The organism is Comamonas sp. JNW (genome assembly GCF_003105075.1).
GTDB classification, from domain to species: domain Bacteria; phylum Pseudomonadota; class Gammaproteobacteria; order Burkholderiales; family Burkholderiaceae_C; genus Comamonas; species Comamonas squillarum.
Genome location: NZ_QETI01000001.1, coordinates 112815 through 170485, shown reverse-complemented (window position 1 = coordinate 170485; position 57671 = coordinate 112815). Strand labels below are relative to the sequence as shown.

Annotated in this window: 45 protein-coding genes and 1 pseudogene (2 of these 46 cut by a window edge); 9 read left to right on the top strand and 37 right to left on the bottom strand. The window is 64.7% G+C overall.

The window, feature by feature from the left end:
- The 17 genes from DCO45_RS00755 to DCO45_RS00675 all read right to left on the bottom strand — a co-directional run.
- Nucleotides 1–354, bottom strand: the 5' portion of a protein-coding gene (locus tag DCO45_RS00755; RefSeq protein ID WP_116924060.1) for a TadE/TadG family type IV pilus assembly protein. The gene continues 198 nt to the left of window position 1, outside the view; 354 of the gene's 552 nt are visible here — the first part of the coding sequence; it begins with the start codon at nucleotides 352–354; its stop codon lies beyond the left edge, outside the window.
- Nucleotides 355–377: 23 nt separating this feature from the next.
- On the bottom strand, nucleotides 378–821 hold the full coding sequence (locus tag DCO45_RS00750) for a DUF3613 domain-containing protein (protein ID WP_243419202.1): 444 nt from the start codon (nucleotides 819–821) through the stop codon (nucleotides 378–380).
- Nucleotides 822–839: 18 nt separating this feature from the next.
- Entirely contained in the window at nucleotides 840–1859 is a 1020-nt protein-coding gene (locus DCO45_RS00745; RefSeq protein ID WP_133247963.1) for a hypothetical protein, read from the bottom strand.
- A 2-nt stretch (nucleotides 1860–1861) separates the two neighbouring features.
- The gene (locus DCO45_RS00740) at nucleotides 1862–2851 is read right to left on the bottom strand and encodes a type II secretion system F family protein (protein WP_116924058.1); all 990 of its coding nucleotides are present in this window, start codon (nucleotides 2849–2851) and stop codon (nucleotides 1862–1864) included.
- A gap of 89 nt (nucleotides 2852–2940) precedes the next feature.
- The gene (locus tag DCO45_RS00735; RefSeq protein ID WP_116924057.1) at nucleotides 2941–3927 is read right to left on the bottom strand and encodes a type II secretion system F family protein; all 987 of its coding nucleotides are present in this window, start codon (nucleotides 3925–3927) and stop codon (nucleotides 2941–2943) included.
- Nucleotides 3924–5249: a CpaF family protein gene (locus DCO45_RS00730; protein ID WP_116924056.1), complete on the bottom strand. Its 1326-nt coding sequence runs from the start codon at nucleotides 5247–5249 to the stop codon at nucleotides 3924–3926. The genes DCO45_RS00735 and DCO45_RS00730 overlap by 4 nt, the downstream gene beginning before the upstream one ends.
- An 8-nt stretch (nucleotides 5250–5257) precedes the next feature.
- The gene (locus DCO45_RS00725) at nucleotides 5258–6721 is read right to left on the bottom strand and encodes a pilus assembly protein CpaE (protein WP_116924055.1); all 1464 of its coding nucleotides are present in this window, start codon (nucleotides 6719–6721) and stop codon (nucleotides 5258–5260) included.
- 4 nt (nucleotides 6722–6725) lie between these two features.
- Nucleotides 6726–8120, bottom strand: a complete 1395-nt coding sequence (locus DCO45_RS00720; RefSeq protein ID WP_116924054.1) for a type II and III secretion system protein family protein — start codon at nucleotides 8118–8120, stop codon at nucleotides 6726–6728.
- Nucleotides 8121–8218: 98 nt separating this feature from the next.
- Nucleotides 8219–9256, bottom strand: a complete 1038-nt coding sequence (gene cpaB / locus DCO45_RS00715; RefSeq protein WP_116924053.1) for a Flp pilus assembly protein CpaB — start codon at nucleotides 9254–9256, stop codon at nucleotides 8219–8221.
- 125 nt (nucleotides 9257–9381) lie between these two features.
- The gene (locus DCO45_RS00710) at nucleotides 9382–9936 is read right to left on the bottom strand and encodes an A24 family peptidase (RefSeq protein WP_232539362.1); all 555 of its coding nucleotides are present in this window, start codon (nucleotides 9934–9936) and stop codon (nucleotides 9382–9384) included.
- 10 nt (nucleotides 9937–9946) lie between these two features.
- A complete protein-coding gene (locus DCO45_RS00705; protein WP_116924463.1) occupies nucleotides 9947–10132 on the bottom strand; it encodes a Flp family type IVb pilin in 186 nt (61 codons plus the stop codon).
- Between the two features lie 81 nt (nucleotides 10133–10213).
- Nucleotides 10214–12127, bottom strand: coding sequence for a TolC family protein (locus tag DCO45_RS00700; RefSeq protein ID WP_243419201.1), 1914 nt, complete (start codon nucleotides 12125–12127; stop codon nucleotides 10214–10216).
- Nucleotides 12128–12130: 3 nt separating this feature from the next.
- On the bottom strand, nucleotides 12131–13459 hold the full coding sequence (locus DCO45_RS00695; RefSeq protein ID WP_116924051.1) for an HlyD family type I secretion periplasmic adaptor subunit: 1329 nt from the start codon (nucleotides 13457–13459) through the stop codon (nucleotides 12131–12133).
- A complete protein-coding gene (locus DCO45_RS00690) occupies nucleotides 13456–15330 on the bottom strand; it encodes an ATP-binding cassette domain-containing protein (RefSeq protein WP_116924461.1) in 1875 nt (624 codons plus the stop codon). Before DCO45_RS00690 ends, DCO45_RS00695 begins: the two co-directional genes overlap by 4 nt.
- 299 nt (nucleotides 15331–15629) lie before the next feature.
- Complete coding sequence (locus DCO45_RS00685) at nucleotides 15630–17165, bottom strand: hypothetical protein (protein WP_116924050.1); 1536 nt, start codon at nucleotides 17163–17165, stop codon at nucleotides 15630–15632.
- A 78-nt stretch (nucleotides 17166–17243) separates the two neighbouring features.
- The gene (locus DCO45_RS00680; RefSeq protein ID WP_116924049.1) at nucleotides 17244–17762 is read right to left on the bottom strand and encodes an OmpA family protein; all 519 of its coding nucleotides are present in this window, start codon (nucleotides 17760–17762) and stop codon (nucleotides 17244–17246) included.
- A gap of 103 nt (nucleotides 17763–17865) precedes the next feature.
- Complete coding sequence (locus DCO45_RS00675) at nucleotides 17866–23067, bottom strand: hypothetical protein (protein WP_116924048.1); 5202 nt, start codon at nucleotides 23065–23067, stop codon at nucleotides 17866–17868.
- A gap of 552 nt (nucleotides 23068–23619) precedes the next feature.
- On the opposite strand from DCO45_RS00675, the gene DCO45_RS00670 reads away from it, so the two are divergent.
- A complete protein-coding gene (locus DCO45_RS00670; RefSeq protein WP_198424325.1) occupies nucleotides 23620–24765 on the top strand; it encodes a tetratricopeptide repeat protein in 1146 nt (381 codons plus the stop codon).
- A 105-nt stretch (nucleotides 24766–24870) separates the two neighbouring features.
- Here DCO45_RS00670 and DCO45_RS00665 read toward each other — a convergent pair whose 3' ends face one another.
- Entirely contained in the window at nucleotides 24871–26346 is a 1476-nt protein-coding gene (locus DCO45_RS00665; protein ID WP_116924046.1) for a hypothetical protein, read from the bottom strand.
- 404 nt (nucleotides 26347–26750) lie between these two features.
- On the opposite strand from DCO45_RS00665, the gene DCO45_RS00660 reads away from it, so the two are divergent.
- Both DCO45_RS00660 and DCO45_RS00655 read left to right on the top strand, forming a co-directional pair.
- On the top strand, nucleotides 26751–28079 hold the full coding sequence (locus tag DCO45_RS00660) for a tetratricopeptide repeat protein (RefSeq protein WP_232539360.1): 1329 nt from the start codon (nucleotides 26751–26753) through the stop codon (nucleotides 28077–28079).
- A 69-nt stretch (nucleotides 28080–28148) separates the two neighbouring features.
- Nucleotides 28149–29483, top strand: a complete 1335-nt coding sequence (locus tag DCO45_RS00655; protein ID WP_165841088.1) for a L,D-transpeptidase family protein — start codon at nucleotides 28149–28151, stop codon at nucleotides 29481–29483.
- 111 nt (nucleotides 29484–29594) lie between these two features.
- Here DCO45_RS00655 and cydX read toward each other — a convergent pair whose 3' ends face one another.
- The 5 genes from cydX to cydD form a co-directional block, all read right to left on the bottom strand.
- Complete coding sequence (gene cydX / locus DCO45_RS00650) at nucleotides 29595–29729, bottom strand: cytochrome bd-I oxidase subunit CydX (RefSeq protein WP_021025677.1); 135 nt, start codon at nucleotides 29727–29729, stop codon at nucleotides 29595–29597.
- A 29-nt stretch (nucleotides 29730–29758) separates the two neighbouring features.
- Nucleotides 29759–30913 carry a cytochrome d ubiquinol oxidase subunit II gene (cydB, locus tag DCO45_RS00645; protein ID WP_116924044.1) on the bottom strand — a complete coding sequence of 385 codons (1155 nt, stop codon included), beginning with the start codon at nucleotides 30911–30913 and terminating at the stop codon, nucleotides 29759–29761.
- Nucleotides 30914–30917: 4 nt separating this feature from the next.
- Entirely contained in the window at nucleotides 30918–32519 is a 1602-nt protein-coding gene (locus DCO45_RS00640) for a cytochrome ubiquinol oxidase subunit I (protein WP_116924043.1), read from the bottom strand.
- 90 nt (nucleotides 32520–32609) lie between these two features.
- The gene (locus DCO45_RS00635) at nucleotides 32610–34331 is read right to left on the bottom strand and encodes an ATP-binding cassette domain-containing protein (protein WP_116924042.1); all 1722 of its coding nucleotides are present in this window, start codon (nucleotides 34329–34331) and stop codon (nucleotides 32610–32612) included.
- Nucleotides 34328–36058: a thiol reductant ABC exporter subunit CydD gene (cydD, locus tag DCO45_RS00630; protein WP_116924041.1), complete on the bottom strand. Its 1731-nt coding sequence runs from the start codon at nucleotides 36056–36058 to the stop codon at nucleotides 34328–34330. Before cydD ends, DCO45_RS00635 begins: the two co-directional genes overlap by 4 nt.
- 879 nt (nucleotides 36059–36937) lie before the next feature.
- Here cydD and DCO45_RS00625 point away from each other — a divergent pair.
- Both DCO45_RS00625 and DCO45_RS22455 read left to right on the top strand, forming a co-directional pair.
- Nucleotides 36938–37726, top strand: coding sequence for a hypothetical protein (locus DCO45_RS00625; protein ID WP_165841087.1), 789 nt, complete (start codon nucleotides 36938–36940; stop codon nucleotides 37724–37726).
- Nucleotides 37726–38175 (top strand): hypothetical protein, encoded by a 450-nt coding sequence (locus DCO45_RS22455; protein WP_133247960.1) that lies wholly within the window; start codon nucleotides 37726–37728, stop codon nucleotides 38173–38175. Before DCO45_RS00625 ends, DCO45_RS22455 begins: the two co-directional genes overlap by 1 nt.
- Before the next feature lie 44 nt (nucleotides 38176–38219).
- Here DCO45_RS22455 and DCO45_RS00620 read toward each other — a convergent pair whose 3' ends face one another.
- The 6 genes from DCO45_RS00620 to kdgT all read right to left on the bottom strand — a co-directional run bounded on the left by DCO45_RS00620 (nucleotide 38220) and on the right by kdgT (nucleotide 44103).
- Nucleotides 38220–39596: a TAXI family TRAP transporter solute-binding subunit gene (locus tag DCO45_RS00620; protein ID WP_116924039.1), complete on the bottom strand. Its 1377-nt coding sequence runs from the start codon at nucleotides 39594–39596 to the stop codon at nucleotides 38220–38222.
- A gap of 63 nt (nucleotides 39597–39659) precedes the next feature.
- The gene (locus tag DCO45_RS00615) at nucleotides 39660–40682 is read right to left on the bottom strand and encodes a P1 family peptidase (protein WP_243419200.1); all 1023 of its coding nucleotides are present in this window, start codon (nucleotides 40680–40682) and stop codon (nucleotides 39660–39662) included.
- Nucleotides 40683–40796: 114 nt separating this feature from the next.
- A complete protein-coding gene (locus DCO45_RS00610) occupies nucleotides 40797–41102 on the bottom strand; it encodes a hypothetical protein (RefSeq protein ID WP_116924037.1) in 306 nt (101 codons plus the stop codon).
- Between the two features lie 189 nt (nucleotides 41103–41291).
- Nucleotides 41292–42137, bottom strand: coding sequence for an ureidoglycolate lyase (locus DCO45_RS00605; RefSeq protein WP_116924036.1), 846 nt, complete (start codon nucleotides 42135–42137; stop codon nucleotides 41292–41294).
- Between the two features lie 97 nt (nucleotides 42138–42234).
- Entirely contained in the window at nucleotides 42235–42996 is a 762-nt protein-coding gene (locus DCO45_RS00600; protein WP_021025908.1) for an SDR family oxidoreductase, read from the bottom strand.
- A gap of 75 nt (nucleotides 42997–43071) precedes the next feature.
- Complete coding sequence (gene kdgT, locus DCO45_RS00595; protein WP_116924035.1) at nucleotides 43072–44103, bottom strand: 2-keto-3-deoxygluconate transporter; 1032 nt, start codon at nucleotides 44101–44103, stop codon at nucleotides 43072–43074.
- Between the two features lie 256 nt (nucleotides 44104–44359).
- On the opposite strand from kdgT, the gene kduD reads away from it, so the two are divergent.
- Entirely contained in the window at nucleotides 44360–45187 is an 828-nt protein-coding gene (gene kduD / locus DCO45_RS00590) for a 2-dehydro-3-deoxy-D-gluconate 5-dehydrogenase KduD (RefSeq protein WP_116924034.1), read from the top strand.
- A 41-nt stretch (nucleotides 45188–45228) separates the two neighbouring features.
- Entirely contained in the window at nucleotides 45229–46071 is an 843-nt protein-coding gene (gene kdgR / locus DCO45_RS00585; RefSeq protein WP_116924033.1) for a DNA-binding transcriptional regulator KdgR, read from the top strand.
- A 54-nt stretch (nucleotides 46072–46125) separates the two neighbouring features.
- Here kdgR and DCO45_RS00580 read toward each other — a convergent pair whose 3' ends face one another.
- Nucleotides 46126–46800 carry a phytanoyl-CoA dioxygenase family protein gene (locus DCO45_RS00580; protein ID WP_116924032.1) on the bottom strand — a complete coding sequence of 225 codons (675 nt, stop codon included), beginning with the start codon at nucleotides 46798–46800 and terminating at the stop codon, nucleotides 46126–46128.
- A 10-nt stretch (nucleotides 46801–46810) separates the two neighbouring features.
- Entirely contained in the window at nucleotides 46811–47776 is a 966-nt protein-coding gene (locus tag DCO45_RS00575; RefSeq protein WP_116924031.1) for a LysR family transcriptional regulator, read from the bottom strand.
- Between the two features lie 180 nt (nucleotides 47777–47956).
- Here DCO45_RS00575 and DCO45_RS00570 point away from each other — a divergent pair, with 180 nt between their 5' ends.
- On the top strand, nucleotides 47957–49174 hold the full coding sequence (locus tag DCO45_RS00570; protein ID WP_116924030.1) for an MFS transporter: 1218 nt from the start codon (nucleotides 47957–47959) through the stop codon (nucleotides 49172–49174).
- Nucleotides 49175–49249: 75 nt separating this feature from the next.
- Here the strand turns inward: DCO45_RS00570 and DCO45_RS00565 are convergent.
- The 6 genes and pseudogenes from DCO45_RS00565 to arfB form a co-directional block, all read right to left on the bottom strand.
- Nucleotides 49250–50413: pseudogene (locus tag DCO45_RS00565) on the bottom strand (TonB-dependent receptor); the annotation flags it as partial.
- Nucleotides 50414–50470: 57 nt separating this feature from the next.
- Nucleotides 50471–51385, bottom strand: coding sequence for a TonB-dependent receptor plug domain-containing protein (locus DCO45_RS00560; RefSeq protein WP_116924028.1), 915 nt, complete (start codon nucleotides 51383–51385; stop codon nucleotides 50471–50473).
- A gap of 340 nt (nucleotides 51386–51725) precedes the next feature.
- Nucleotides 51726–52994: a DUF11 domain-containing protein gene (locus DCO45_RS00555; RefSeq protein ID WP_133247958.1), complete on the bottom strand. Its 1269-nt coding sequence runs from the start codon at nucleotides 52992–52994 to the stop codon at nucleotides 51726–51728.
- Nucleotides 52995–53435: 441 nt separating this feature from the next.
- A complete protein-coding gene (locus DCO45_RS00550; RefSeq protein ID WP_116924026.1) occupies nucleotides 53436–54854 on the bottom strand; it encodes an ATP-binding protein in 1419 nt (472 codons plus the stop codon).
- On the bottom strand, nucleotides 54851–55600 hold the full coding sequence (locus DCO45_RS00545) for a response regulator transcription factor (RefSeq protein WP_116924025.1): 750 nt from the start codon (nucleotides 55598–55600) through the stop codon (nucleotides 54851–54853). The genes DCO45_RS00550 and DCO45_RS00545 overlap by 4 nt, the downstream gene beginning before the upstream one ends.
- Nucleotides 55601–55673: 73 nt before the next feature.
- Entirely contained in the window at nucleotides 55674–56090 is a 417-nt protein-coding gene (arfB, locus tag DCO45_RS00540) for an alternative ribosome rescue aminoacyl-tRNA hydrolase ArfB (RefSeq protein ID WP_116924024.1), read from the bottom strand.
- A gap of 350 nt (nucleotides 56091–56440) precedes the next feature.
- On the opposite strand from arfB, the gene DCO45_RS00535 reads away from it, so the two are divergent.
- Nucleotides 56441–57671 carry the 5' portion of an NADP-dependent isocitrate dehydrogenase gene (locus DCO45_RS00535; protein ID WP_116924459.1) on the top strand. It continues 1004 nt past the right edge of the window, so only the first 1231 of its 2235 coding nucleotides appear in the window; its start codon is at nucleotides 56441–56443; its stop codon lies off the right edge, out of view.

The window sequence follows — 57671 nt, the reverse complement described above, 5'->3', positions numbered from 1 at the left end:
GTCTGCCAGGTGGCAAAGGGTGAAGTCGATATCGCCCTCGGCGGGCCGCAGCTCGGCGGGCAGCCAGCTGAGCGCATTGGCCGTGGTGCGGCGCGCCTGCAAGCTGCGAAAGGCCCAGGTGGGCGGGTTGCTGCCGATGATCGTGGAGCTGGGGTAGCGCAGTGCCGCCCGGGCGCCTTCTTCGACCGCGTACTGCATGGACTGGCGCACCAGAAAGGTGAGGCCATAGCAGACGATGCCGTAGAGCAGCACAAAAAACACCGGGAAGATGATCGCCCACTCCAACGCATATACCCCGCGCTGCTGGCGCGAACGCCTGCAGCGGTGCATGAACGGGGTGGGGTGCGGGCGCATGGCGGGCTCCTGGGCGGTAAGTGTTACTGCTTCACATCCATGCCGGTCTCAAAGCGCTCGGGGATCTTGGTCTCAAAGCTCTTGAGGTAGCGCTGGTAGCTGCGGCTGGCCTGCTCGCCATCGATGGCGCGGGGGTGTACGCCGGGCGATGCGGTCTGCATGGCCAGCAGGCGCTCGGTGGCGTTGCCGATGATGATCGGGCGGCTGCGCCAGATGACGGGGTTCTCCAGCGAAGGATTGCTGTTCTCCGTGGCCAGCGGAATATAGGGCTGCGTGGCGGGCGAGGCGCGCTCGGCGATCTCCACCACATGCGCTGGCCGTGTCATCTCCAGGCTGGGCACCTCGGCTTGGACCGATGCCACGGCGCGGCTGGATTCGGCACGCACCGCGGTGACCGAGAATCCCGCACAAGCAGCAAGGCCCAGCAGCACGGAACGCCAGGTGGGGAGAGAAAGGGACTGAGACATGAGTTACTCCTGGTGGTGCTAAGGCGCAATGGGGCGTGCCGGGGTATTGGTGATGTGCGGGCTGTCGTTGCCAGCGGCTGTGCTGCGCAAGGCCGTGGGCACGGCAGGCCCAGGGCCGGCAGCAGGCCCTGCAGATGGCGTTGCAGCCGGCGCCGCGATCGGGTCTGTAGCCACAGCTGGAAGCGGGCTGACCGCAAGTGCTGCGCCGTCCACCAAGGGCGCCGCCGCAGCCGGTACTGGCGCTGGCAGCTCACCCCCGTTGCGCCGGCGCATGGCGGTTTGCACGGTCTGCAGTTGGGCCTGCAAGGTCTGCATCGAGTTCGCGTCGATCAGCGCGGGCACATTCTTGGTGGCGGGCTGGCTCAGGCGTTGCAGCAGTTGCGAGGCCTGTGCCTTCTGGTCGCTGGCCATCAGGTAGAGGGCCAGGTTGAGCTGCACCCGGGCATTGCCCGGGGCCAGCTGCGCTGCCTGCAACACTGGCAGATGGGCGGCCTCGGTCTGGCCGTCCAGCATATGGGCGTAGGCCAGGTCGCTCAGCACATCGGCATCAATGGGGTTGATCTGGCGCGCCATCTCGAGTTGCGCAATGGCATTGGGGTACTGGGCCTGGCTGGCATACAGCAGGCCCAGGCCGCGCCGCGCGCGGGCCACGGTGCTGCTATCGGGGTCGGCCAGCAGCGCCTGGTAGCCTTGCTCGGCCAATGGGCCCTGGCCGGTATTGCGCAGTGCATCGGCGCGCATCAGCCGGATCTGCGGCTGGCTGCCGTACTGGCGCTCAAAGGCCTGCGTATGCGCCAGCGACGCATACCACTGGTTGGCCTGCTGCATCTGGCGAATCAGGTTCAGATAAGTCTGCTGCGGATCGATCTGGGTCAGCTGCGCGGCCTTTTCCATTTGCTGCTGGGCTTGGGCTGCCGTGCTTTGTTCGGCGGCGCCATAACCTTGCGGGCCTTTGGAGGCGCAGCCGGTCAGCAGCGCAGCGGCCAAGGCCAGCAGCGGCATCGAACTTGTTCGGGTGTTGCTGAGGTGATGGCGCATAGTTATTTCCCTCCTATCGCCGACAGTGAGCGGATCACCGCGGTAAAGCCAGGCCCTGCGGTAATCACGATCAAGGCGGGCAGCAAGGTCAGCACCATCACGCCGGTCATCTTGACCGTGATCGTGCCGATCTTTTCCTTGAAATTGGCCTGGCGCTTCTCGCGCAGGCGCAGGCTGAACTCGCGCAGCGGCTCTTGCACTGCGCCGCCATGCCGGTCCACCTGCACCAGCAGGTTGACCACGGCACTCATGTCGTCGTCCGCGCCCAGCATCGCCAGGCGCTGCAGCGACTGCTCACGCGTGCGGCCCGAGCTGTAGAGCCGATTGGCCAGGCCCAGCTCGGCGCTCAGCACGCGCAGCACACTGCCAAACTCAGAGGCCAGAATATGCAGGCTCTGGTCAATGCTCAGGCCCACGCCCTGCAGCAGGCGCAGCAGGTCAACAAACAGGGGTAGTTCTTCGACGACTTGCTTGCGGCGTGTCGTTGCCTTGGAGCGCAAAATCCACTTGGGCAGCATCAGGCCCAGGCTGAAAGCTACAAAGCCTTGGAACACGGCGGTGGTGCCCTGTGGCTCGAAAATTAGCAGCGCCAACACAGGCAGGGCCAGGCACAGCAAGATGCGGCTGGTGACAAATGTGAAGGCGCCACGTGCCATCTCGATGCCTGCCTGCTCCATGAGCTTGCGGTCCTCGTCCGCAAACAAGGCCTTTGCCAGTCCGGTGTCCAACCAGGCAGGCGGCTTGAGACGATCGATCATCTGCTGGGCCGCTTCTTGCTCACTTTGCGATGCGGAGCTTGGCAGCGCTTGCAGCCCGGGTATGGGGAAGGGTTGAATCACCGCAGCTGTCGCCTCGCGCTGCCGCAGCAACTGCGCGACGCGCAACTCGGTGCGTTCGCTGCGGTGCTGGCGCAGCAGCAGCCTGCCTGCGAGCATCAGCAGCCCCAGCGCAGCCAGCACCAGGCTGGCAATCCACAGTTGATCGCTGGTCATCGGCAATCCTCCGTGCAGCAAACAGGCTCTGGAGGAGGCGAATAACGGCGGTCGTTCAGGAATGTGGGTCGAGACATCAGTCGGACTCCCTATTTCAGGCGTGCCAGCCGGTACAGCAGAAAGGAGCCAAATACTTCCAGGCCTGCTGCGATAAAGATCATTTTTTGGCCGGTACTGTCTTGCCACAGCCGCAGGAAGTAGCCCTGGTTGAGCAGCATGATCAAGCTGCCCACGATGATGGGCAACAAGGCCAGGATCCAGGCTGAAAGACGCACCTCGGTCGAGAGGGAATGGAGCTCGCGCTCGGCCGATTGGCGGTCGCGGATATAGGCGGACACACGTTCGAGCACCTGGTCCACCCGGCCGCCATAGCGCGTGCTCATGCGGAAGACGGCAGCGAGCAGCCCGAACTCGGCCAGTTTCCAGGTGCGCTCCAGCTGAGTCATCGCCTGGCCCAGATCGGGCGAGACGCTGAGGGACGCATTGACATGCTGCAAGGCGCTGCCCAGCGGCTCGGGCACATTGCCGCTGGCAAACTGGAAGGCGGCGTGGGGCGAGTTGCCGATGGAGATCAGCCGCACCATATTGTCCAGAAAGCCCGGCAGCAGCGAGAGCATCTTGGCGCGGCGCTTGCTCACCCGGTGCCAGATGCCAAACCAGGTCAGCAGCGCATAGACGGCCAGCACCATCAGGCCCAAAAGTGCGCCGGCCTGCATCGCAATCAGCATGGCCAGCACGACGCCCACTGCAGCAATCATGGCCAGACCCCGTGGCGTAATGCCCCAGGCGCCATAGCCCAGATGGTCATACAACCATTGCCGTGCCGAGGCCGAGGCCGAGGGCGTGAGCGCAGCAGGCAAGGCTGCAGAAGCTCTGGGGTCGGCTGCCATGCCCGGCATCGGGGCGGCGGCTGAGGGGGCCAGCAGATCGCGCTGGATATCGCGGCTGCGCTGCATATGGCCGGCAATCGATTGCCGGGCCTGCTGCTGGCGCGCACGGGAGAACAGCCACAGCGCCAGGGCCAGCAGCGCGCAGGCGAGGGCGGCGATGACCAAAACGACTGGGTGGATGTTCATCGCTGTCCTCCGCCGCTGCCGGCCTGCTGCTGGCCCCGCCACCAGGCCAGCAATTTGGGCGAATGCGGCGAGATGCCCATGGAGATCCAGTGGTCCTGCTCCTGGCCGTCGGGGCCGGTCTGGGCCTCGTAGCGGTAGAGCTCCTGGGTGGAGATCATGTTGTCCGTCATGCCGGTCACCTCGGTCAGCGACAGCAGGCGCCGGCGGCCGTTGGAGAGGCGGCCGATCTGCACGATAAAGTCCACCGCATTGGCAATCTGGCGGCGCAGGCTCACTTCGCTGCCCTGAAAGCCGGCAAAGCCGGCCAGCATCTCGGCGCGGTAGAGGCATTCGCGCGGCGAGCTGGCATGGATGGTGCCCATCGAGCCATCGTGGCCGGTGTTCATCGCCTGGAGCAGCTCCAGCACTTCGCCGCTGCGCACTTCGCCAACGATGATGCGATCGGGCCGCATGCGCAGGCTGTTGACCAGCAGGTCGCGGATGCTCACATGGCCCGAGCCATCGAAGCTGCCCGGGCGGCTCTCCAGCCGCACCACATGGCTGTGGTTGAGGGCGAGCTCGGCGGTGTCCTCAATGGTCACGATGCGCTCGTTGCTCGGGATAAAGCTGGCCAGGGCGTTGAGCAAGGAGGTCTTGCCCGAGCTGGTGCCGCCGCTCACCAGGATGTTGCAGCGTGCCTTGACGGCCATCTCCAGAATGCGGCAGATGTCTTCGCTGAAGCTGCCCAGCTCGACCAGGTCTTTGGGCGTGAGCGGGTCCTTGCGGAACTTGCGGATCGAGACCGTGGGGCCGTCGATGGCCAGCGGGCCGATGATCACATTGATGCGGCCGCCATCGGGCAGGCGGGCATCGACCATGGGGCTGGATTCGTCCAGGCGCCGCCCCAGCGGCGCCAGAATGCGCCGCACAATGCGCAGCACATGCTCGTCGTCCTTGAAGTGCGAGGCTTCGCGCTCGAGCATGCCGCCGCGCGAGACATAGATGTCGCGGTAGCCATTGATGAGGATGTCCTCGACGCGCGCATCTTCCAGGAGCGGCTGCAGCGGGCCCAGGCCGGTGAGCTCACGGCTGAGCGCCTCGGCCACCTGGCGGGCCTCTTGCTCATTGACCGGCACCGCATGCAGGCGGATAAAACTGTCGAGCTCGAGCTTCACAAACTGCGCAATCGCCGCCTGGGACCAGCGGCCAAACTCCGCCCCCAGCTCCTCAATGCGGCTGAGCAGGTGCTCATAGGCATGGTTCTTGAGATCGGCAAGCAGCTGGGCATGCTGCAGGTTCTCGCTGGCAGCGGCGGCGGAGTTGGTGTAGTCCGTGGTCGTCATGGTGGTTTTCAGTGTCCGCGCAGGCGCTGGAGAAGGTGTTGCAAGGGCCCGGCCGCGCCGCTGCGGTGGCCCACACGCTGTGGATGGTGCGCGGCCAGCAGCTGGTCGGCGAGCTGGCCGACCGCCTTCACATAGGGCTCGCTGCGGCGCTGTGCCTGCAGCAGCAGGCCCCGGTTGACCTCCTGCATCAGTGGCCGGCGGCGCTCGGGAATGCTGCCAAGCAACGGCAGTTGCAACTGCGCCGCCATGTGGCTGGCCGCCAGCTCCAGCCGGCTGTCATGGCGGTTCACAATCAGCTCGATGCGCTCGGGTGCAATGCCGATGGCCTGCAGTTGCTGCAGGAGCTCGGCAGTCCAGACCACGCTGGCCACGCTCTGGTCGCAGACCAGCCAGATCTGGCTGGCCTGGGGCAGCACCTCGGCCAGCACCGGCAGGGGCGTGTCTGCGCCCAGGTCCAGCACCAGGTGCTCAAAATACTGGCCCAGGCGCTGGACCAGTGCGTCGATCTCTCCGGCCGCTGGCAACGCGGCATGGCGGGGCATGGTCAGCAGCCGCAGGCCGCTGGGGTGGCGCGACAGCGCGCTGGCCGCCATGCGCTTGTCCAGGCGCCGCTGCTGGCTGAGCGCATCGGCCAGGCTGAACTCGCCCGGGGTGTTGAGGTAGATGGCGCAGTCACCGCCGGAAGCACCCATGTCCAGCAGCAAGGCATGCAAGCTCTGCCCATCGGCGGTGTGGCTGGCTGGCACAGCAGCCTTGCCGCTGCGCGCAGGGCTCAGGCCCTCCTGCAGATGCCAGGCCAGGTGCGATGCCAGCAGGCTGCAGCCCAAGCCGGCCCGGGCCGAGAGCAGTGCGGTGATGGGCGCGGCATCGGCACGGCGCTGGTCTACGGCAGCGGGGCGGGCCAGCAATTGGCTCACCACTCGCTGGGCCGGGTCCAGCGGTGCATCCAGATCCAGAAAATCCTGCACGCCGGCGCGCAATGCTGCCAGCAGGCATGGGGCGTCTTGTGCATGGCCAATCGCCAGGCGCGGGATATGCGGAAAGGCCTGCTGCAGCTGGGCCACCAGCGCAGTGGCCGCATCGACATTGGCGCTGTCAAACTGCACCAGCACCGCCTGGGGCTGCAGCTGCTGCACTTGCTCGGCCACCGTATACAGGCTGGGAGCGACATGGGGCTGGGCGCCGCCCAGCAGCCGCTGCATCCAGGCCAGCGCCAGCGCGCCCTGCGGCGCGGGCGCCTGCACCAGCAGCAGCGGCAGCGGCAGCGGCACGGTGGCCGGGCTGTCGCCTGCGGGGTTGGCGGTGGCAGGCACTGGGGTCAGTGAAGTTGGTACGGCGCGCAGGGCCGGGCGCTCGCTGGCATCGGCCGGCGCAGGCCGGGCCTGCCCGGGCCTGGGGGTGAGCAGGTCAGCCAGCGAGGGGCTCTCGGGCGCGGAGCCTGCGCTGTGGGGGGCGAGCGAGTCCTTGTTCATGGCATCAGTACGAAAAGCCGGGCAGGGGGGAGTCGGCATAGGGCGCGCCTACCGCATACGGTGCCCAGACGCGGCCCGCATTGGGCAGCTCCTGCTGCGCGCCCGGCAGCAGTGCCTCCAGGTTGGTGCCGGCGGGCAGCGGCTGCACCAGGCGGGGCGTGACGATGATCACCAACTCGGTCTCTTCCTGCGAGTAGTTGAGGTTCTTGAAGAAGGTGCCCAGGATGGGCAGGTCACCGAGCAGCGGCACCTTGTTGACATTGGACAGGGTCGAGCGGCTGACCAGCCCGCCAATGACAAAGCTCTCGCCATCGGCCAGCTCGACAAAGGTGTCGGCACGGCGGGTGCGCAGCGCGGGCACCGAGATGTCATTGATCGTCACGCCCTGGGTGTAGTCCAGGTCGCTGGCCTCAGGCGCCACCTTGAGGGCGATGCGCTCGTTGGACAGAATGGTCGGCGTCAGCTGCAGCTTGACGCCAAACTCCTTGTACTGGATGGAGATATTGTTGCTGCCGCCGCTGGGCACGGGGATCGGGATCTCGCCACCGGCCAGAAAGCTTGCGGTCTGGCCGCTGTGGGCCACCAAGGTAGGTTTGGCGAGCACGCGCGCCAGGCCATTGCCTTCGAGAAAACCCAGCTGCGCAGTAATGCCCCGGCCGCTGAAGGCCCGGCCAAAGCCGAGCACCAGGTTCATCGCACTGGCAATGGCTGTCGTGCCATTGTCGCTACCACCGCTACCGCCGCTGCCGCTGGAAGAGCCACTGCTGCTGCCATTGCTGCCCGGGGTGTAGACGCCGAACTGGAAGCCATGGTCATTGGCCCCGCCGCTGTTGAGCTGCACGCCCGCGCGCCGCATGGCCGATTTCTTGAACTCCACCACCTGCACATCCACCTGCACGGTATTGCTGCGCACATCCACCTGGGCGCGGTCGGTCAAGGGCGTGCCTTTGGGCGCAGTGGCCGCCAGTTCTGCCGAGGCGCGCGCGTGCTCAGGGAGGGACTGGAGGCGGCGCTCCAGCAACAGGCGCGGGCCACTGACCACAACGCTCCAGGTCTGCGGTTCGCCCTGGCTGGGCCAGACCATCAAGGTGGTGCTGCCAGCGGCCTTGGGGGTCAGCAGCAGCTCGGCCGGGCGGGCAGGGCGCGGGGCGGCAGCCTTGCCAGCGGCGGGCTTGCCGGTCTGGGGCAATTCGCCCAGCACCTGCACATCCAGCACGGCTGGGTCGCCAATGGCGATGCGTGCAATGGCAATACCGGGTTTGAACAGCTGCTGCTGGCCTTGCACCAGCGCCAAGGGTTGCACGCTCAGGGCAGCGGGGGCCACAGGCTGGGCCTGCACGGCCAAGGTGCTGGCCAGCAGCGGCAGCCAGGCGGCGGATGCGAGTGCGGTGGTTCTCATAGTCGGTTCCCTCGTCTGTCTCGTTCTGGTTCCGGGCCTTGCGGGCCCGTGTGCGCCTGTGTGGCGCGGTCAACCGGGGCTGACAACCCCGGCAGCCATCAATAACGTACGGTCTGCACGCTCGCGCCTTGGTAGACCTCCAGCGTGCGTGGTGGCGCCAAGGGCGCGGCCGGCGCTGGCGCCCTGGCCTGCGTGACGGTGGCAGGGCGGCGCACTGGCTTGCTGTCGGCGCCGGTTGCCAGGTCCTTGAAGCGCAGGCCGGCAAAGGAGCGGTCCATGCCCTGCAGCTCCTCGCCCTTGGCCAGCTTGCCTGCTACCGGCTGCAGCACCGTGGGCAGCGCGGCAAACAGGGCCGGGTCGGGCACGCGGCTGTCATCGGGGTGGCGCAGCGCCAGGCTCAACTGGCCGTATTTCTCGGCCAGGGTCAGGCGCTCCACATCCTGCAAAGGCACGGCCAGCACGGCGGTCGCGGCACTGCGAGCCGCCTGGGCATCTTGCGTATTGCGCCGCGCCGCATTGCCGCTGCTGCCGGTCTTGGCGGCCTCTTGCTCTTCCTGCTGGCGCTGGGCCTGGGTGAGCGGGGGGTTCTCGACACTGGCTGGGCCATAGGCCAGCACCCGGGTGCGTGCCAGCAGCAGCCGGGTCTGGCTGTCCACCTCCGCCGCGTCGGTCTTGCCATCCAGCGTAAAGAACACATCGACAAAATCGCCGGGCCGCACATGGTGGCCAGCAGCCATGGCCTCGCGGATACCGACGGACACCGCGCGTTGCCCGGGCTCGACCTGCAAGGCCAGGCCGCTGATCAGTTGCTGCTCAAAGAGCGGTGCATCGGGCGCCAGCGCCATCGTGGTGGTGCGGCCCAGCAGAGCATCGGTGTTGGAGAAGCTGGAGGCCACGGCGACTGGCAACTGCGCGATCTTGAGGTCGTCTGCCACCAGGCGCTGGCCTGCCGCTATGGGCTTGGCAGCCACCACAACGGCAAAGGTGGGCGCCGCTTGGCTGGCAGCACCGCTGCTTGGCGCCGTGGTCGGTGCCACCGGCCGATTGGCTGTCTGGCGGCCCAGCAGCAAGGCGCCCAGGCCCAGGGCCAAGGCCAGGACCAGCAGCAGGCCGGCCAGTATCTTGGTGAGGTTCATGGTTGAGGGCTCCTAGAGGTTGAACGCGGCATATGCTTTGCTGTCGCGGCAGCGTGTGCGGCCCAGGGGGCGACAGCAAAACACATGGGAGGTGGAGGTGAATAGAGGTGCATGTCAGCAGTCCTTCAACCCTGGAAAGGCACGGAGTTGCGCATCATCAGCACGATCGCCACCAGCGCCATATAACCGGCATAGGGAATGCTGCGCTGGGGGCCACGAGGCCGGTCGTTGGCAGGCGCATCTGCACCGGCTGCCAGTACGGGCTGCAGCAGGGGCAGTCTGGCCAGCAGCAACGCGCCTTGGGGGCTGCGCAGCAGGCTGCGGCACCCCAATACGACCATGCTGTGCAGACCGGCAAGCAGGCTTGCACCCAGCCAGATGGCCAGCAGATAGGGGGACAGCCCAAACCACAGGCCAGCGACCGCCGCAAACTTGACATCTCCGGCGCCCATCCAGCGGATGGCGTACAGGGGTAGCAGCGCGACAAAGGCCACCGCCATACCTGCCAGGCCTTGCCAGGCCAGCATGTCGAACGGCTGTGCACCTCCGAACAGTGCTGCCAAGCCTGTGGCCAGGCCCAGCAGCACCATCCAGTTGCGCACCTTGCGGCTGCGCAGATCCATGACTGCTATGGCGACGAGCCACAGCAGCAGGATCCAGGTGAAGGCAGTGGTAGTCACGTTGAGGCGCTCAGGGAGCTGCGGTGCCGGAGGCAGTCAGGGCAGTACCAATTTTCTCGAAAACCACTTTCAGCTTGGTACCGATATCGGTCAATGCCACCAGCAGACCGACGGCAATCAGCCCTGCAATCAACCCATACTCAATGGCGGTCGCGCCTTCTTCATCGTTCCAGAAGTTCTTGATGATGTTGGTCATGATGCTCTCCATTTACATAGCCCAGCTGAAAAACAGTGGCAGGCGTGGGCAAGCGCCTGTCGCTGTGGAAACCCGTACCTCTTACCAGCGTAGTGCGCGCGCTGCACCGGAGCCTTGCGGCTGGCTGAGCAGCTGCGTGTCCCATCGGTGGTCCAGGCGCAGCGGCAGGTGCTGCGCAGTCAAAACAGGGGGTGAGGTATAGGGGGTTCCAGGCCGGGCAGGGGCTGCGCGGCTGCCAGCCAGTGGCGCGGGGCCAGGGCTGGCAAAGGGGCGCTGCGCAGTGGCAGGCGCGGGGGCATTCGCAGAGCGCTGGGCAAAGAGCTGGTCGAGCCAGTGCTCGGGCAAGTCGCGGGGCAGCAACTGGCCGGTGGTGCGGGTCAGGCGCAATTCATTGATGCGCTGGTCATACATGGCGTCGGCTGCGTCCAGCATCAGGCGCTGTACGTCGAGCTGGGCATCGAGCACCTGCGAGAGGTTGCCCCGGCCCACTTCCAGGAGGCGCCGGTAGCCTTCAAAGGCGGCACTGGCTTCGCGCACGGCATCGCGCAGCTGGGCCTCGCGGGCGCGGCCTGCCTGCCAGCGGCCCCAGGCGGAGGACGCAGCCTCATGCACCTGGCGGCGCACGGCCTCTTGCTGGGCCTGCTGGGCCTGCAGCTCGCTGATGGCCTTGAGGATGCGGTCGCGCAGCTCAAAGCCATTGCCAAAGTTCCAGTTCAGCTCCACGCCGTAGCGGGTGCCTTCGGTGTAGAGCACGCTCTTGGGATCGCGCGTGTGCGAGACGACGGCGGCCACCGTGGGCCAGCGCTGGGCCTTGCTGCGCTCGACCTCGGCATGGGCGCGCTCGATCAGGTGGCCGATCTCGCGCAGCTCGGCGCTTTGGTCCTCGGCAGCCAGCAGCGCCGCTTGCTCATTGGTCGGCACCCAGAAGCTGGGCACCTGGGGCTCGGGCAGCCAGGACAGGCTCGGGATGTAGTTGAAGAACCGGGTAAAGCGGGCCTGCGCATCGATGCGCTGGGCTTCCAGCGCGTTTTGCTGGGCCAGTGCGCTGGCGCGGCGCGATGCAGCCTGGCGCAGGTCATTGCGGCCCACGGCGCCCAGCTCCGCGCGGCGCTCTTCCACCCGGGCGAGCTGGCCGATGATCTCGGCCGACTCTGCGGCAATGCGGGCCTTGGTCTGGAAGCGGTGCAGCTCGAGCAAGGCCGACAGCGCATCGAGCAGCACATTCTGGCGCGTGGTGTAGAGGGCGCTGCCTTGCGCCGCTTCCATGGCCTGGGCCGAATCGATGCCGGCGCTGATGGCGCCGCCATCGAGCAGATTCATGCGCACCTCGGCGTTCACTGCCGTGTACGAGCTGCGCCTCCCGCCTTGGGGCAGGGCCGCATTGCCGGCCGAGGTGCCCAGTTTGAAGCTGGGCCAGCGCGCGCCCTCAGCCGTGTGGGTGTCGTAGCCTGCTGATTCGACAGCAGCACGTGCCTTGCGCACATCGGGGTGGTCGCTCAGCATCGTGTAGAGCGCTGCGAGCAGCTGCTGCTGGGACGCGTTGCCTGCAAGTGTGCCTGGCATCAGCTTGGGTGCCAGCTGCAAGGCGGCGGCAGGTGCGGTGCTGGCGGGAATGACAGGGGCGGCCGGCGTGGGAGCAGCCATTTCTGCGCTTGCGCTGGGTGCGGTGCTGCTGGCAAGCGCAGGCGCGCTATCGCGGCTTTCTGGCGCAGCTTCGGCCATCTGCACGCGCAGCGGCATCTCCAGCACCGGCGTGGCATCGGCCTGGCTGGCCTCCTGCGCGGGCACGGTGCCATCGGAGAAGCCCTGCGCCTGCAGATCGCTGCTCGCCCAGGCCATGGTGAGCGCGCAGACAATCCCCCAGACCGAGGCGCCCTGCGGCTCGGCGCGCCCGGCGCAAGCCAGGCGCGGCTGGGCCGCCAGGTAGCGCGCTGGCAGGCTGGCCGCCTGGCCAAGCGGCATGCTGCTAAGGGGTGTGGGGGCAAAGAGGCGCATCGCTCAAGGCTCCCGGAAAGCTTCGCTTTGGATATGCAGCACGGGGCGCAGCAAATACCAGATAAAGGGTTCACGGCCCAGCAGCAGATCGAGCTCGGCCTGCATGCCGGTGGTGATGCGGTTGTCCTTGCGGCCAACCCATGGCTGGGCCAGGCTGGCCTGGATGCGGAAATACGACGGCGCATCGGGCACGTTCGGGTCGTGGTCGGCATCGGCCGAGACCAGGGTGACCTTGCCGGGCACAAAGCCATAGCGCAGGTAGTCGTAGGCGCTGACCTTGGCCTTGGTTTCCTGGCCAGCACGCACATAGCCCCGGTCGGCCGGGTTCAGGCGGGCCTCGACGATGACCTCGTCCTTGTCGGGCACGACTTCCAAAATCGCCTCGCCGGGCTTGACCACCCAGCCAGCGCCCGAGCTGCGCAGCCCTTTGACGACGCCGTCGGTCGGGGCCAGCACGACGGTACGGCTGCGCTGGTTGCGCGCGCGGGACAGGTCTTCGCTCAGGCTGAGCAGCTCGCGCTCGGTCTGGGCCAGCTCTTCGGAGGCACGGCGGCGGAACGCGCCCTGGGTTTCCAGAATCTTGGCCTGCGCCTGCTCGACCTTGGCGCGGTTGCTGACCAGGCTTTGCACGGCGGCGGCCAGGTCGGTGCGCACCAAGGTGAGGGCGCGCTGCTTGTCGAGCACTTCGAGCTGGCCAATCAGCTGCTCGGCCGCCAGCTGCTGGGCAATGCCGGCCTCTTGCTCATGCAGCGCCAGGCTGCTGCGCAGGCCGTCGATGCGGGCCTGGCTTTGCGCCACATCGCCCCGGGCCTGCAGCAGCATGGCCTGGCTCGAGGCCAGGCTGCCCTGGTATTCCAACGCCCGTGAGGAGAAGGCGCCCAGCTCGGCGCGAACAATCTTGCTCTCGAGCTCGCGCGGGAAATCCGTTGCCTTGAGCGCCAGGCCCTGGCTCTCTGCCGTGAGGCGAGTGCGGCTGGCTTGCGCGGTGGCGCTGCGGGCCGTCAACTGCTCCAGGTTCAGGCTGCTGCCGCCCAGGTCAATCTCCAGCAGCGGCTCGCCCTTGTGGACTTCCTGGCCTTCCTTGACATGGACGGTGGTGACGATGCCGCCTTCCAGATGCTGGACTGTCTGCACGCGGTCGGAGGGAATCACCTGGCCGCTGGCGACCACGACGTTCTCGACCGGGTAGAACAGGCCCACCAGCACCAGCACGCCCAAGGCGGCCAGCACGATGCGGCGCTGGTTGCGGCCGGGCTGGGGCGTGTCGGGAACCGGTGGCCGCTCCAGGTTTTGCAGCACCTGGGGCAGGTCGTGAAGGGAGCGGGCCGTCATGATGCCAACTCCTGGGCCTGCGCCGGGCCGGGTGCGGCCGATGGCTTGGCGGCAGCCGCGCTGCGCGATGCGGTGGCCTCGTTGGCAGCGGCCGCTGGCTTGCTGCTGACGCCAAAGAGCAGCGGCAGCATCTGCTCGGGCTGGCCCTGGTCCACCTGGCCGTCACCGCGCACATGGTAGATATGCTGGGCGAGCGAGGCCACGCGCAGCGAATGGGTGACGATGATGACCGTGTGCTTGGTCGCAATCTGGCGCAGGGTTTGCAGCAGCGCGGTTTCACTCTCGAAATCCAGGTCGTTGCTGGGCTCGTCGAGGATCAGCACTGAGGGGTTGCGCAGGAAGAGCTGGGCCAGGCCGAGCTTGCGCAACTCGCCGGCTGACAGGCCCGCGCCGCCTTCGCCCAGGACAGTCTGGTAGCCCTGGGGCAGGCGGCTGATAAAGCTGTGCGCGCCCGACAGCTGGCAGGCCGCCAGAATCTGGCCGTCATCGGCATCGGGGCTGACCATGCGCAAGATATCGACAATGGGGCCGCTGAACCAGTAGGTTTGCTGTGCCAGGCAGCCGACCCAGCGGCCCAGGTCATTGCGCGGGAACTGCGCCATGTCGTACTCGTCGATCGAGATCGTGCCTTGCGTGGGCTGGTACAGGCCGGCGAGCAGCTTGGCCAGGGTGGATTTGCCCGCGCCATTGCGGCCCAGGATCGCATGGATGCCGCCGGGGCCGATCTGCAGCGACACCTGGTCCAGCGCCAAGTGGCCTGAAGGGTACTGGAAGCTGGCCTGCTCCAAGCGAAACACGCCGCGCGGGCGGGGCAGCGCAATGCGCTGGCTCTCGGGCTCCAGCGGCTCTTCCAGTGCTTCTTGCAGGCGGGCCGTGGCTTCGTTGGCACGGGCCAGCGATCGCCAGTTGCTGGCCAGCTGGGCAATCGGGCCCAGGGCCTTGCCCGACAGCAGATTCACCGCCATCAGGCTGCCGATGCTCATCCACTGCGCATTGATGGCCAGCGCGCCCACGGTGATGACGGCGACCGAGAACAAGGTCAGCAGCACATGGCTGGTTTCCTTGGCGTTTTCCATCTCGCCGTTTTTGTCAAAGCTCTCGGCCAGCCATCGGTCATAGCCCGATTGCCAGGCCTGCTGGGCCGCTGCGTCATAGCCCAGCACCTTGAGGGTGCCGCGCGCATTGCAGATCTCGGCCGTGCCCCGGTCGAGCTGGCGCGCCTGCTCGACTTCTTCGACCCGGCCACTGCGCACCTCATCGGCCCACCACCAGGCCAGCACGCCCAGCACGACCATGGCCACCACGATCACCGGCAGCACGGGCCAGGCGATGATGCCGATCACGATCAGCGCGAGCAGAGCCATTGGCAGATCCAGCACCGAGGAGGCCACGCCGCCCGAGATGCACGAGCGCATCGAGCCGACATCGCGAAACAGCTGCAACCACTGCGTGGCCGAGCGCTGCTCCAAAGTGAGCAGCGGATGGGCCAGCATGGAGCGCATCAGGCTTTGGGAGACTTCGCGGTCGATCGTGGCGCCCGCTTCCCGCAGCGCACGGGCGCGCTTGCGGCGCAGGTACAGCTCCAGCGCCAGCATGCACAGCACGCCGGCCACCATGGCGGTGAGCGTAGCGGTGCCGCCGCGCGAGATGACACGGTTATAGACCTGCAGCAGGAAGATCGAGGGCAGCAGCCCGAGCAAGCTGATGGGCAGTGACAACCAGACGGCCTGGTGCAAATGGCCTTTGGCATGGGCGAACGAGGTCGCCATGGCAGCAGCGAACGGGCTGGCCGTCGCCGCTTCGGCCTCCTGGGCCTGCGCCGTGGCTTCGGTGCGTGACACCAAGGCGCGGGGTAGCAGGTACTCGATCATGTTGGTCTCTCCCAATTCCTCTCAGCGATCCACTGTTGCGCTGCACAAATACACTATTTATTTATTGGTTTTTCTTATTAACTCGGAAACTCGACTGCGGTTTAGTCCGCCATTTCTTGTAATTTACTTTGATTTTTATCAAACATAGCGCGGATCGGTGATGGTAAGAAATTGTATTTTTTTATGACAAATGTCTCCCGCCCAGATACTAAATATAGGGGTTGTATAAATATTGGCGGAGCGGGAGTCTTAAAGCTTTTTTCTATGTAAATGTTCAACAAATTGAGGGTATTTGCTAATCAAAAATTAATTAATTGCGGAACAGCAATATGGTGAATCCACTGGTAAATACGCCAGTTGTTGGCCTGCAAAGGGTCTGCACCGGTAAATGGCTCAATAAAAGCGGCTTGCTCTCGCGCATCGGGCGCCATAAACATGGCCGCTTCGGGGTGGAGGTATTGCGGCAGCTGGGCTTGCAAGGCTTTGCGCAGCGCAGCCAGCCAGCTGCTGCTTTGCAGGTGGCTGCGGGCCTGGGCCAAGCCCGGTTGCAGGGCCAGCTCGGCCACTGCCACCACAGACCAATCGGGCTGCGCCGAGGAGGCGCCCCCATGGGCCAGCAGGTGCCACTGCAGCCAGTGCCGGGTCAGTGCTTCGAGCGCAGCCATCTCAGGCGTGGCCATGCTGGTGGTACTGGTGCTGCTGCCTAGGGCGGCGCCGGGTGCGGTGGCTGGCGCATCGCTGGGCGCTGCGACCGCAGTGGATGCGCAGCCCAGCGCACCCATGCCATCGGCATAGGCGGCCAGCGCCACCAGGCGCCAGGCCGGCGCCAGTGCGGCCGGTTTGGGCGTGGGCAGTGGCGGCTGCAACTCGCTGTGCGCGGTCTGGCCCTTGCCGGGGGCCAGGCGCTGGGCCAGTTCGGCCATGACTGGCAGCACGGCGTCCAGCGGCTCGCTGCGCTGGCTTTGTGCATAGCGGGCCAGTACCAGCAGGCACAGCGCGTGGTGCAAGCGCTGCGTCCCTTCTGCCTGGTGGATCTGGATCTGCTGGCACAGCTGCAGCGCAGCACGGCCCAGCAGTTGGGACAGGCCGCGCTGCTGGGGGGGCGCCTGGCCCGTCTGCTGCTGGTAGCGCTGCTGCACCAGCAGCAGGGCATAGATGCGCGCGCAAAAGGCCTCCAGGCGTTCGTTGCTCCAGGGGCCGTGTGCTGGCTCGGGCACGGCCAGCGCCTGCAGCGTGGCGATGCTGGCCTCGCTCTGGAGCAAGGTGGCGCCGGTGGTCGGCAACGGGGGCAAATCAGCGCGCGGCAGCTGCGTCAAATAACCTTCGCTGTTGACAAACAGGCCTTGCAGATGCAGCAGCCAGTACGCGCGGGGCAGGCGGTCCGGCTGCTCGCCCATGCCGGGCAGCCATGCGCTCGGTGCCGGGGCCGTGCTGGACCAACGCTGGGGCGGCACCAGTTGCACCTGCTCCAGGCTCTCGTCGGCCAGCGCCCAGGCCGACACCGCCGGGCGCGGGCTAGCCGGTGCGGCACCGCCTTGCAGCGCACTGATATGCGAGGGCCAGTCAATGCGCAGCTCCAGGCAGTCGAGGCTGCGGCTCCAGGCCCATTGCCGCACCTGGGTGGTGCCGGCGCGCCAGGCCGCCTCCAGCGTGGCGCGGCGCACATAAAAGGTCGCCACAGGCTCTCCTGGTGTCGCCACGCTCAGCAGCAAGATGCAGTCGCCAAACGGCTCGGGCAGGGGGCTGGTGCGGGTTTTCAAATAGTCCAGGCCCAGGCCCAGTTGCTGGACCAGGCTGGGCTGTTTGCTCCAGCGGTGGGGTGCTTGGTGCGCCAACACATGTCCTCCAGGGGCTGAGACAAGGGAAGCGGCATGGCGATGCAGGGCGCCATGCCTTGCCAGGGCATAGGGCACTCAGCGGTATTCGAACTCGACCCGGCGGTTGCGCTGGTGGGCCTCTTCGCTGCTGCCGGTATCGGCCAGGCGTTCCTTGCCATAGCTCACGGCCTCGACACGGGCGGGGTCCACCCCCAGGGTCTGCAAGCTGCTGCGCACCGACTCGGCCCGTCTTTGGCCCAGCGCCAGGTTGTATTCGATGCCGCCGCGCGCATCGGTGTGGCCCTGCAAGGTCAGCGACTGGCCAGGGTGGCTGCGCATCCAGCGTGCATGGCTCTCCAGCACGGGGCGGTCAGCCGGGCGCACGGTATAGGAGTCAAAGTCGAAATACACGGTATGGGCCGTATCGGCCGGCCCCTTGTTGCCCGGCTGTGCGGTGGCCACGACCGGCGCCACACCCGATTGGGCGGGCTCGGCCGCAGGCTTGGACAGCGCGTAATGGTGCTCTTCACGTTTGGAGGTTGTGGAGCTGCTGCCGCAGGCCGCAAGGCCCAGGGCCAGAGCGGCGGCGACAGAAAGAGGGAGAAGTTTGAACATGGCAATCCTTGATGGGGCCCCGCGCTTGCCTGGAAACCAGGCAAGCGCTGCAGACCCATGGGGATGGAAGCGGGTCACTGATCAGCGCAGGGCGCGCTGTGCATCAGGCCAGTTGGTGGTGCAGCAGGTCTTGCGGCAGCACGCTGTGTGCATCGCCGCTGGCCACACTGCTGATGGCAGTAGCCACCGGCTGCAGCGCGCTGCCGGCCGTGCTGGCCACGAAGTGCGGCGCTGCCGTGCCGCCCAGCAAGCCACCCAGCCCGCCGCTGCCGCCCAACAGACCCCCTACGAGGCCGTGCTCACCGGTGATGCCCGAGAGCAGGCCGGTGCTGCCGCCGAGCAGGCCGCCGACCACGCCGCTGTCACCCAGCAAGCCGCTGACCAGGCCTGTGTTGCCGGTCAGGCCGCCCAGCAGCCCCCCCGTTGCGCCGGTACTGCCCAGCACGCTGCCCAGTACGCCCTGATCACCGAGCAGGCCGTCGACCACACCGCCCAGGCCCGCTGCTGCGCCGCCCGAGGTGGCGCCACCCAGCCCGGCCAGGACATCGTGTACGGCCGAGACCACCGGCTCCAGTGCCTGGCCCGTCTCCTGCGTCAGGCCATTGACCGCCGAGGTCACGACGCCCAAGGGGCCGCTGCTGGTGCTGGTCAGGTTGTCGACCACACTGGTCACCGGTGCCAGTACGCCGCTTTGCGGATCCAGCAAGGTATCGACCACCGCGTTGACTGGCGCTGCGACGGTGCCGCCGACCAGATCACCGACCAGGTTCTGCGCCGTGGTCACAACACCGCTGCCATCGGCGCCGCCGGAGCCATTGCCCAGCAATCCGCCCAGCAGACCACCGTCACCAGTCAGGCCACCGAGCAGTCCGCCTTCGCCGGTGATGCCGCCCAACAGGCCGCCATTGCCGCCGACGACGCCACCCAGCAGACCACCGTCACCGGTCAAGCCACCGAGCAGACCGCCTTCGCCGGTGATGCCGCCCAACAGGCCGCCATTGCCACCGATGACACCACCCAGCAGACCACCGTCACCGGTCAAGCCACCGAGCAGACCGCCTTCGCCGGTGATGCCGCCCAACAGGCCGCCATTGCCACCGACGACACCACCCAGCAGGCCACCGTCACCGGTCAGGCCGCCGAGCAGGCCGCCTTCTCCCGTCAATCCGCCCAGCAAGCCGCCGACCGCACCACCGGAGGTGCCGCCGCTCAGGCCCGCAATGACATCGTGTACGGCAGAGACGACCGGCTCCAGCGCCTGGCCAGGCACTTGGGTGAGCCCATTGGCCACCGAGGTCACGACACCCAAGGGGCCGCTGCCGCTCTGGGTCAGGCCTTCGACAATGCTGGTCACCGGTGCAAGGACGCCACCTTGTGGATCCAGCAGGGTATCGACCACCGCGTTGACCGGCGCTGCGACGGTGCCGCCAACCAGGTCACCGACCAGGTTCTGTGCCGTAGTGACTACACCGCTGCCATCGGCACCGCCGGCGCCATTGCCCAGCAATCCGCCGAGCAGACCACCGTCACCGGTCAGGCCACCAAGCAGGCCGCCTTCACCGGTCAGACCATCCAGCAGGCCGCCGTTGCCGCCAATGACACCGCCCAGCAGGCCACCGTCACCGTTCGAGCCGCCGAGCAGGCCGCCTTCTCCAGTCAGGCCGCCGAGCAAGCCGCCGACTGCGCCACCAGAGGCGCCGCCGCTCAGACCTGCGACGGCATCGTGCACGGCAGAGACGACCGGCTCCAGCGCCTGGCCAGGCAACTGGGTCAGGCCATGGGCCACCGAGGTGACGGCGCCCAGCGGCCCGCTGCCGGTATGGGTGAGACTTTCTACCACGCTGGTCACAGGGGCCAATGCGCCGCTTTGTGGGTTGAGGAGGGTATCGACCACGGTATTGACCGACGCTGCGGCCGTGCCGCCGACCAGATCGCCGACCAGGTTTTGTGCCGTAGTGATTACGCCACTGCCATCGGCGCCGCCGGAGCCGGAGCCCAGCAATCCACCCAGCAGACCACCGTCACCGGTCAAGCCACCGAGCAGCCCACCTTCACCAGTGAGGCCGCCGAGCAGGCCACCGTTTCCGCCGACAACGCCGCCCAGCAGACCACCGTCGCCGGTCAGGCCCCCCAGAAGGCCGCCTTCACCGGTCAGGCCGCCCAGCAAGCCGCCATTGCCGCCGGTGAGGCCTCCCAGCACACCGCCGACCACGGTGCCAATCAGGCCACCGCCCAGTCCGCCGCCGGCACCACCGTCGCCGATGCTGCCCAAGCCGGCAATCAGCTCGTTCAAGGCACCAATGACCGGTTGCAGCCCTTGGCCTTCGACCTGGGTCAGGCCACTGACCAGCTCGGTCAATACACCCAGCGGGCCGCCTTCGACCGAGGTCAGACCTTCGAGCACCGAGGTCACCGTGGCGAGGGTGCCCGTACCGGGGTTGAGCAGGCTGTCGAGCAACTGGCCGACGGGTTCGGCCACGGTGCCGCCCAGCAGGTTGTCGACGACATCCTGCGCCGTAGTCACCAGGCCGCCATCGGTGGCGCCGCCACCCGGGACCAGGCCGCCCAGCACACCGCCGACGATGCTGCCGATCAGGCCACCGCCCAGGCCTCCACCCAAGCCGCCTTCACCGATGCTGCCCAGCCCGGCAATCAGCTCGTTCAAGGTGCCGATCACAGGCTGCAGGGCTTGGCCTTCCACCTGGGTCAAGCCGCTGACCAACTCGGTCAGCACACCGAGCGGACCGCCGTCGACCGAGGTCAAGCCTTCCAGCACGGAGGTGACCGTGGCGAGCGTGCCGCTGCCCGGGTTGAGCAGGCTGTCGAGCAACTGGCCCACCGGCTCAGCCACCGTGCCGCCCAGCAAGCCATCTACGACATCCTGCACCGTGGTGACCAGCCCGCCATCGGTGGCGCCGCCGCCAGGCACCAGGCCGCCCAGCACACCGCCGACGATGCTGCCAATGATGCCGCCGCCCAGGCCGCCTTCACCCACATTGCCCAGGCCGGCAATCAGCTCGTTCAAGGTGCCGATGACGGGCTGCAGCGCCTGGCCTTCGACCTGGGTCAGGCCACTGACCAGCTCGGTCAATACACCCAGCGGGCCGCCGTCTACCGAGGTCAGGCCTTCGAGCACCGAGGTGACGGTGGCGAGGGTGCCGTTGCCGGGATTGAGCAGGCTGTCGAGCAATTGACCCACAGGCTCTGCCACGGTGCCGCCCAGCAGGCCATCGACAACCTCTTGGACCGTCGTGACCAGGCCGCCGTCGGTGGAACCACCGCCAGGCACCAGGCCGCCGAAGATGCTGTCGACGATGGAGCCGATCAGGCCGCCGCTGATACCACCTTCACCAATGCTGCCCAAGCCGGCAATCAGTTCGTTCAAGGTACCAATCAGCGGCTGCAGCGCCTGGCCGTCCACTTGGGTGAGGCCATGGACCAACTCGGTCAAGACACCCAGGGGGCCGCCTTCGACACTGGTCAGGCCTTCGAGCAAACCGGTCACGGTTGCAAGCGTGCCATCGGTCGGGTGCAGCAGGCTGTCGATCAACTGGCCCACCGGCTCTGCCACCGTGCCGCCGAGCAAACCGTCCACCACGTCTTGCACCGTGGTCACGATGCCGGGGCCGTCCGTACCACCGGGCGGCGTGCCGGAGCCGCCGCCCAGCAAGCCGCCCAGCAGACCACCCACGCCCGCAAGCAGCTCACCGAGCGGGCTGTTCTCACCGAGCAGACCGCCCAACACCTGGTTCACCAGACCGGGAATGCCTTCGGTCGATGTGGGATCGCCCAGACCTGCGATCAGCTGGTTGAGCGTGGAAACCAGCGGCTCCAGCCCTTGGTCCTGGATATTGACCAGGCCATCGACCAGCTCGGTCAGCACACCCAGAGGGCCACCATTGGTGTTCGTCAACTGCTCCAGCACGCTGGTCACCACAGCGAGGGTTCCCGTCGATGGGTTGATCAGCGAATTGACCAGATCCGTGACGGGCGCCACCAAGGTGCCACCGCCCAGTGCGCCCAGTACGTCCTCGACCGAGGTGATCAGGCCATGGCCGTCCGTAGGATCGGTGGGGTTGGTCGGATCCGTAGGATTGGTCGGGTCGGTTGGATTCGTTGGATCCGTCGGGTTGGTTGGATTGGTCGGGTTCGTGGGATCCGTTGGGTTAGTCGGATTGGTAGGGTTGGTAGGGTCCGTGGGGTTCGTAGGATTGGTTGGATTGGTGGGATCCGTAGGGTTGGTCGGGTTCGTCGGATTGGTGGGATCCGTGGGGTTGGTCGGGTTGGTAGGATTCGTCGGATTGGTAGGGTCCGTCGGATTCGTAGGGTTGGTGGGGTTGGTCGGATTGGTGGGATCCGTGGGGTTGGTTGGATTGGTCGGGTTCGTAGGATCCGTCGGGTTCGTCGGATTGGTGGGGTTCGTAGGGTTGGTGGGGTTCGTAGGGTTGGTCGGATTCGTGGGATCCGTAGGATTGGTTGGATTGGTCGGGTTCGTAGGATCCGTCGGATTGGTCGGATTCGTTGGGTTAGTCGGGTTGGTTGGATTGGTGGGGTTGGTCGGATTCGTTGGGTTCGTAGGGTTTGTGGGGTTCGTTGGATTGGTAGGGTTGGTCGGATCCGTGGGATTGGTCGGATTCGTTGGGTTGGTGGGATCGGTGGGGTTGGTCGGATCCGTCGGGTTGGTAGGGTTGGTCGGATTGGTCGGATCCGTGGGGTTGGTGGGGTTCGTTGGATTGGTGGGGTTGATGGGCGGCGTCCGGTCGTCGTCATCGTCGCCGCTGTCCAGCGCCGCAGCAATCAGCGCGCCGCCACCAATGCCCACCAGGCCGGCGAGCAGAAAATCGCCCAAGGTAGAGCCACCGGCTTCGGCCGTTTCCTGGGTCACCACCAGGCCCAAGGCGTCGGTGTCGTCCCCGGCAGGGGCCACATCGACCTTGCCCGAGGCCAGATCCAGCGCCATCGCGCCTGTGCCGTCGGCGCCTGCCTGGTAGCCCAGCGTGGCCTCGGTGCCGCCCGCAAACGTGCCCACGAGCTTCTGGCCACCGGCACCGCTGAACTGCGCCTGCGCGCTCCCATCGGCTGGCACGATGATCTTGTCACCCACTTGCAAGGCCGTGCCTGCGGGGGCCGCCATCGTCTGGCCATCCCGCACAATCTGCACGCCGGCGCTGGCCTGGGACAGGGTGGCAGGCGTGCCTTTGGCCGATGCGGCCATCGCTGCGCCGCTGCCGGTTTGGGACGCCATGCCGTGGGTGGCCAGTGCGGCAGCTGCGGTATTCGAGGGGAGGGCGGTGGAGGTGGTCATTTTCTCTGTCCTGTAGAAAATTGAAATATCAAACGCAAGGGCTCCGATTTGCCTCGCGAGGCTTATCTGGGCGGAGACTGTGCAACTTGCGTGCCATGGATTTGTTTTTTATCTGCGTTCTTTTGGTATTTCATAAGTCATTGAAATTCATGGATAAATATATTTATTTGCAGATGAATCGCAGTTTAAAAACTATGGCCCGATCAGGCGTTTAAGCAATGTCCAATGTTGTTCCCTCCGGCGTTACGTAACGTTCTGCCGTTACGCTGGAGCATTTCCGTCAATATTTGCTGCGTCGCTGTTAAATAGGATTTAAATCATGATCCTCTGGTATCCATAAAAATTTACATAATGAATCAGGTGCCGGGCTCGCATACTATTTCTGCTGTCTCTTGCCGCATGAGTGTTTCTCCTGGTCACTGCTGCGCCGGCTTAAAGAAGCTGTTCAAAGAATCTCGTTGTATTTCCCCTGTTTCCATGACTTTTAAAAAGCCATCTATGCGCATCGCGTCTCGTCACTTCTCTCCCCCTCTCTGGTTAAGGCAGGCACGGTTGCCAAAGTTGGTGGCTGCGCTGTGCGCAGGCGGTACGGCCGTATTGCTGGCACTGCCCGCCCATGCCGCACGGGAGGTGGATGCCGTAGCCCAGCTGCTGGAGCAGGGCCAGACCGCGCAGGCGGCGGCGCAGGCCGACCAGTTTTTGCAGCTCAATCCCCAGGACGCCGAGATGCGCTTTTTGCGCGGCGTGATTGCCACCGAGCAAAAGCAGCAGACGCAGGCCATCCAGATCTTTTCGGCGCTGGCACGCGACTACCCGGCCATGCCCGAGCCCTACAACAACCTGGCCGTGCTGTATGCCGCCCAGGGGCAGGACCGCAAGGCTGTCGATGCGCTGGAGCAGGCCATCCGTGCCCAGCCCGGCTATGCCACCGCCTATGAAAACCTGGGTGATCTGTATGCCCGCATGGCCAGCCAGTCCTACGGCAAGGCCTTGGAGCTGGACAGCGCCCGCCAGGGCGTTGCGCCCAAGCAGGCGCTGATCGCGCAGATTGCGCCGGGCGGGACTGGGGCGGCTGTGCCAGTGACAGCGGTGGCAGCAGCCGCGCCGCAGTCTGCCGCTGCAGTGGCCCCCACCCCGAGCTTGACCCCGGTGCAAGCTGCGGCTGCGGTGCCTGCACCTGCAACCGAGCCTGTGGTGGCAGAGCGCATATCCTCGGCAACCCCGCTGCAGCTGGCCGCGGCAGAGGCGGCACGGTCATCGGCCAAGTCATCGGACAGGCCAGCAGCCAGTGCCGCCGCCAAAGCAGGCCCGGCGCCGGATGCCGTGCCTGCCAGCACGGCCTCGCAGACGCCAGATAACTCCCCAGCAGCGGTGGAGGCTGCCGTGCAGGCCTGGGCCCAGGCCTGGGCGCAGCAAGATATGGATACCTATCTAGGCGCCTACAGCCCCGCCTTCAAACCCGCCGACGGCAGCAGCCTGGCGGCATGGAAGCAGTCACGCCGCCAACGCATTGAGGGCAAGCGCGAGATCAGCGTGGCGCTCAGCGATGTGCAGGTGACCGTCGACGGCGCCCGCGCCACGGCCCGCTTTGTGCAGGCCTATGCGGCAGGCGCGCTCAAGAGCAACTCCCGCAAGACCTTGGTGCTGCAGCCCGAGCAAGGCCAGTGGCGCATTGTGAGTGAGACGGTGGGGCGTTGATCGAGCCCGCTGAATACAGCCAAGGCGCCTGCCCTTTTGGAGCAGGCGCCTTGGTTTTGAAGGTGCAAAGGGCGGTTGTGCCAGGCGCTGCGGCTGGCCGGGTATCTATGGCGCTAATGAGCGTGCCTGCGACAGGTTGGCAAAGCTCACCGCCGCGCTGATGGTGATCAGCAGCTGGCTGGCCACGCGGCAGTCGGTAACGGGCGCCTGCAGTACGCCGCTGCTCCAGCGCTGGCGGCCGGCTTGCGTATGGGGCAGCTTGGGCCAGACCATGCGTTGGTAGCAGGTCTTGAACAGCGACTGCATGCCCGAGAAAAACTGGCTGCGCTGGGCATGGCTGGCAAACAGCGGTTGGCCATGCTGCAAAGAGCATTCCATCAGCGCGGCAGACACCCAGGGCTCGGGGTGCAGCTTGCTGTGTTCCTGGTCCTGCGCCAGGGCCTGCAGCTGCTGCCAGGCGGCATGCAGCCATGGGCTGTCGCCGTCTGCAGCGGGGCTGCCAGTGGCAGCTTGCAGGTCCGAGGGCTGCTGCCCACTCTTTTGCAGGCTCTGCAAGGCCAACTGGGCCCAGGGGGCGGTGGCACCTGCGCCGCGTACGGCCTTGCCATGGAGCTGCTGGGACAGCAGGCCGATCAGGTCGCGCAGCGGTGTGGCGCAGCCGGCGCCCGGGTAGAGGTGGACATACTGCACCAGCACGATCAGGCTCATGGCCTTGAGCAGGTCGCTGCCGCATTCATGCAGGCTCCAGCGCTGCATCTGCTCGGCCTGGTAGGCGATGGCACGGTGCACGGTCATCGACGAGCTTGGCGTTGGCGCGCTTTGGCGCTGGGTGAGCAGCAACGCATAGGTGATGCCCAGGTGGTCGACCAAGGTGCTGGCTTCGGGCCAGCTGCCGTCTTCGCTCTGGCTGCGGGCCAGCAACTCCTGCGTGGCCTGGTAGATGGCCGAGGCCGCGCTGCCGTGGCTGCTGCGGGGTGACAAGGGGTCGTGGCGGGGAAGGGTGCGCATCTCTCCGAGCGGGCTGATGTGCAGGCCTTCGAGCAGCAGTTGCCAGCGGCCCAGGGTGCTGGCGGGCACTGGATCGCTCAGCAGCTGCAGGCGGGCGAGTGCGCGCGTCATGCGGTGGCTGAGCAGCGCCAGCATCTCGGCGCGCTCCTGCGCGCTGTCGGCCAGGCTCCAGGACTGGCGCAGATCGGCCAGCGCATCCTGCGGCTCATCGCCGGGCAGCGGCAGCACGGCGGTCGCCCAGTCAATGCGCAGTTCCACGCCGGTGGCATTGAACGCCCAGGCCCATTGCCGCATGCGCGCTGCGCCCTCCGTCCAGGCCTCGGCAACGCTGGGCTGCTGGATGCTGAAGCTGGTGATGGGCAGGTTCTGCGCGGTGATGGTGAAGAACATCAGGCAGCCGTCATAGGGCTTGGGCAGATCCACCGCCTGCTGCGCCACAAAGCGCGCTGCCAGGCTCAGCTGGTGGGCCAGGCCGGGTGCGCAATGCACCTCCATGCACAGATGGCGCTCCTGCGCTTCATCAAACAGCGTCTCGCAGACCTCTGGGCTGAGCAAGGGGGCGTTGTGGGTCATGTGCAGGTCTCCGGTCTGGGGGCTGGCCTCAAGGGCAAATGCCCAGGCCTTGTCTTCATGAGTGCAACTCCTGTGCCAACGCGAAAACCGGCAGCTGTTACCTCTGTGAAATTTATTAGATCATTGTTTTAAATGAGTATTTTTATTTTTCGTACGCCATAGGTGCGGCGTAAAAGGCAGTTTTGCTCCAGTTGTTACGGAGGTGTTACGTAACGTTCGTCCTTTGTGGGGGGAGCGTTTCGCCGCCCGGCAGCCAGCCCTTGGCGCAGGCAGGGTCTGTATAATCGGGCGGTTTTTGGCGCGCGCCAGGCGGGGCTTTTTCTGCCAACGGATGTGTGTACAGATACGCAAGATTTCTGGCTGTTTTCTGCGGCTTTTGGTCCACTGCAACGAGAAAATCCCCCATGCAAAGTGCTTTCCCAGCGCGCTCTACCCTGCGATCCCTGGTGCCCGTCCTTTTTCGCCAGCGCTGGGCGGCGGTGTGCGTAGGTGTGCTGATGGGGGGCGCTGCGCTGCAGGCGCAAGCCGCGCCCACGTCGCCTGCATCGCCCGCTGTGGCGGAAGTGAGCCAGTTGCTGCAGCAGGGCAAGGCAGCGCAAGCCGCCAAAGAGGCCGATGCCTACCTGCGCAAGCAGCCCGGCGATGTGGAAATGCGCTTTTTGCGCGGCGTGATCGCGACCGAGCAAAAACAGCATGCACAGGCGATCAAGATCTTCCAGGAGCTGACCCGCGATTACCCCGGCATGCCCGAGCCCTACAACAACCTGGCCGTGCTGTATGCCGCTGATGGCCAGGACCGCAAGGCCGCGCAGGCGCTGGAGCAATCGATGCGCACCAACCCCAGTTACACGACGGCGCATGAAAACCTGGGCGACCTCTACGCCCGCATGGCCAGCGATGCCTATGCCAAGGCGCTGCAGCTCGAAGGCGCGCCCAAGCAGACGGCCCCCCAGCTGGCGCTGATCACGCAGATTGTCCCGGCCTCGCTCGCCAACGGAAAGAACGCGCTGGTGCAGGCCCGAGCCGATGTGCCGCCCAAACCGGTGGCGCCCCCGCCACCGCCGCCAGCACCTGCGCCTGCGCCGGTGTCAGCGCCCGCACCAGCACCAGCCCCTGTTGCAGCGCCCAAACCGCCTGCGCCTAGCCCTGCACCGGCTGTTGTAGCCCAAGCGGCATCCACGCCGGTTCCGGCGCCCAAGGCGGCTCCGGCACCTGCGCCCACGCCAGCAGCCGCTCCGGCGCCTGTGCCTGCTGAGCCCGCCAAGGCTGTGGCAGCCAGTGCTGTGGCAGCCAGTGCTGTGGCAGCCAATGCTGTGGCAGCCAGCGCCGCCGCCCCAGCCGCCAAACCGGCAGCACCTGTGGCCGAGACCAAGCCCAAGCCAGCGCGTGATACCGCCAAGCTCGATGTGGAGCGCGCCGTCAACAGCTGGGCCACGGCTTGGGAGAAGAAGGACATGCCCGGCTACCTGGCCGCCTACAGCGACCATTTCAGCCCAGCCGGTGGCGGCAGCCTCAGTGCCTGGAAGGAAGAGCGGCGCCAGCGCATTGTCGGCAAGCAAGCGATTGTGGTGAATGTGCGCAATCTGCAGGTCAGCGTGGAGGGCGAGCAGGCAACAGCCAAGTTCCGCCAGTACTATGCGGCCGGCGCGCTCAAGACCACCACCCGCAAGACCTTGGTGATGCGACTGGAAAAAGGCCATTGGCGCATCATGCGCGAGACCACGGGCGGCTGATCGCTCCGCGCTGCACAGGCTATGATCGGCGCTGGTCCGCACAGAAGTCAGTTGAAGGAATCACAGGCTATGCCTTTTTGCAAGCAGTTTTGGCGCTCGGGCGTTGGTGCAGCCGTGGTGGCCGCGGCAGGTGCGGCGCTGGCTGCTGGCTCGCCGGCCACGCCGCGCGCTGCTGCCCAGGCAAAGACGGCCGCTGCCGCCAAGGCCCGCCAGCCCGATGCCGAAGAGCGCCTGGTGCAGATCATTGCGCTGGTGCAAAACCAGCAGCTGGACCAGGCCCTCAAGGCCGCCGCCAGCCTGACGGCCGATGTGCCGCATTTTCAGGCCGCGCAGCTGGTGTATGCCGATCTGCTGCGTTTTCGCTCGGGCCAGCCCGGGGCATTGACGCCCGCTGCGGTGGCCCAGCGTGCCATGGTGCTGCCCGTTAAACATATACCCCTGCCGCAGGCCGGCGCAGCGGTGCCGCCCACGCCCGCTGCCAACGCCCAGGGCGGGCAGACCCTGGAGCAGCTCCAGGGTCTGCAGGACGAGATCCGCCGCCGCATGCAGGGCGCCCAATCGCTGCCGGCCGCCGGTCAGGTGCCTGCGGAGTTTCTGTCGCTGTCACCCTCGGTGCGCCAGGTCATCGCCATCGATGCCAGCCAGTCGCGCCTCTACCTGCTGCGCCATGACCAAGGCCAGCTGCAGCTTGTCGACAGCTTCTATGTCTCCGTCGGCAAGCTGGGGGTGGGCAAGCTCGAAGAGGGCGACCAGCGCACCCCCGAAGGCATCTACTTTATTGGCCGCCAGATTGCCGGCCAGCGCCTGCCCGAGTTCTATGGCAAGGGTGCTCTGACCCTGAACTACCCCAATGACTGGGACAAGGCCATGGGCCGCTCGGGCAGCGGCATCTGGCTGCATGGCGCGCCGCCGGACCAGTTCGCCCGCCTGCCGCAGGCCAGCGATGGCTGCGTGGTGCTGGCCAACCCCGATCTGCTTGCGCTGATGCGCACGGTGGACAAGCTCACGCCGGTGCTGATCCGCGAGAAGCTGCAGTGGGTGGCGCCAAGCGATGCCTCGCACCGCCAGAGCACTGACGCTTTCACGGCCGTGCTGCAGCAGTGGCACCAGGCCTGGATGCAGGACGACCCCCAGCGCGCCTTGCAGCTGGCCACGCCGCAATGGACGGCCTCGTCCGAAGGCCAGGCCTGGCAGACACGCATGGCCGCGCTGTTCAAGGGCCGCAGTGTGGAGCTGCAGGACATCTCTACCTACGGCTGGAAAGACGACAAGGGCGAGATTCGCGTGGCCAACCTGAAGCTCAAGAGCCGCGAACAGGCGCAGCCCTTGTCGCTGCGCCAGTACTGGCGCAAGGTGGGCAAGGACTGGCGGCTGTTCTCCGAAGATCTGCAAAACCAGGGCTGATCGCTCTTAGAACAGGTTCTTAGCCCATAGCAAAAGGCCCAAACCAAGGTTTGGGCCTTTGTGCGTTGAGAGCCGTGGCGCTGTGCCAGGCTCAGGGGCTTGTGCCGCAGCTCAGTGCTGCGAGTCCGGGTCGTCCAGCAGCTGCTGGCGCAGCTTCTGGTCTTCGGTCATCTCAAACCACATGGCGTTGAGCACCGCAAAGGCGGCGGCCAGCGGCAGGCCGAGAATCCAGGAGAAATACCACATAGTCGAATCCTTTCTGTGTGCAGCGGCGCTCAGTAAGCGTGGCCGTTGCCGTCGTTGATGTCCTTGGCATTGACCTTGCCCCAGAGGACCGAGTAGACCCAGCTGGTGTAGGCCAGGATCAGCGGCATGAAGATGAGGGTGCAGACCAGCATGATGAACAAGGTCATGTGGCTGGACGACGAATCCCAGACCGTGAGGCTAAAGCGCGGGTCCACCGACGAGGGCAGGATCATCGGGAACATCGAAGCGCCCACGGTCAGGATGATGCCGGCAATGCCCAAACCGCTGCTGATCATCGCCAGACCTTCCTTGCGGGAGCGGAGCAGCACCGCAGCGATCAGGCAGCCAAGCACGCCGAGGATCGGCGCAGCCATCGTCCAGGGGTGCTGCTGGTAGTTCTGCATCCAGGCGCCGGGCGCGTGGGCTGCGGTCTTGAACAGCGGGTTCGACGGGCCGGTAGTGTTCAGCGCCGAGGTGATGCTGTAGCCGTCAACAAACTTCCACAGCACGATGCCGGCGAGCACGAACAGCACAGCAGTCACAACCGCCGAGATGCTGCCCACGGTGCGGGCACGGGCGGCAATGGCGCCTTCGGTCTTGATGCACAGCCAGGCCGCGCCATGCATCAGCAGCATGGTGACGGAGATGAGGCCAGCGAGGATCGCGAAGGGGTTGAGCAGGCCAAAGAAGCTGCCGTCATAGTGGATATAGAGCTCAGGCGTCAGGCGGAAGGGCACGCCCTGGAGCACATTGCCCATGGCCACGCCGCAGATCAGCGCGGGGATAAAGCTGCCGGCAAACAGCGCCCAGTCCCAGCGGCTGCGCCAGGCGGGGGACTCGTTCTTGCTGCGGTACTTGAAGGCGACCGGGCGCAGGATCAGACCGATCAGGATCACGAACATGGCCAGGTAAAAGCCCGAGAAGGACACCGCATAGAGCTGCGGCCAGGCGGCAAAGATGGCGCCACCGCCCAGCACCAGCCAGACCTGGTTGCCTTCCCAGGTGGGGCCCACGGCATTGATGATGACGCGGCGCTCCAGGTCGTTCTTGCCCAGGAAGGGCAGGAGCATGCCGGTGCCCAGGTCAAAGCCATCCATCACGGCAAAGCCGATCAGCAGCACGCCCAGCAGGACCCACCAGATGACACGCAGGGTGTCGTAGTTCAAAAGTGTATGCAAGATCATGGTGTTACTTTCCCGAATAGGTGGGTTGCGCCGTGGCGATCGAAGCATAGCTCAGCGGCTGCGGATCGCGCTGCTCGGGCTCGAGCTCGGGGCCCTTTTGGATGGCCTTGAGCATCAGCTTCATCTCGATGATCAGCAGCACCGTGTACAGCGCCACAAAGCCCAGGATCGTGATCAGCAAGGTGGTGACGCCCAGGTTGGACGCGGCCACAGCGGTGGGCAGCACGCCTTCGATGATCCAGGGCTGGCGGCCAAACTCGGCGACGAACCAGCCGCACTCGATCGCAACCCAGGGCAGCGGAATGGACCATACCGCCACCCACAGCAGCCAGCGGCGGTTTTCCAGCTGGTGGCGCGAGGCGAGGTAGAAGAATGCAGCCGTCAGCACGATGAAGAACATGCCCAGCGCGACCATGATGCGGAAGGTCCAGAACAGCGGAGCCACCTGCGGAACCGTGTCCCAGGCCGCCTTGGCGATCTGTGCGTCGCTGGCCTGGCGCGGGTCATCGACATAGCGCTTGAGCAGCAAGGCATAGCCCAGCGACTTGCCATTGGCCTCGAACTGTTCCTTGAGCTCGGGCGAGATCGTGGTCGTCGAGCCGGCATCGCGGATTTTCTCCAGCGCGTCATAGGCCTTGATACCGTCGCGGATCAGCACCTCGGCGTGCTTGACCAGGTCGTTGATGCCCTGCAGCTCGGTATCGAGCGAGCGCGTGCCGATCAAGCCCATCGCCCATGGGATATGGATCGCGTAATGGGTTTCGCGCGCTTCCTGGTCAGGAAAGCCAATGGCGGTGAAGGCGGCCGGTGCAGGCTCGGTCTCCCACATCGCTTCAATGGCAGCGAGCTTCATCTTCTGGTGCTCGCCCGACAGGTAGCCGGACTCATCACCCAGCACCACGACTGACAGTGAGCCGGCCAGGCCAAAGGCGGCGGCCACCGTCATCGAGCGCTTGGCCAGCGCCACATGGCGGCCCTTGAGCAGGTACCAGGCCGACACGCCCAGCACAAAGATGGCTGCGCAGACATAACCGGCAGAGACGGTGTGCACAAACTTGGCCTGCGCCACCGGGTTGGTGAGCACGGCGGCGAAGTCATTGACTTCCATGCGCATGGTCTGCGGGTTGAAGACCGCGCCCACCGGGTTCTGCATCCAGCCATTGGCGATCAGAATCCACAGCGCCGACAGATTGGTGCCCAGGGCCGTGAGCCAGGTGACGATCAAGTGCTTGACCGGCGAGAGCTTGTCCCAGCCAAAGAAGAACAGACCGACAAAGGTCGCCTCCAGGAAGAAGGCCATCAGCCCTTCGATGGCCAGCGGGGCGCCAAAGATGTCGCCCACATAGTGGCTGTAGTAGCTCCAGTTCATGCCGAACTGGAACTCCATCACCAGACCGGTCGCCACGCCGATGGCGAAGTTGATGCCAAAGAGCACGCCCCAGAACTTGGTCATCTGGCGCCAGATGACACGCCGCGTCATCACATAGACCGTCTCCATGATGGCGATCAGCATGGACAGCCCCAGGGTCAGGGGAACGAAGAGAAAGTGGTACAGGGCTGTGAGTGCAAACTGCAATCTTGATAGCCCGACGATGTCGAGATCCATGAACTGGTCCTTCCGTGTTGTAAGTGCTCGATCTGGTAGAAAAACTACGTGGGTTCCAAACTGACAAATACCTGTGTTGCGTGAACCGGGCTAGCCAGGCCGCAATCGCTGCAACAGCGCTTCAAACTCCGCCGTGCCCTTGCGCGCTTGTGCCATGCTTTCTTGCAAGGGGGCGATCCAGACAATGCGGTCGGCGTGGCGTGCCTCGCGCTGCAAATGGCTGGCCATCACGATGGCGCCCTGGCCGCTGGCGGCCCGCTTTGCATGCCATTGCGCAATCGCGTGCATCACCTGGGCGGCGGTCTGGCGGTCCAGGCCTTCGGTGGGTTCGTCCAGCAAGCCCAAGGGCGCTGGGTGCAGCAGCAGGCGGGCCAGCGCCAGGCGGCGCGATTCGCCCCCCGACAGGCCCGCGCCCTGGCTGCCCAGGGGCGTGTTCAGTTGCCCCAGCAGGGCGCCGATGACATCGGCCAGGCCTGCCGTTTGCAGTGCGGCCCACAGCTCGGCATCGCTGGCGTCAGGCCGGCCCAGGCGCAGGTTGGCGGCCACGCTGGCCTGGAACAGCTCCGTGCGCTGGGGCAGGCTGGCGCATGGCTTGCGCAGCACCTGGCCGGCACTGGGTGCCAGGTCGCCGGCGATCAGCGCCATCAAACTGGATTTGCCCGCGCCGCTGGGCCCTGCCAGCACCAGCCATTCGCCATCGGCCACTTGCAGATCGATCTGCTGCAGCAAGGCGCGGGCGCTGCCCGGGTGTTGAAGGCCCACGGCCTGCATGTCGACGGCCAGACCGGCTGCCGGTGCGCGGTCGTCTGTGGCGGCGGTGTGGGCCGGCGTATCGAGCAGCGGGGCAATGCGGCGGGCAGCGAGCAAGGTGCGGCCCGCTTCCATCGCACCACGGCGGATGTGGACGAGCGGCTCCAACGCCGCGAGCAGCAGCAAGGTGGCCAGCGCGGCAATGGGCGCGCCAATCTCGCCCTTCTGCGCAAGCCAGGCCGCGCAAAGCAGCGCAGCAGCGGTGGCGCAGTGGCCCAGCATCGCCATGGCAACGGCCACCTGCGATTCCAGCCGGTTGAGGCGGATATCGGCAGCCCACTGCTGGCGCTCTGCCGCAGCAATGCGGGCCATCTGGCGCTGCAGGCTGCCAGCCATCACCAGCTCGGTCTGCGCGCCCACCGCATCAATCACCTGGGCCCGCAGTTGCTCGCCGGCAAAACTGCGGCGCAGCGCGGTCATAAAGCCCTGGCGCACACACCAGGCCACGCAGGCCAGGCCACCGGCCAGCACCATGGCGCCCACCAGCAGGCCGCTTTGCCAGTTCAAGAAGATCGTTAAAGCCAATGCAGTCACGCAGGCGCTGATGAGCAGCGATACGGCGGGGGTGAGCAGGCGCAGGTAGACGGCATCCAGCGCATCGATGTCGGCGGTGAGGCGGTGCAGCAGGCGGGCAGGGCGCTGGCGCAGAGCCAATGCGGTATCTGCGGCGGCCAAGCGCGAGAACAGCTGCACCCGCAGGGCGGCCAGCACGCGCAACGTTGCATCGTGGGTGACGACCCGGTCGCTGTAGCGCGCGCCGGTGCGCAGCATCGAGAAAAAGCGCACGCCCGCGCCGGGCGCAAACACATCAAACACCACGGCCGTGGCGGTAGAAAGACCCGCCACATAGGCCGCGGTGAGGAACCAGCCCGACAAGCCCAGCAGCGCCATGCCGGCGCACACGGTGATCGCAGCGAGCAGACTGCCCAGCAGCATGCGCCGGCGGTAGGGCGATTGCGCAAACAGCTGGACGATGGGGCGCAGCGCGTTCCAGGCCTTCATGCGATGCTCCTCATGGCGGCGGGCAGGCCAGCGGCAATGGGCGGCTGGCTGCCATCGAGCGACAGCACCCGGTCCATGCAGGCGGCCAGAAGCGGATCATGGGTGGCCACCACCAAGGTCGCGCCGCGCGCTGCCAAGGCCAGCAGGCCCTGGCGCACAAACTGGGCGGTCTCGGCATCCAGATGGGCCGTGGGCTCATCGGCCAGCACCAGGCGGCAGCCAGGCGTGGCGGCTGCGCGTGCCAGGGTCAGGCGCAAGGCCTCGCCACCCGACAGGCCCAGGCCCCCGTCGCCCACCACGGCATTGCCGCGCAAGGCCAACACGGGGCCCAGGGCCGCGCTCTGCACCGCTTGCTGCAGTGCGGCCTCGTCGATATCTCGGCCCAGGCGAATGTTGTCCACCAGGCTGGCGGCCAGCACATGGGGCTTTTGCGCCACCCAGGCCATGCCGCTGCGCAGGCTGGCGGCGTGGGCTGCATCCATGGCTTGGCCATCGATGAGGATGCTGCCAGCGCTGGGCGCTGCCAGGCCCGCGATCAGCGCCATCACCGTGGATTTGCCGCTGCCGCTTTCGCCCCACAGCGCAACGCGGTCGCCAGCGGCAATCTCTGCGCTGAAAGCCTTGACCACCAAGGGGCTGTCGGCACTGTATTGAAAGCTGAGGTCTCGGATCGTCAGCGCGGCAGCCGCTGCGGTGTTGGCGCTGGCCGCGCGGTCCTGGTCGCTATCGCCACCACCCACCAGCTGCGGGCCAGACTGCTGCAGCGCTTGCAGTGCCTGCTCGGCCGCCACACCTGCGGCCTTGTCATGCCACACGGCCGATAGCTCGCGCAGCGGCTCAAAAAATGCCGGGGCCAGCAGCAGCACAAACATGGCCTGGGCCAGCCCTAAGGTGCCGCCCCAGCTGCCAAACGGGATCTGGCCCAGCAGATGGAACCCGACATACACAGCGACCAGGGCCACGCCCAGCGCGGAGAAAAGCTCCAGCACTGCAGAGGACAGAAACGCAATCTTGAGCACGGCCATGGTGTTGGCGCGCAGCTGCTCTGCCGCACCGGCCAGCTGTTGCGCAACTTGCCCGACCGCACCCAGACCGCGAATACTGGCCAGGCCCTGCAGGCGATCGAGCAAAAACTGGTTCAGGTTGCCGACATCCTGCAAATGTTTTTTGCTGGCCGCCTCGGCCCGCCAGCCCACCAGCGCCATAAAGATGGGGATCAAGGGCGCGGCCACCAGCAGCACCAGGCCCGCCACCCAGGACAGGCTGAACACACAGACGAGGATGACCAGCGGCACCACCATGACCTTGGTGCGCGCTGTCGTGTAGCGAGCCCAGTAGGGCGTGATGTGGTCGGCCTGCTCGTTGAGCACACTGGCCGCCAGCCCGGCCGATGGGCGATGCGGGTGCAGGGGCGAGTGCAGCGCCAATGCCTGCAAGGCCTGCAGCCGCAGCTGCTGCGTGTGGGCGCGCGCTGCGGCAAAAGCGCGGCGCAGGCCATAGCCATCGACCAGGGCCCGCAGCAAGCCCAAGGCCAGGAACAGGACGCAAGCCTTGGCCAATGTCGACCAAGCCGCTTGCTGGTGGATCGCCTCAATCCCCCAGGCTATCACTGCCGCCTGCGGCAACCACAGCAAGGCTGCCAGCACCTGCCACCACGCGCCCTTCGCAGAGGGGCGCGTTGCCACAGCAGGGCTGCTGGCGGAGGAGGTGGCGCGGGTGGATGGCATGGGGTAAGTTTTTAGTTTTCAGAAATTCTTGAAACTATTGTATATCCAAGATACTCATTAATTCAATTTATCGAATACCTGATAGGAACTACGTTGATTGAAGCCGCTGGACTTGACGGGCCGTGCTCAGGCGTCAATTGCTATGAAATTAGGAGCATTCAACGCCCTGAAAACATAGTGAATGCGGAAATTGCCGTAAACCCCAGAGCCTTCAGTTCTGGCTGCTGCCTGGCGTTTTGAGCCCGCTTTGCCAAACGCTTGAGCCGATTGTGTTGCCTAGAGTGTGAACAGAGCTTGCTGTAAGTCAAGAACAGCGCGGGTTCTCCCTAGGGGGTGGGCTGGGGGAGATTGGGCGTTGTGTGGGGGCGACTGGAATCGTAGCCAACTCGCAAAACCAGGGAGACAAGTCTGGGTGCGCGCAGAGCGAAGTCTGTCCGCTCAGGATTGAGTGGCGATGGCTCCAGATGACAGTGACCGTTGCTTTCGGAAACCAAGTGGGAGAAGTATCCCAAGCTTTGAGAGTTGCTAGTTCTAGAAAAGCAGGCGGCTTTGTATGGCAGAGCAAGTTGAAGCCAAGTAGCTCAATGACGTGCGTCTAGCCGACGTACCAAGCGCAATTTCAAGGTTCTCTCGCCGCGAGATTGGATACAGATAGGTGCTCGTCTCTTTAGCAGATCTCCGACGCTGTCCAAATTCTTGCAATTTTTTGTCAAACAGATTATTTGGATAGAAATATTTAGCAGACTAATGATTATCTCGAATTGTCGGAATTTATGAATGAATTAGACTTTTAGAGTTTGCTGGCTTTGGTGTAGATTTGCTCGATGCCAAGGTTTGCAAAAAATCTCAGCTGCTTAATTTTGAGAGGATAAGAAATTGGTGTATTTTAAAATTCCAGGTCCACTCGGCGTGCGTGAGCATAGTAATAACCACGATGGGTCGTTCAGCAATAAATTCTTCCACAATGGCGTTCATCAATCTCCTAGTCAGGGCTCTGATGGTGCAGTGGCGGACCTATATTTTCCGACGCCGTTAGCTCACAAGATAGCAAATTCTGATATTTCTGCTGGATTAATGTGTGAACAGCTGAGTGAAGCAGAATTTTCAGTGCTGGTGATGGCTCTTTGCCAAGATGCAATTGCCTTGGCGGAGCAAAGGCAGGCAGAACTTCAACACTGGGATGCTGCGGCAAAAAAGCGTACATGGATTTGGTTTAATTCTTCAAGCGATGAGCTCAGAGATTTTTTGCTAAAGGGTATTGCTGCAACCATTGTGAGCTTACGAGCGCTAAGGGCGAAAGATTTCGTTCAGTATTCCGAGGAGAATATAAATCTAGGTTCGTGCCGCGGGTCGGTAGTTGATCCTGAGGCCGCAGCATCGGTTTGCCCAGTGGATATCACTAACAAGAGAATTATGATCGCGCCAAAATTTTGTGGTCTGAGCAGAGATAAAAGAAACCCATATAATGGAGAGATCGGAGATGGAGATAGTCAGCTGTTGACTCTCGTGCATGAAGTCACCCATTTCAAAGACGTGTTTGGTTCCAATGATAATTTTTATAGTACCTTTAGATCTATTAAGTATGTAGAGGATCCTGGTATCCGTTTTAATGCGGATAGCCTTGCTGCTTATATTATTGGCACTAACCCAAGAAAGGAGCGCTATTGATGCTAAATCCATGCAGTTGGCCCAAAAGAGCTGCCGTTTCACTGCTGCTCCTGTTTGGAGTATCATCAGTTTCTGCTTGCTCACTGATTGGGTTGCAGCATGAGGTGAAATTTCATGCGAATGATTCAAGCCTTGGTAAAAGTGAGGCAGTTGCGCTTGCTAGATGGTTTGTCCATCAAAGAGATATAAGGCCCAATGATGAAGTTGACATTGTGTCCATGTATCCAGCGGGAGATAAAATGTCGGAGCAACTCTCTCAGGGAAGAATGCAAAATATTGCGAAAATCATAGCTACCTTGAATACCGATGAGATTAAGGTAGTTTTGAATTCAGGGGAGGGGCAGCAGGATGCAACAGGACCCTTAGGTTATGTGTATAACGAAGTACTTGTGGTAATGGCACCTTCCTGCTCAAGGACTGGCACCTGTTGCGGTATCACTGTGAAGTAACGGACGCATGCGGCAATCCAGATTCATCTGGTTGCCGCTCTGCATCATTCAGCCTGAATCACGGCGTCAGTTCCTGCCCCCTGCTGCTCCAGCTTCTGCAACACCCAATGAATATGGCTACGCAGCGCATACAACTCATCGGCATACGACAGCGGCACAGTAATTTTCTCGACCTTGCGGCTCAGTTCCAGCAATTCGGCCTGGATGCTCGCGCGGTCGGGGTTGGGTTGCTCCATCTCGTGCTCGATGGCACGCAGCTGGCCGTACCACTTGAAGACGCGGGAGCGCACGCGGAACTGGTAGAGGGGGGGCACGACCCGTGACAGCGGCAGCATGAAGGCCAGCAAAACACCCAGCACCAGCCACATGCGCTCGACCAGGTTGGCGAGCCAGAAGGGCAGGTAGCGCTGCAGCAGGGGGGCGGGTTCGTTGATGGCGCGCACGCCTTCGGGGGCGACGGCCAGTTCGCTGCTGCGGGTGTTGGGAAAGTCGCGTGCGCGGTTGAACCAACCCGCCTGGCTGTGGATGCCTTGCGAGGCCTGGGCGAACAGCTGCTTGATGGCGGGGTGGGTGTCATCGCGGGCCAGCAGCGAGGTGGTGGAGGCCAGCAGGTGCACGTTTTGCGGCGGCACATTGGCGGCAAGGTCGACAATGCCGCGCGGTAGGGTGACGGGGCTGAGGAACCTGAACTTGCGGCCATAGGCCTCGTTTTGCGGAAAATCCATCAGCTGCACGCCGGGGGTCTTCAGCAGCATCTGCACCATGGGCGATTCCGGCGCGGAGACCAGCACCATCGCATCGATCTTGCCATCCAGAAACGCGACGGTCGCAGGCGTCTCAGCCAGGTGCGACACACGCAGCTGGGCCAGATTCAGGCGGTTGGCCTCCAGCAACTGGTTGAACAGATTGGGCACGCCGCTGCCGGCAGTGCCGACATTGATGCGCCAACCGGCGAGCTGGGTGAGGCTGTTGAGGTGGGGGCGCTTGGTCAGGCGCTGGGCCGAGTCCGTGCGGTAGAACAGCCAGACGGGCTCGACAAACAGCGCGCCCAGCGAGGTGAGGCTGTCGAGGTCGTCCTCGGTCAGCTCGGCGGTGCCGCCTTGCACAAAGGCCAGATCGACCTTGCCCTCGCGCAGCAGCTGCAGGTTGTCGAAGGAGCCTTCGCTGCCGACGAGGTCGACGCGGATCTTGTTCCTGGCCAGGGGGGTGCGGTACTGCTCGCCAAAGCTGGCGTAGGCGCTTTGGGCCGGGCCGGTGGCCAGCTTGACCTGCGAGGGCGGGTTGGGCTTGAGCCACCCGTAAGCCCCCACGATCAAGGCCACGGCCAGGATGACCAGCGGCCCGCCGGAGACCAGCGCATCGCGGATATTGAGCACCAGGGTGATCAGGGTTTGGCGCAGCCCGTAGGCTTTTTGGCGCATCGACGTGGATCGGTCACCCATGGTGTGTGGCGGGCTGCCTGCGCAGCGCAGTTGGAATGGCGCCTACTGTAAATCAGCGGCGCAGGGCAGGTGCAAGGCCTTGTGGTTTTCTGCGGCATCGATTTGTAAACGATTGGCATGCATCACCGCCTGCAAGGTGGCCTGGGCGACCGCTTCGGCGGCCATCGTGGCCAGCACCATCATCCCCAGGCTGCGCCCGGCGGCGCCAGTACCCAGGCAGAACAAGGTGTCGCCGTCGGACATGGTGTGCACCGGGTTGATGGCGCGCGCCAGGCCATCGTGGCCCACGGTGGCCAGGCGGCTGGCCTGCGCCTTGGTGATGACGGCATCGGTGGCGATCACGCCGATGGTGGTGTTGGTGCCCGCCAGCAGGGGCTGGGGCGGCTCGCCGCGCAGCAGCGCGCGGCGCGTGTCGATGAGGCCCAGACCATCGCGGGTGCGCGCGCCGGCCACCACCTGGGCGGTATCTGGGTGCAGCACATCGCCCAGTGCATTGCAGGCAATGATGGCGCCCACGGTGACGCCATCGACAGTGACGGAGGCCGTTCCGATGCCGCCTTTCATCGCCCGCTGGATACCAAAGATCTTGCCTACGGCTGCCCCGGCACCCGCGCCCACATTGCCTTGCGCGGGCATGGCGCTGCTGGCGGCCTGGCAGGCGGCATAGCCGGCCTGGGCATCAGGGCGGATGCGCATATCGCCCACCAGCACGTCAAACAGCACGGCCGCAGGCACCAGCGGAATGCGGCCCACGGAGATATCGAGGCCTACGCCTTGCTCTTCCAGCCAGCGCATGGCGCCGCTGGCCGCGTCCAGGCCCCAGGCGCTGCCGCCCGCCAGCATGATGGCGTGCACGCGCTCGACCAGGTTGGTGGGGTGGAGCAGGTCGGTTTCGCGCGTGCCGGGTGCGGCGCCGCGCACATCAACGCCGCCCACCGCGCCTGCCTTGGCCAGGATGGCCGTGCAGCCGGTGGGGCGTCGTGTGTCGGTGAAATGGCCCACTTCGATGCCTTGCACCAAGGTGATGGAGCCAGCCGGAGCCATGGGGAGGGGGATAGATGACATGGACCGATTGTGGGCCAACTGGGCTGGTTGCTGTGCAGGCAAAAGCAGCGGGCTGTCAAACAGGTGTCTGACAGCCCGAAGAGAGGGTGCGATGGAGGTGCGAGTGCCTGCCGGTCAGGGGCGGATGACGATCTGCGGGCTGATGACAATCGCATCGGGGGTGCGGGGCGCCACCAGCACCGGGGCGGCGTAGGAGGGCTGCGGGGCGTAGTAGGCGGCTGGGCGGTCATGGCAGCGGCGCTTTTCCTTGTATTCGCCATTGCGCTTCCACTTGCGCTCCACCTTGCAGTTGCCGTCCCAGAACTGCTCCTTGTGTTCCTTGCGGTGGTGGTGGCGGTGGCCGCCACCGTGGGCCCAGCTGGCATCGGCCAGGCAGGACAGTGCCAGCGCAGTGAGCAAAGGGGTCAACAAACGGTTCATGGCAGGGGGGTGGAGTTGTGGTGGATGCTGGCAGCTTAGCGGAAAATTCTGTATCAAAAGATGAGCAATGGTTGCTTTGTACATCAGCTCTAGTGGCTGTTTTGATGGTGTAAATCTATGGCGATGGCAGCTACGATTTTTCCATCTGTAAGCACCCGTTGCCGCGCTGGCGCCGGGTGCTGCGCGTCATCAGGCGTTGACGGTGGTTTGCTGCTGCTCTCCCAAGCCTTCAATACCCAGGCGCATCGTCTGGCCAGCTTTCAGGTAGACAGGGTTTGGCTTGATGCCCAGGCCCACGCCGGGAGGCGTGCCGGTCGAGATGATGTCGCCCGGCTGCAGGCTCATGCACTGGCTGACGTAGGCGACGATCTGCGCGACGCTGAAGATCATCGTCTTGGTGTTGCCGTTCTGAAAACGCTTGCCATCCACATCCAACCACATCGACAGGTTTTGCGGGTCCGGCACTTCATCGCGCGTCACCAGCCAGGGGCCGATGGGGCCAAAGGTGTCAAAGCCCTTGCCCTTGTCCCAGGTGCCGCCGCGCTCGATCTGCCATTCGCGCTCGGACACATCGTTGACCACGCAGTAGCCGGCCACATGCTCCAGTGCCTGCGCTTCGGTGATGTACTTGGCGGCCTTGCCGATGACCACGCCCAGCTCGACTTCCCAGTCGGTCTTGCTGGATCCACGGGGGATTTCGACAGCATCGTTGGGGCCGCAGATGGCACTGGTCCATTTGTTGAAGATCACGGGTTCGGTCGGGATGGCGGCTCCCGATTCAGCGGCATGGTCGGCGTAGTTGAGGCCGATGCAGATGAACTTGCCCACCCTTGCCACGCAAGGGCCGACGCGCGGCTGGCCAGGCACTGCTGGCAGCGTGGCCGGGTCGATCGCGCGCAGGCGGGCCAGCGCGGCATCGCCCAGGTGCTGGCCTTCGATATCGCTGAGCACCCCCGATAGGTCGCGCAAGGTGTTGCTGCTGTCGAGCAGGCCGGGCTTTTCCTGGCCCACCGGGCCGTAACGCAGTAGTTTCATGTCATCTCCAATGGATCAAATTGCATGCAGGCGCCAGTCTAGGTGCCTGCAGCTAGGGATGCTGTCGCGCAGCGGTAAAAGTGGGGGCTGGCGGGTTTTAGTTGGACCAGCCGCCATCAATCACATGGGCCTGGCCGGTGGTAAAGGCTGCCTCGTCCGAGGCCAGATAGGCCACCAGCGCAGCAATTTCCTCGGGCTTGCCGACGCGGCCCATGGGCTGGCGGGCCACAAAGGCGGCGCGCACCGCGTCAACCGACAGGCCATCGTGCGCTGCCTGGGTGGCGATGCGCTGGCCGAGCGATGGCGAATCGACGGTGCCCGGGCAGATGGCATTGCAGCGCACGCCCCGGGTGCAGTAATCGGCAGCGATGGACTTCGTCATGCCGATGACGGCTGCCTTCGACGCACTGTAGGCAAAGCGGTTGGGCACGCCCTTGATGCTGGAGGCGGCCGAGGACATATTGATGATGCTGCCCCGGCCGCGCTGCAGCATGCCCGGCAAAAAGGCGCGGATGCTGCGGTACATGGCTTTGACATTCAGGTCAAAGGCAAAGTCCCAGTCCTCTTCGCTGCATTCGAGCACGCTGCCGGCATGCACAAAGCCTGCGCAGTTAAAGAGGATGTCTATGGGGCCGAGCACTTCGGCCAGTGTCTGGATCTGGGCGCTGTCGCGCACATCGAGCTGGCGCGCATCGAGGCCCGAGCCTGCCAGCGGGCCGATATGCAAGTCGGTGGCAATTACGCGCGCACCTTCGGCTGCCAGGCGCTCGGCGCTGGCGCGGCCAATGCCTTGCGCCGCTGCGGTCACCAGGGCCACCTTGCCTGCCAGGCGGCCGGTGGAGACGGAAGAATGGGTCATGGAGTCAGTCCTGTGAAAGATGCCTGGGCGCGCTATGGACTAGCGCGCCAGGCGAGGGGGTAAAGCTGAGTACGCTTAGAAGTGCCCGTCCTGCGCCAGCTTGGGCGGGCTGCCAGCGGCGCTGGTTGGCGGGGTGGGTGCTGCCACCGATGCCTGCGGGCGGCGTCCATACTTGCGCGCCCACATGGCCGTGAGGATCGGCACCAGAATGGCGGTCAGCAGGCAGGCGGTGGCGGTGATGGCGGTGGCCGAATCGGCCATGGACTTGAGCTCGGGCACCATGGTGCCGATGATTTGCGGATTGGCAACAGCTGCACCAGCGGTGGACGAGGCGGCCAGCCCCGCAGTGCCATTGCCGCCGCCAATGTACTTATCCGCCAGGATCAGCGGGATGCCGGTGACGATGATGACGGCCACGCCGACAAACACACCGGTAAAGCCGCTCTTGGCGATGACACCCAGGTCAATCGAGCAGCCCAGCGCAAAGCCGAAGAACGGAATCAGCGGATGCACGCAGCGGCCAAAGAACTCGCGCAGGTTCGCATCCAGGTTGCCCAGCGCAAAGCCGATCAAAAACGGCAGCACCGCGCCGGCAAACAAGCGTGGCTCAAAAACCGCGACGCCGGTGGCGCCCAGAATCAGCATGCTGACCAGTGGGCCCGACTCGATGGAGGTCAGCACAAAGGCGCCGGCCTCCTCTTGCGTGCCGTATTGCTGCATCAGCGCGGCATACAGCCCCCCATTGGTCATGTCCATCGCGGTGACCAGCGCGAGCACCGAGAGGCCGGTGAACAGCCCCGTCTGGATGCCGCCGGCCGGTAAAAAGCGCGTGGCCACCATCGCCACCACCCAGGCGACCAGGATCTTGGTGAGCACCAAGGTGCCGGATTTTTTCAGCACCACGCCGGTGGCCTTGAGGTTGATCGTCGCCCCCATGCAAAAGAACCAGACCGCGAGGATCGGCACGGTGCCGGTCATCAGCCCGTTGGTGAACGAGCCAAAGTACTTGCCGGCATCTGCTGCAAAGGTGTGCACGCAGGCGCCCAGCAGCAGGGGAATCAGCATGAGCCCGCCGGGCACACGCTCAATGGTTTTCTGGATTTCCATGTCTCGCTCCTCACACTTTGGTGGTGAATTTGTTATCGCTTGTAGAGGTGTTGTCCGATGACTATCGTGGCAACCGGGACAGTGTTCCATAAATTAAAATTCAAAAAATAGCTGGTAAACCCTTTGTCTTTTGCCATTCATAAAAATTTACGGAACAGTATTCTGAAAAACAAAGAATGTGTTCCAATGGTTGCCATATCTCCCGGTCAGCCCGCGTTTTGGCGGGCCGCTTTTGTATCCATTGCATTCACCAGCCATGTCCGATTCATCCCTTGCCCCCGCGCCTGTCGCTGCCCCCGCCAGCCCCCGCCACCCTTTTGATCTGCAGGGGCGGGTAGCGCTGGTGACTGGCTGCAATACCGGCATCGGTGCGGGCATTGCGGTGGCGCTGGCGCAGGCGGGGGCCGATATCGTGGCGCTCAACCGCAGTGAGGCCCGCCAGACGGCAGCGCAGGTGCAGGCGCTGGGCCGGCGTTTTATCGCGGTGCAGGCCGATCTGTCTGACACGGCGGCCATAGACGATGCGCTGGCCCAGGTGCTGGCGGCCTGCGGGCAGGTCGATATCCTGGTGAACAATGCCGGCATCATTCGCCGTGCGGATGCGCTGGACTTTACGGAAGAGGACTGGGATGCGGTGATGAACACCAACCTCAAAAGCCTGTTCTTTCTGTCGCAGGCTGTGGCGCGCCATATGCTGGACTGTGCCGCACGGCAAGGCGCGCAGTGGCAGGGCGGCAAGATCATCCACATTGCATCGCTGCTGTCGTTCCAGGGCGGGGTGCGTGTGCCGTCATACACAGCAGCCAAGAGCGGTGTGCTGGGTTTGACCCGGCTGATGGCCAATGAATGGGCCGGCAAGGGCATCCATGTGAATGCGATCGCGCCCGGCTATATCGAGACCAACAACACCGAGGCGCTGCGCCAGGATGCAGGCCGCGCCGGTGAGATCCTGCAGCGCATCCCCGCCGGGCGCTGGGGGCAGCCGGCAGACCTGGGTGGCGCGGCGGTTTTTCTGGCCTCCAGCGCGGCCGACTATGTGCATGGCCATACCTTGGCCGTCGATGGCGGCTGGCTGGCCCGATAATCGAGGCCATCCACCACAGCCCAACACAGAAGGACGGACCGATGAGCGAGAGCCCCGCAGCCCTGGACAAGACCGACACCGTCGCCGCGGTGGAGAAAGCCTTTGCCATTCTGGAATGCCTGGGCAACCAGCGCGATGTCAGCGTGACCGCGCTGGCCCAGCAGCTGGCGCTGTCCAAGTCCTCCGTGCACCGGCTGCTGCAAACCTTGAAGGCGCTGGGCTATGTGGCGCAGGATGGCGAGTCCGAGCTGTACCGCGCCACCTTGCGGCTGTTTGAGCTGGGCGGCAAGGCGCTGGAGAACACCGACCTGGTGCGCGAGGCCGATGAGGAGATGCGCCGCCTGGGGGCGCTGACCCGCGAGACCATCCACCTGGGCGCGCTCGATGAGGACGCGATCATCTACATCCACAAGATCGAATCGGATTTTGGGCTGCGCATGCAGTCGCGCATTGGCCGGCGCAAGCCCTTGCACAGCACTGCCATTGGCAAGGTGCTGCTGGCCTTCATGCCGGCCGAGCAGGCGCGGGCGCTGCTGTCGTCGCAGCCGCTCAAGCTGTTCACGCCCCGCACCTTGAGCTCCGTCGATGCCGTGATGGACATCCTGCCCCGCGTGCGTGCGCAGGAGGTGGCCGAGGACGACGAGGAGGCCGAGCCCGGCCTGCGCTGCATTGCGGTGCCGGTGTTTGACCGCTTTGGCCATGTGATTGCTGCGCTGTCGGTGTCTTTCCCGGTCATGCGCTGCGGCGCAGATACGCCGCATTACTACCGCACACTGCTGAAAACGGCCAGTGCGGCGATCTCGCAAAAGATGGGCTGGCATGCGCCGGCTGTGGCTAAAGATGCAGAAGGCGAGCCGATCAGCACAGGCGACGCGCCGCTTTAACGCGGCTCGCGCTGCCTGGGTTCAGCCGGGCACCAAGCGGGTATCAAGCTGGCATCAGGCAGATGCCAGCACAAAATCGCCAGGCGCGTAGCGCGCGCTGGTATCCATGCGCACCTGGCGCAGCGCAGCCGTTTGCTGGTGCGCATCGTACAGCCCTTCGGCGGCATAGTTGATCAGCAGGCTGCGGCGGTGCGCGCCGCTGGGGTTGAGGCTGGCGGCATGCAGCAAGTCGACATCAAACACCAGAATATCGCCGGCCTGGCCGGCGATCTGAATCGCCTGCGATTCGTCATGCTCGCTGCGCGCAGCTTCTTCTGCGTTGGGGCGGTGGCTGGCCGGGATCAAGCGGGTGGCGCCATTGTCCGGCCCAAAGTCATCCAAAAAGGCCAGCGCGCCCACAGTGTCGCCCGGCCGTTGGTTGGACAAGTCACGGTGCAGGCGCTGGTAGCCGCCACCGCCAATCGGCTCACGCCCTTCAACCTGCGACAGAAAAAAGCGCTCGCCAATCAGCACGCCCGCTGCGGCCAGCAGCTGCGGCAGCTGGCACACGGCCAATATCTGGGCATGGTCATCGACCAGCGCATGGCGCCAGTCCCAGCCCCGGGGTACCGGCCAGTGGCTGGTGATGCCCGCATCAAACACCTCGCGCAAACCCGGCAACCAGGCGACCGGGATGGCCTGGCGCAGCAGCACATAGCCGTCGTGCTGGAGCTGTTCGCATGCGTCCATGGTCTGCCTTTCAAGCTGCGCGGTCGGGTGGGGAAGGGGCAGCAGGCAGTATAGCCAGTGGAGCCGGGGTGTGGCCTGGGGTGCCGGGCGCGCGCAGTGGCAGGGATGCGGCCATGCAGTCGATAAACACCCGCAGCTTCGGTGCCAGCTGTTTGCTCGATGACCAGAGCAGCCGAAAGCTGCCTTCATGGACCACCTGTGCGTCCAGCACAGTCACCAGCTGGCCGCGTGCGATGGCAGCGCGCACCATAAAGTCCGGCAGGCAGGTAATGCCCAGGCCCGCAATGGCCGCTTCCATCAGCGCCGATGTGGTGGTGCAGACCATGGACGTGGGCAAGCTCCAGGCGGCAGCGCCGGCGTCGGCGCGCGGCGGCCAGGGCTCCAACTTGCCGCTGCTGGGAAAGCGGTGCTGCAGGCAGGCATGGGTGGCCAGGTCGGCCGGCTGCTGGGGCGTGCCACGCGCTGCGAGATAGCTGGGGGCGGCCACCAGCTGCAGCGCAAAGCTGCCCAGCACCCGCGACACCAGCCGCGAATCGGCGGGCTCTCCAGTGCGCATCACCACATCAAAACCTTCCTCGATCACATCGACCAGCCGGTCGCTGAAATCCAGATCCAAGGTAATGGCCGGGTAGCGCTGCATAAAAGCCGTGAGCGCAGGCATGACCAGCGCATCGACCTGCGGCAGGCTCACCCGCAGGCGCCCGCGCGGGGACTGCCAGGTCTCGGACAGCTCCAGCTCTGCGGCCTCGACCTCGCACAGAATGCGGCGACAGCGCTCCAGGAACAGCGCGCCTTCGGCTGTCAACGTCATGCTGCGGGTGCTGCGGTGGAACAGGCGAACGCCCAGGCGCGTCTCCAGCCGGCAAATGCTTTTGCCCACGGCCGATGCAGAAACGCCCAGAGCGCGCCCGGCTGCCGAATAGCTGCGTGCATCGGCCGCTTGCACAAAGACGGCGATACCACTCAATGCGTCCATGGTGGATGTTGCTCCTGTCGCTGGTTGATTGCGGACAATTTGTCCGATATGTTTTGAATCTCGGCATTATTGTCTTGCACAGGCAATCCTTGCACCATGGCGGCTCATTGTTTTTCACCCGCCCCAGGCCTGCCAGCCCGCTGGCCAGCGCGGGCTTGTACAGGACTTTCCGGTTGTGCCATGGCAGATTCTTCTTCGCTTTCCTCTCATCCATCCCCCCATCTTGAACCCAGCTGCCCACCCCAGCGCGGCGGCCTGCCGCTCGCATCGCTGCTGGCACTGGCGCTGGCGGGCTTTGTCACCATCCTGACGGAGGCCTTGCCCGCCGGTTTGCTGCCGCAGATCAGTGCCGGGCTTGGGGTGTCGCAGGCGATGGCCGGGCAGCTGGTCAGCCTGTATGCGATCGGCTCCTTGGTGGCGGCGATACCGCTGACGGCGGCCACCCAGCGCATGCGCCGCAAGCCTTTGCTGCTGGCGGCCTTGGCAGGATTTGTGCTGGCCAACAGCATCACCACGGTGTCGGGCAGCTACGCGCTCACCTTGCTGGCCCGCTTTGTTGCCGGGGTGGCGGCAGGTCTGCTCTGGGCCTTGCTGGCCGGTTATGCCACGCGCATGGTGCCGCCACACCAAAGCGGGCGCGCCATTGCGATGGCGATGCTGGGCGCGCCGCTGGCGCTGTCGCTCGGACTGCCACTGGGCACCTGGATGGGGCAGCACCTGGGCTGGCGCCTGTGCTTTGGCAGCATGAGTGTGCTGGCGCTGCTGCTGATGGCCTGGGTGCAGCTGCGCCTGCCCGATTTTGCCGGCCAGCCCGCCGGCCAGTCCTTTGGGCTGGGCCAAGTGTTCCGCCTGCCTGGGGTGCGGCCGGTGCTGCTGGTGGTCTTGGCCTATGTGCTGGCGCACAACCTGCTCTACACCTATATCGCGCCTTTGCTGGCCCCTGCCAACCTGGGCGCACAGATCGACCGGGTGCTGCTGGTGTTTGGGCTGATGTCGGTGATGAGCATCTGGATCACCGGCCTGCTGATTGACCGCCATCTGCGTGCGCTGACGCTGGCGAGCACGGGGCTGTTTCTGCTCGGCGCCGTGTTGCTGGCGCTCGCGATGGAGCAGCCTGCGGCCGTTTATCTGGCCGTGGCCGTCTGGGGCCTGGGCTTTGGTGGGCTGCCGCCGCTGCTGCAAACGGCCTTGGCCAAGAGCGCAGGGCCGGCGGCCGATGTGGCGCAGTCGATGCTGGTGACGTCTTGGAACCTGGCGATTGCCGGGGGCGGCATGGCCGGTGGCGTATTGCTGGCCCAGTGGGGCGTGGCGGCCTTCTCGCCAGCGGTAGTCCTGCTGATGCTGCTGAGCCTGGCAGTGGTGCTGATGGCCAAGCGCCATGGCTTTGCAACGGCCTAGCCCTGACAGAGCTACGCATGGAAAAAGGCGCTGAGATGTGACCCTCAGCGCCTGGATTTTGGAACCTGAACCGGCTTAGAAGCTGGCCGTCAAGGTTGCAAAGAAACGGCGGCCGGGCAGGTAGAAATTGTTGCCCACATCGCGGTTGCCGCTGGCATGGCGGTCAAACAGGTTCTTCACGCCAGCGTTGATGCGCAGCGCCTGGTTGATGCGGTAGTTGGCAGCCAGGTCGTACAGCACATAGCTGTTCTGGATGCGCTGCTCGCCAAAGTTGGAGTTGTCGGCCAGGCGCTGGGCCAGGCCCATTTGCTTGCCCACCAGCTCGGCGCCCAGGCTCAGGCCCAGGGCAGTATTGACCTGCCAGTCCAGCACCGAGGAGCCGCTCCATTTGGAGACGGTGGTCAGCGCCACACCGGTGGTCTTGTTCTCGGCCTTGAGCATATGGGTCAGGCTGTTGTTCCAGGTGATGGTACGGCTGAGTGGCACGCGCAGATTGGCTTCGAGCCCGCGCGTGATGGCCGCGTCGATGTTCACATACTGGGCCCAGTAGTTGCTGCCGCCCGTCAAGTAGCCAATGCCTTGCGAATCGATCTTGTCCTTGAAATCGGTGTTGAAGAAGGTCAGGCCCGCTTGCCAGCCTTCATGCTCCCAGGCGGCGCCAAACTCCCAGTTCTGCGAGGTCTCGGGCTTGAGGTCGGAGTTGCCCCGGATGCTGCAACCGCCGCCGGTGTAGCCGGCAAAGCCGCAGCCCGCGCCTTGCGACTGGCTCACAAAGTTCTCGTTCGACTGGCGCAGGTTGGGCGCGCGGAAACCTTCGGAGTAGCCGCCACGCAAGGTCCAGGCAGCGCTGGGGTGGTAGACCAGGTAGGCGCGCGGGCTCACGTGAGAGCCATAGTCGTCATGGCGGTCACCGCGCAGGCCCAGTGTCAAGGTCAGGTTGTCGCGCAAAAAGATCTGGTCTTCGACAAACAGCGCCTGCGACTTGGCCTGCTTAAAGCTGAGGCCGACCACGCCCGCCTCATTGGCAACTGAGCCCACCGAGTTCGGGTTGTCCAGCTCCTGGCGCTGCCACTGCCCGCCCACGGTCAGCATCTGGTCAAAGCCCCATTTGAAGGGCATGGTCACCGAGCCGTCGAGGATCAGGTCTTCCGAGACCGAATGCGTGCTGTAGGTCTGGGTGGGAGTGCCGCCGGGCACGGGCACCAACTGGCCGTTTTCAATGCGCGGGGCGGTCGTCTCGTTGCTGTACTTGCTGTGGCTGAGCGAGAGCTTGGAGCTGCCAAAGCTGTACTTGCCCTAGTGGGTCAGGCTGGTGCTTTCGCGCTCCATGTTCGATGGACCACGGGTTGTGGCAGCCGCTGCAAAGCCGCCGGGGTTGCTGGTGGAGGGCGAGGGGCCGCCCAGGGTCTTCCACTCGGCGCGCTGCACATCCAGGCTCAGCTTGTGCTGGTCGTTGATGTCCCAATGCAGGCGTGCACCTAGGGACTGGCGCTTGGCGCCTTCACGCCCGCCGCCCCAGCGGAAGGCCGTGGTGCCGTCTTCCAGGCCACTGTCTGCCTGGCGGTAGGTTTGCTGGTCATTGAGCTGCAGCTTGAAGCCATGGCCCAGCGGGCCGCTGATGTTGAATCCACCGCTGTAGTCATTGCCACGGATGGATTCGGGATTGATCTCGGCACCGGCCGAGACCTGGCCGCCCCATGTGTCGCCGCCTTTTTTGGTGATGATGTTGATCACGCCACCCATTGCGTCCGAGCCGTAGAGCGAGGACATGGGGCCGCGCACCACTTCGATGCGCTCGATCGCCTCGGGCGCAATCCAGTTGAGCTCATTGCGGGTGTAGCGGTCAAAGGTCTCGCTGGAGCTGCCCACGCGCACGCCATCCACCAGGATCAGGGTGTACTGCTGGGGCAGGCCACGGATCTGGATGCTGGTGCCGCCATCGGGCGTGGTGGCTTGCGTCAGGCCCGGCACGCGGCGCAGCACCTCGTTCAAATCCGTGGCTGGCACGCGCGCTATGTCTTCTGCGGTCAGCACCGTGAGGCTGGCCGGCGCATCCTTGACGGCCGTGGCCGTCGCAGCCGCCGTCACGGTGATCGTGTTCAGCGTGGTGCCGGGCTCCGTGTTGCTTTGCGCCAATGCGGCCGATGACAGGCACAGGCCTGCGGCCAGCGCAATGGGAAGAAGGGGGAATGAAGCAGCGGGATGGGACATGACAACAAACAGATGCGGTAAGACGGCCTGCAGGCGGCGCAGCCGCGGGCATTGCCGGGCGGGCCAAGGGTATGCAGAGCGGAGCCGGCTGGCGTGGACGCGGCGCAGAGCCGATCACGCTGGCTGGGTGAGCAAATGAATTCGCAATCAGAATCATTTGCGATGCATGTGGCTGGCGTTTGCCTGTTTGTGTCAGTTTGTGTCAGTTTGTGACTTTACGTGCTGTTAGATTGAGGACAGGCAGCGTGTGCTTCATCTGCGGGGCTGCTGCTCGCGAAAGAAACGGAAACGCCCCCACAGCGTTGGCTGAAGGGGCGTGACGGGCAAGAAGGTGCCGACGTTACACAGAACCCTGAGACCGCACTTTGCGCGCTCCCAAGGCCGCCAGCAATCCGCCCAAGGCCAACAAAGCCCACGGAGCATCTGCGGGCACAGGGGTAGGCGCTGCCGGCTCGGGCGTGACAGGCTTGACGACGGTGATGCTGGCCGATGCCGCGCATTGAGCGGCAGCCGCGCCCCCAGACGCTGCAGAGCACTGTGTGGTTGCGGCGTCTGGCGTCGCTTGGACCGTGTTCGTCAGCGAGCCTGGCGTTGCATTGGCGTTAACGCTGGCTTGGAGGGTGAACGTCAGCTGTCCGCCAGCCCCTCCTGCTGTCGCGGCGGGTGGCAAAGCCAGATTGCTGAGGTTGAGAGGACCGGTGCCGCTGCTGGGGACAGGGCAGCTCGCCCCATTGGCTGCCGTGCAGGCCCATGCGTTCAGGGTGATATCAGCGGGTGGGGTGTCTGTCAGTTGCGCAACAGTGGCATCTTGCGAGCCTTGGTTGGTCAGCACAATGTCGTAGCTGAATGTGCCGCCTACGTTGACTTGGCTCGCACTGGCGGTTTTGGTGATGTCGACCGTCGTGGGATTGCACACAGCCGTGGGCTCAGCCTGCACCAGCAAACCGGTCACCCAGCCATAGTCCAGAACCTGAAAAACGATTTCGTTCAAGCCGGGTTTCCAGTCCTGCGTCAAGGTGCGCGAGACGGGTGGCGTGGAAAATGTCGAGCCCGGGCTGATGACCGGTGCGTAAGTGCTTTGGGCGACGCCGTTGACATAGATCTCTGTCGCGACATCATCCACCAGGTAGGACAACTGCACCGACAGATCCGCCGGATTGACCGCAGGGTCCAGGTTGAACTGGTACCGGTAATAGCCCCAGCGTTGGGAGGCCGCACCACTAAAGCCCATTGGCGAAACCCAATTGGCATTGGCGTAGGGCGACGTGCTCCAGGGCGATGTCCAATAGACCGTGAGGGGCCCCCAGCTGGCTTCAGGTATTGCGCTCAACGCGATCGAAGGGTTGGTGACCGGCCTGCCTGCAAACGCGAATTTCCACGATGGCTCTGCGGCGCCTTGGGCCAAAGCGCCACCGGTTGACGCGTCATGTCCAGTGCTAAAAGCGTCCGATGACGAACTGCATGACACCGTGGGCAGTGCCGCTTGTGCCTGCACGTTGAATGACGACAACAGCCCAGCAAACGCAATGAACAGTCCGGTTGCCGAGGGGAGCACAGCTGCATGGATACCCTTACCCCCGGGCATGTTTGAAGAAACGTGGAACTTCACAATATGACTTTCTGTTGGAATATCTACGCGATGCGCAACCGCATGACTAAGCGGCGCGCTTGGCGGTCGAGATTCTAGGCTTCTAGGTGCCCAGAGATCGTGTATTGAACTTTGTTGTCACTCGTCTGCTTATTGTAATGATGGTGACAAAATGTGTCCATTGTCTGTTTGGTTCCTTGATGGCTGTTGTGCTCTTAAATGAACAGCATTAAGGCCAAATACGTGGGGCGCATTCGGTGGACATAGAAGAGAAGACAGCAGACTGCCTGGGATAGTGTGTGCTCTACGTCAGACAGTTTTGCGAAAGGCCTTTAGCGACGCCGTGTTGAAATTCGATAGTTCTGTACGCGCTGTGTCGCCCTGTTGTCGCCCTGTTGTCGCCTGAGTGTCAAGCGATGTGCTGATCTCTTCGGCGCCTGGAGTGCTGGCTTTGACAGGGCCTCAAGCCGGCAACTCAATCACCGCCCTTAACCCACCCTCGCTGCGGTTATGCAGCTTCAACTCGCCCCCATGCGCCCGCACGCATGAGCGCGCAATCGCCAGCCCCAACCCAAAGCCACCCGTCTCCCCGTTGCGGGCGACCTCCAGCCGGCTAAAGGGCCGAAAGGCCCGCTCCATGTCCTGCGGCGCAATGCCGGGGCCTTCGTCTTCGATTTCCATGCGCAAGCTGCGCGCCGTGCCAGGGTCAGCAGCATCCGGCACGGTCATCTGGACTTGCACACGGCCATAGCGCGCGGCATTGTCGATCAGGTTGGCGAGGGCGCGCTTGAGGTGGGCCGGGCGGCAGCGGTAGCTGATGCTGGGGGGCGGCGTCCAGTCCACCTGGCGGCCCAGGCTACGCTGCTGCTCGACGACTTCGCCGACGAGCGCATCCAGGTCTACCGGCTGGGTGGTTTCGCGCATCGCGTCGTCCTGGGCAAAGTGCAGGATTTCTTCGACCATGCTGTGCATCTCGTTGATGGTGCTCACCATCGCCTGGCGCAGCTCGTCATCGTCCACCAGCTCGGCGCGGATGCGCAGCGAGGTGAGGGGGGTGCGCAGGTCGTGGCCAATGGCGGCGACCATGCGGGTGCGGTCGTTGACGACGCCGAGCAAGCGGTCCTGCATCTCGTTGAAGGCTTCGATGATTTCGCGCACGCCTTCGGGCCCGGACAGCGGCAGGTGCGCGGAGCGCTCGCCCCGGCTGATGCGCTGGGCCGCCTCGGTGAGCATGCGCAGCGGCTGCATGATGCGCCGGCCAAACAGCACCGCAATGACGATGATGGGCAGCATGCCCACGGGGATGGAAAAACTCAGCACCCGGCTCCAGTGGCTGAGCAGCATGGTGGGCAGGTGCCAGCTGCTGAGCCACTGGCCATCGGGCAGGCGCACATCGACATGCAGCATCCAGCTGCCATCTTCTTCGAACGCCGGGCTCAGCAGCGCGAGGATGTCCTGGTCCACATCGCCGGCCTGGCTGGCGGCCAACGGCGAGCGCATGCGCAGATGGATGCGCACCGGCGGGTCTGCAGCGTTGGCGCCCGCATCCAGGCCCAGGCGCTCTTGCAGCCTGGCGGTGAGCTTGGCTTCCTGCTCGCTAACGGGTTGGCCGTCGTCAAAGGGGCGCGCTCGGATGCGGAACTGCGAATCGGGCAGGCTGATGCTTTGCACCAGGCGCTGGGCCGATTCAGGGCTGCTCTCCAGCGCGCGGTAGGCGGCGGTGACCCGGGTCTCGATGGTGTGGGCCGACAGCGGGTGGACCACGTCACTGTCCTGGCGCAGCCAGGTCAGCAGCAAGACGGCGACCAGGTGGGCGACGACCAGGGCCAGCAGCAACAGCGCGAGCAACTGGCCGGCCAAGGTGCGCGGCAGCAGCTTCATGGCGCCAGGCGGATGTTTCTGGCCGCCAGCAGGTAGCCGTCGCCGCGCACGGTCTTGAGCATGCGGGGCTGGCGCGGGTCCGATTCGAGCTTCTTGCGCAGGCGGCTGATCTGGGTGTCGATGCTGCGGTCAAAAAATGCGGCGCCTTCGCGCTGGGTGAGGTCCATCAATTGCTGGCGGCTGAGCACGCGGTTGGAGTTCTCCAGCAGCGCGCGCAGCAGATGGAACTCTGCGGTGGTCAGCGGCACGGGGCTGAGGCCGGGGTCCTGCAGCTCGCGCGTGGCGAGGTCAAAGGACCAGCCTTCAAAGGTGTAGCGCTTTTCTGTCAAGGCTTCTGGCGCAGCAGCCGTTTGCGCCGCATCGTCTGCCCGTCTGCGGGCACCGCGCCGCAGCACGCTGCGCACCCGGGCCACCAGCTCACGCGGGTCAAAGGGCTTGAGCACATAGTCATCAGCACCAATCTCCAGGCCCGCCACCCGGTCGGCCTGGTCGGTCATTGCGGTCAGCAAGATGACGGGGGTGCCGATGTGCTCGGCCACAAAGCCGCACAGCGACAGGCCGTCCTCGCCGGGCAGCATCACGTCCAGGATGATGAGGTCGTAGCGGTGCTCCTTGAGCAGCTGCCGCATGGCGAGGCCATCACCGGCGGTGTCGACATCGAAGTCATAGCGGCGCATGAAAGTGGCAAGAGGGTCGCGGATGCTTTGGTGGTCATCGACGATCAGGATGCTGCGTCGCACATTCATGAAAATACAGGCGTTGGCCAATGAGATTACTTCTTATTATCACCGGCCCTTCGCCAGTGGGCGCGGTGCATGGTCAATCCCGCACCCGGCCGCGCTGGGCTTTGACATTGGCACGCAGGCTTTTGCTTTGCAGGCGGCGCTGCTGCGAGCCCCAGGTGGGTTTGGTGGCGCGGCGCTTGCGCGGCTCCACCGCCACGCTGGCGACCAGCGCGTTGAGGCGCTCAAGCGCATCCCAGAGGTTTTGCTCCTGGGTGCGGTAGCTCTGCGCCTTGATGACGACCACCCCATCCTGGGTGATGCGCGAATCGGCCAGCGCGAGCAAACGGGTCTGCACGGGCTCGGGCAGGCGCGAGGCGCGCACATCAAAGCGCAGGTGGATGGCGCAGCTGACCTTGTTGACGTTCTGCCCACCGGGCCCCTGGGCGCGGATGGCCGTCCACTGCACATCGGCTTCGTGCAAGGTGAGGGCGGAGGACAGGGGCGTGGTCATGGCGGGGACAGCGGGAAAAAGGATCAAAAGCGCAAAGCAAAGAGCGGGCTGGGGTTTCACAGCGCTGTCGTGCGGCGCTGGCATAACGGGCATTGACACCGTATTTTGCGGCAGCTGCGTGCTATGGCTCAACAATTCGCTGCGCCAACTCTTGTATAAGACTTAAAAAGCAGCGACAATCCTTGGTGTTGAATTCCGTATTGTGATATTGCATTGCAACATTTGACGGACAGGCTTCCCAACGACTGGCGAGCGGTCCATCATGACGGAGTTTACGCGGGCGCGCCCTGGGCCGTGGAGACAGGCCAGGGCGCGACGCACATCAGAACTTTTGCCACTTGAAAGACCAGATGACTACCCAGCAACCCACCATCATCTACACCCTGACCGACGAAGCGCCTCGTCTGGCGACCGCAGCGTTCTTGCCAGTTGTTCGCAGCTTTGCGAGCGCCGCTGGCATCAATGTGGCCGAGAGTGATATTTCGCTGGCAGCCCGCATTCTGGGTGAATTCCCTGAGTTTCTGACCGAAGCACAGCGCGTGCCCAACAACCTGGCCGACCTGGGCAAGCTGACCTTGACGCCAGATGCCAACATCATCAAGCTGCCCAATATTTCCGCATCGGTGGGCCAGCTGCAAGAAGCGATCAAGGAACTGCAAGACCACGGCTACAAGCTGCCTGACTACCCAGACAGCCCTGCCAACGACGCAGAAAAAGACATCAAGGCGCGCTATAGCAAGTGCATCGGCTCGGCAGTGAATCCCGTGCTGCGCGAAGGCAACTCCGACCGCCGCGCACCGCTGGCCGTGAAGAACTACGCCAAGAAGCACCCCCACTCGATGGGCGAGTGGAAGCAGTGGTCGCAAACCCATGTCTCGCACATGGAAGAGGGCGACTTCTACCACGGCGAAAAGTCCATGACCCTGGACAAGGCCCGCGAAGTCAAGATGGTGCTGGAGACCAAGTCCGGCAAGACCGTGGTGCTCAAGGACAAGGTCAAGCTGCAGGACGCCGAAGTGGTCGACTCGATGTTCATGAGCAAGAAGGCCCTGCTGGCTTTCTACGAAAAGGAAATCGAAGACTGCAAGCAGTCGGGCATTTTGTTCTCGCTGCACGTCAAGGCCACGATGATGAAGGTGTCCCACCCCATCGTGTTTGGCCACTGCGTGCGCATTTTCTACAAGGAAGCGTTCGAGAAGCACGGCAAGCTGTTCGATCAGCTGGGCGTGAACGTCAACAACGGCATGGCCAATCTGTACGAAAAGATTGAAACCCTGCCTGCCTCGCAACGCGAAGAAATCATCCGCGACCTGCACAAGTGCCAGGAAGGCCGCCCAGCGCTGGCGATGGTGGACTCTGCCAAGGGCATCACCAACTTCCATTCGCCCAACGACGTGATCGTGGACGCATCGATGCCTGCGATGATCCGCGCCGGCGGCAAGATGTGGGGCGCCGATGGCAAGCCTTACGACTGCAAGGCCGTGATGCCTGAGTCGACCTTTGCCCGCATCTACCAGGAAGTGATCAACTTCTGCAAGTGGCACGGCAACTTCGACCCCAAGACCATGGGCACCGTGCCCA

Excerpts from the sequence above, each read along its gene's own strand:
- DCO45_RS00750 (WP_243419202.1), bottom strand. The coding sequence starts at position 821 with ATGTCTCAGTCCCTTTCTCTCCCCACCTGGCGTTCCGTGCTGCTGGGC.
- DCO45_RS00745 (WP_133247963.1), bottom strand. The coding sequence starts at position 1,859 with ATGCGCCATCACCTCAGCAACACCCGAACAAGTTCGATGCCGCTGCTG.
- DCO45_RS00740 (WP_116924058.1), bottom strand. The coding sequence starts at position 2,851 with ATGACCAGCGATCAACTGTGGATTGCCAGCCTGGTGCTGGCTGCGCTG.
- DCO45_RS00735 (WP_116924057.1), bottom strand. The coding sequence starts at position 3,927 with ATGAACATCCACCCAGTCGTTTTGGTCATCGCCGCCCTCGCCTGCGCG.
- DCO45_RS00730 (WP_116924056.1), bottom strand. The coding sequence starts at position 5,249 with ATGACGACCACGGACTACACCAACTCCGCCGCCGCTGCCAGCGAGAAC.
- DCO45_RS00725 (WP_116924055.1), bottom strand. The coding sequence starts at position 6,721 with ATGAACAAGGACTCGCTCGCCCCCCACAGCGCAGGCTCCGCGCCCGAG.
- DCO45_RS00720 (WP_116924054.1), bottom strand. The coding sequence starts at position 8,120 with ATGAGAACCACCGCACTCGCATCCGCCGCCTGGCTGCCGCTGCTGGCC.
- cpaB (WP_116924053.1), bottom strand. The coding sequence starts at position 9,256 with ATGAACCTCACCAAGATACTGGCCGGCCTGCTGCTGGTCCTGGCCTTG.
- DCO45_RS00705 (WP_116924463.1), bottom strand. The coding sequence starts at position 10,132 with ATGACCAACATCATCAAGAACTTCTGGAACGATGAAGAAGGCGCGACC.
- DCO45_RS00700 (WP_243419201.1), bottom strand. The coding sequence starts at position 12,127 with ATGCGCCTCTTTGCCCCCACACCCCTTAGCAGCATGCCGCTTGGCCAG.
- DCO45_RS00695 (WP_116924051.1), bottom strand. The coding sequence starts at position 13,459 with ATGACGGCCCGCTCCCTTCACGACCTGCCCCAGGTGCTGCAAAACCTG.
- DCO45_RS00690 (WP_116924461.1), bottom strand. The coding sequence starts at position 15,330 with ATGATCGAGTACCTGCTACCCCGCGCCTTGGTGTCACGCACCGAAGCC.
- DCO45_RS00680 (WP_116924049.1), bottom strand. The coding sequence starts at position 17,762 with ATGTTCAAACTTCTCCCTCTTTCTGTCGCCGCCGCTCTGGCCCTGGGC.
- DCO45_RS00675 (WP_116924048.1), bottom strand. The coding sequence starts at position 23,067 with ATGACCACCTCCACCGCCCTCCCCTCGAATACCGCAGCTGCCGCACTG.
- DCO45_RS00665 (WP_116924046.1), bottom strand. The coding sequence starts at position 26,346 with ATGACCCACAACGCCCCCTTGCTCAGCCCAGAGGTCTGCGAGACGCTG.
- DCO45_RS00660 (WP_232539360.1), top strand. The coding sequence starts at position 26,751 with ATGCAAAGTGCTTTCCCAGCGCGCTCTACCCTGCGATCCCTGGTGCCC.
- DCO45_RS00655 (WP_165841088.1), top strand. The coding sequence starts at position 28,149 with ATGCCTTTTTGCAAGCAGTTTTGGCGCTCGGGCGTTGGTGCAGCCGTG.
- cydX (WP_021025677.1), bottom strand. The coding sequence starts at position 29,729 with ATGTGGTATTTCTCCTGGATTCTCGGCCTGCCGCTGGCCGCCGCCTTT.
- cydB (WP_116924044.1), bottom strand. The coding sequence starts at position 30,913 with ATGATCTTGCATACACTTTTGAACTACGACACCCTGCGTGTCATCTGG.
- DCO45_RS00640 (WP_116924043.1), bottom strand. The coding sequence starts at position 32,519 with ATGGATCTCGACATCGTCGGGCTATCAAGATTGCAGTTTGCACTCACA.
- DCO45_RS00635 (WP_116924042.1), bottom strand. The coding sequence starts at position 34,331 with ATGAAGGCCTGGAACGCGCTGCGCCCCATCGTCCAGCTGTTTGCGCAA.
- cydD (WP_116924041.1), bottom strand. The coding sequence starts at position 36,058 with ATGCCATCCACCCGCGCCACCTCCTCCGCCAGCAGCCCTGCTGTGGCA.
- DCO45_RS22455 (WP_133247960.1), top strand. The coding sequence starts at position 37,726 with ATGCTAAATCCATGCAGTTGGCCCAAAAGAGCTGCCGTTTCACTGCTG.
- DCO45_RS00620 (WP_116924039.1), bottom strand. The coding sequence starts at position 39,596 with ATGCGCCAAAAAGCCTACGGGCTGCGCCAAACCCTGATCACCCTGGTG.
- DCO45_RS00615 (WP_243419200.1), bottom strand. The coding sequence starts at position 40,682 with ATGTCATCTATCCCCCTCCCCATGGCTCCGGCTGGCTCCATCACCTTG.
- DCO45_RS00610 (WP_116924037.1), bottom strand. The coding sequence starts at position 41,102 with ATGAACCGTTTGTTGACCCCTTTGCTCACTGCGCTGGCACTGTCCTGC.
- DCO45_RS00605 (WP_116924036.1), bottom strand. The coding sequence starts at position 42,137 with ATGAAACTACTGCGTTACGGCCCGGTGGGCCAGGAAAAGCCCGGCCTG.
- DCO45_RS00600 (WP_021025908.1), bottom strand. The coding sequence starts at position 42,996 with ATGACCCATTCTTCCGTCTCCACCGGCCGCCTGGCAGGCAAGGTGGCC.
- kdgT (WP_116924035.1), bottom strand. The coding sequence starts at position 44,103 with ATGGAAATCCAGAAAACCATTGAGCGTGTGCCCGGCGGGCTCATGCTG.
- kduD (WP_116924034.1), top strand. The coding sequence starts at position 44,360 with ATGTCCGATTCATCCCTTGCCCCCGCGCCTGTCGCTGCCCCCGCCAGC.
- kdgR (WP_116924033.1), top strand. The coding sequence starts at position 45,229 with ATGAGCGAGAGCCCCGCAGCCCTGGACAAGACCGACACCGTCGCCGCG.
- DCO45_RS00580 (WP_116924032.1), bottom strand. The coding sequence starts at position 46,800 with ATGGACGCATGCGAACAGCTCCAGCACGACGGCTATGTGCTGCTGCGC.
- DCO45_RS00575 (WP_116924031.1), bottom strand. The coding sequence starts at position 47,776 with ATGGACGCATTGAGTGGTATCGCCGTCTTTGTGCAAGCGGCCGATGCA.
- DCO45_RS00570 (WP_116924030.1), top strand. The coding sequence starts at position 47,957 with ATGGCAGATTCTTCTTCGCTTTCCTCTCATCCATCCCCCCATCTTGAA.
- DCO45_RS00560 (WP_116924028.1), bottom strand. The coding sequence starts at position 51,385 with ATGTCCCATCCCGCTGCTTCATTCCCCCTTCTTCCCATTGCGCTGGCC.
- DCO45_RS00550 (WP_116924026.1), bottom strand. The coding sequence starts at position 54,854 with ATGAAGCTGCTGCCGCGCACCTTGGCCGGCCAGTTGCTCGCGCTGTTG.
- DCO45_RS00545 (WP_116924025.1), bottom strand. The coding sequence starts at position 55,600 with ATGAATGTGCGACGCAGCATCCTGATCGTCGATGACCACCAAAGCATC.
- arfB (WP_116924024.1), bottom strand. The coding sequence starts at position 56,090 with ATGACCACGCCCCTGTCCTCCGCCCTCACCTTGCACGAAGCCGATGTG.